General features: G+C 38.5%; 53 protein-coding genes, 1 tRNA gene and 4 pseudogenes (2 of these 58 cut by a window edge). 29 read left to right on the forward strand and 29 right to left on the reverse strand.

The annotated features are described in order from the left end of the window. Positions 1–85: the 5' portion of a response regulator transcription factor gene (locus IQ226_RS03270; RefSeq protein ID WP_193892226.1), read on the reverse strand. 638 nt of this gene lie to the left of the window's left edge; the window shows 85 of its 723 coding nt (coding positions 1–85); its start codon is at positions 83–85; the stop codon falls past the left edge of the window. A gap of 626 nt (positions 86–711) precedes the next feature. On the opposite strand from IQ226_RS03270, the gene IQ226_RS03275 reads away from it, so the two are divergent. Together IQ226_RS03275 and IQ226_RS03280 are read left to right on the forward strand one after the other, a co-directional pair. Further along, on the forward strand, positions 712–2016 hold the full coding sequence (locus tag IQ226_RS03275) for a hybrid sensor histidine kinase/response regulator (RefSeq protein WP_193892073.1): 1305 nt from the start codon (positions 712–714) through the stop codon (positions 2014–2016). 18 nt (positions 2017–2034) lie between these two features. Next, complete coding sequence (locus tag IQ226_RS03280) at positions 2035–3156, forward strand: HAMP domain-containing sensor histidine kinase (protein ID WP_193892077.1); 1122 nt, start codon at positions 2035–2037, stop codon at positions 3154–3156. Between the two features lie 3 nt (positions 3157–3159). Here the strand turns inward: IQ226_RS03280 and IQ226_RS03285 are convergent, their stop codons facing one another. Then, complete coding sequence (locus IQ226_RS03285) at positions 3160–3618, reverse strand: PleD family two-component system response regulator (protein WP_193892080.1); 459 nt, start codon at positions 3616–3618, stop codon at positions 3160–3162. Positions 3619–4063: 445 nt separating this feature from the next. Between IQ226_RS03285 and IQ226_RS03290 the strand changes: the two genes are divergently transcribed. The 4 genes from IQ226_RS03290 to IQ226_RS03305 all read left to right on the forward strand — a co-directional run bounded on the left by IQ226_RS03290 (position 4064) and on the right by IQ226_RS03305 (position 8799). Beyond that, the gene (locus tag IQ226_RS03290; RefSeq protein ID WP_193892083.1) at positions 4064–5362 is read left to right on the forward strand and encodes an amino acid permease; all 1299 of its coding nucleotides are present in this window, start codon (positions 4064–4066) and stop codon (positions 5360–5362) included. A 390-nt stretch (positions 5363–5752) separates the two neighbouring features. After that, a complete protein-coding gene (locus IQ226_RS03295; protein ID WP_193892086.1) occupies positions 5753–6970 on the forward strand; it encodes a type IV pilus twitching motility protein PilT in 1218 nt (405 codons plus the stop codon). Between the two features lie 27 nt (positions 6971–6997). After that, positions 6998–7768 carry a circadian clock KaiB family protein gene (locus IQ226_RS03300; protein ID WP_193892089.1) on the forward strand — a complete coding sequence of 257 codons (771 nt, stop codon included), beginning with the start codon at positions 6998–7000 and terminating at the stop codon, positions 7766–7768. Positions 7769–8010: 242 nt separating this feature from the next. Further along, positions 8011–8799 (forward strand): MBL fold metallo-hydrolase, encoded by a 789-nt coding sequence (locus tag IQ226_RS03305; protein WP_193892092.1) that lies wholly within the window; start codon positions 8011–8013, stop codon positions 8797–8799. Positions 8800–8843: 44 nt separating this feature from the next. On the opposite strand, the gene IQ226_RS03310 is transcribed toward IQ226_RS03305, so the two are convergent. Next, on the reverse strand, positions 8844–9725 hold the full coding sequence (locus tag IQ226_RS03310) for a M23 family metallopeptidase (RefSeq protein WP_193892094.1): 882 nt from the start codon (positions 9723–9725) through the stop codon (positions 8844–8846). A gap of 218 nt (positions 9726–9943) precedes the next feature. Between IQ226_RS03310 and IQ226_RS25825 the strand changes: the two are divergent. After that, a pseudogene (locus tag IQ226_RS25825) lies at positions 9944–10168 on the forward strand (trypsin-like peptidase domain-containing protein); the annotation flags it as partial. A gap of 446 nt (positions 10169–10614) precedes the next feature. Here the strand turns inward: IQ226_RS25825 and IQ226_RS03320 are convergent. From IQ226_RS03320 to ispD, 3 genes are all read right to left on the reverse strand, one after another. Beyond that, positions 10615–10959 carry a DUF760 domain-containing protein gene (locus tag IQ226_RS03320; protein ID WP_096667135.1) on the reverse strand — a complete coding sequence of 115 codons (345 nt, stop codon included), beginning with the start codon at positions 10957–10959 and terminating at the stop codon, positions 10615–10617. A 103-nt stretch (positions 10960–11062) separates the two neighbouring features. Then, on the reverse strand, positions 11063–11620 hold the full coding sequence (gene scpB / locus IQ226_RS03325; protein ID WP_193892097.1) for an SMC-Scp complex subunit ScpB: 558 nt from the start codon (positions 11618–11620) through the stop codon (positions 11063–11065). A gap of 31 nt (positions 11621–11651) precedes the next feature. After that, entirely contained in the window at positions 11652–12332 is a 681-nt protein-coding gene (gene ispD / locus IQ226_RS03330; RefSeq protein ID WP_193892099.1) for a 2-C-methyl-D-erythritol 4-phosphate cytidylyltransferase, read from the reverse strand. A gap of 150 nt (positions 12333–12482) precedes the next feature. On the opposite strand from ispD, the gene IQ226_RS03335 reads away from it, so the two are divergent. Continuing rightward, positions 12483–13427 (forward strand): glycosyltransferase family 9 protein, encoded by a 945-nt coding sequence (locus IQ226_RS03335; protein WP_193892101.1) that lies wholly within the window; start codon positions 12483–12485, stop codon positions 13425–13427. A gap of 100 nt (positions 13428–13527) precedes the next feature. Here the strand turns inward: IQ226_RS03335 and IQ226_RS03340 are convergent, their stop codons facing one another. Then, a complete protein-coding gene (locus tag IQ226_RS03340; RefSeq protein ID WP_193892104.1) occupies positions 13528–14013 on the reverse strand; it encodes a CRR6 family NdhI maturation factor in 486 nt (161 codons plus the stop codon). A 238-nt stretch (positions 14014–14251) separates the two neighbouring features. Between IQ226_RS03340 and IQ226_RS03345 the strand changes: the two genes are divergently transcribed. Continuing rightward, on the forward strand, positions 14252–14698 hold the full coding sequence (locus tag IQ226_RS03345; RefSeq protein WP_193892106.1) for a Fur family transcriptional regulator: 447 nt from the start codon (positions 14252–14254) through the stop codon (positions 14696–14698). A 52-nt stretch (positions 14699–14750) separates the two neighbouring features. After that, positions 14751–16451, forward strand: a complete 1701-nt coding sequence (locus IQ226_RS03350) for a DUF3685 domain-containing protein (RefSeq protein ID WP_193892108.1) — start codon at positions 14751–14753, stop codon at positions 16449–16451. 319 nt (positions 16452–16770) lie between these two features. On the opposite strand, the pseudogene IQ226_RS03355 reads toward IQ226_RS03350, so the two are convergent. The 7 genes and pseudogenes from IQ226_RS03355 to sufR all read right to left on the reverse strand — a co-directional run bounded on the left by IQ226_RS03355 (position 16771) and on the right by sufR (position 23457). Further along, positions 16771–17825: pseudogene (locus IQ226_RS03355) on the reverse strand (IS1634 family transposase). A 103-nt stretch (positions 17826–17928) separates the two neighbouring features. Then, on the reverse strand, positions 17929–18147 hold the full coding sequence (locus tag IQ226_RS03360; protein ID WP_193892110.1) for a hypothetical protein: 219 nt from the start codon (positions 18145–18147) through the stop codon (positions 17929–17931). Positions 18148–18279: 132 nt separating this feature from the next. Next, positions 18280–19737, reverse strand: a complete 1458-nt coding sequence (locus IQ226_RS03365) for an NAD(P)/FAD-dependent oxidoreductase (RefSeq protein WP_193892112.1) — start codon at positions 19735–19737, stop codon at positions 18280–18282. Between the two features lie 125 nt (positions 19738–19862). Then, the gene (cobD, locus tag IQ226_RS03370; protein WP_193892115.1) at positions 19863–20936 is read right to left on the reverse strand and encodes a threonine-phosphate decarboxylase CobD; all 1074 of its coding nucleotides are present in this window, start codon (positions 20934–20936) and stop codon (positions 19863–19865) included. Positions 20937–20962: 26 nt separating this feature from the next. Next, entirely contained in the window at positions 20963–21256 is a 294-nt protein-coding gene (locus tag IQ226_RS03375) for an HU family DNA-binding protein (RefSeq protein WP_027401744.1), read from the reverse strand. A gap of 288 nt (positions 21257–21544) precedes the next feature. Next, a complete protein-coding gene (locus tag IQ226_RS03380) occupies positions 21545–22033 on the reverse strand; it encodes a helix-turn-helix domain-containing protein (protein WP_193892118.1) in 489 nt (162 codons plus the stop codon). Between the two features lie 752 nt (positions 22034–22785). Further along, positions 22786–23457 (reverse strand): iron-sulfur cluster biosynthesis transcriptional regulator SufR, encoded by a 672-nt coding sequence (gene sufR, locus IQ226_RS03385; protein WP_193892121.1) that lies wholly within the window; start codon positions 23455–23457, stop codon positions 22786–22788. Positions 23458–23694: 237 nt separating this feature from the next. Between sufR and sufB the strand changes: the two genes are divergently transcribed. From sufB to IQ226_RS03410, 5 genes are all read left to right on the forward strand, one after another. Continuing rightward, positions 23695–25134 carry a Fe-S cluster assembly protein SufB gene (gene sufB, locus IQ226_RS03390; protein WP_193892123.1) on the forward strand — a complete coding sequence of 480 codons (1440 nt, stop codon included), beginning with the start codon at positions 23695–23697 and terminating at the stop codon, positions 25132–25134. 55 nt (positions 25135–25189) lie between these two features. Then, positions 25190–25975: a Fe-S cluster assembly ATPase SufC gene (gene sufC, locus IQ226_RS03395; RefSeq protein WP_193892126.1), complete on the forward strand. Its 786-nt coding sequence runs from the start codon at positions 25190–25192 to the stop codon at positions 25973–25975. Between the two features lie 2 nt (positions 25976–25977). After that, positions 25978–27306, forward strand: a complete 1329-nt coding sequence (sufD, locus tag IQ226_RS03400) for a Fe-S cluster assembly protein SufD (protein WP_193892129.1) — start codon at positions 25978–25980, stop codon at positions 27304–27306. 169 nt (positions 27307–27475) lie between these two features. Further along, positions 27476–28741, forward strand: coding sequence for a cysteine desulfurase (locus tag IQ226_RS03405; protein ID WP_193892132.1), 1266 nt, complete (start codon positions 27476–27478; stop codon positions 28739–28741). 308 nt (positions 28742–29049) lie between these two features. Further along, on the forward strand, positions 29050–29514 hold the full coding sequence (locus IQ226_RS03410) for a GNAT family N-acetyltransferase (protein ID WP_193892135.1): 465 nt from the start codon (positions 29050–29052) through the stop codon (positions 29512–29514). Here IQ226_RS03410 and IQ226_RS03415 read toward each other — a convergent pair. From IQ226_RS03415 to pruA, 3 genes are all read right to left on the reverse strand, one after another. Next, entirely contained in the window at positions 29480–30388 is a 909-nt protein-coding gene (locus tag IQ226_RS03415) for a sensor histidine kinase KdpD (protein WP_193892138.1), read from the reverse strand. The genes IQ226_RS03410 and IQ226_RS03415 overlap by 35 nt on opposite strands. Next, positions 30378–30962 (reverse strand): L-threonylcarbamoyladenylate synthase, encoded by a 585-nt coding sequence (locus tag IQ226_RS03420; RefSeq protein ID WP_193892141.1) that lies wholly within the window; start codon positions 30960–30962, stop codon positions 30378–30380. Before IQ226_RS03420 ends, IQ226_RS03415 begins: the two co-directional genes overlap by 11 nt. A gap of 107 nt (positions 30963–31069) precedes the next feature. Next, positions 31070–34048 carry an L-glutamate gamma-semialdehyde dehydrogenase gene (gene pruA, locus IQ226_RS03425; protein ID WP_193892229.1) on the reverse strand — a complete coding sequence of 993 codons (2979 nt, stop codon included), beginning with the start codon at positions 34046–34048 and terminating at the stop codon, positions 31070–31072. A 237-nt stretch (positions 34049–34285) separates the two neighbouring features. Here pruA and IQ226_RS03430 point away from each other — a divergent pair, with 237 nt between their 5' ends. After that, on the forward strand, positions 34286–34495 hold the full coding sequence (locus tag IQ226_RS03430) for a hypothetical protein (protein WP_193892144.1): 210 nt from the start codon (positions 34286–34288) through the stop codon (positions 34493–34495). Between the two features lie 633 nt (positions 34496–35128). Here the strand turns inward: IQ226_RS03430 and IQ226_RS03435 are convergent. Further along, the gene (locus tag IQ226_RS03435) at positions 35129–36106 is read right to left on the reverse strand and encodes a glycerophosphodiester phosphodiesterase (protein WP_193892147.1); all 978 of its coding nucleotides are present in this window, start codon (positions 36104–36106) and stop codon (positions 35129–35131) included. Between the two features lie 116 nt (positions 36107–36222). On the opposite strand from IQ226_RS03435, the gene ligA reads away from it, so the two are divergent. Continuing rightward, positions 36223–38268, forward strand: coding sequence for an NAD-dependent DNA ligase LigA (gene ligA / locus IQ226_RS03440; RefSeq protein WP_193892150.1), 2046 nt, complete (start codon positions 36223–36225; stop codon positions 38266–38268). Positions 38269–38348: 80 nt separating this feature from the next. Continuing rightward, positions 38349–38900, forward strand: coding sequence for a fasciclin domain-containing protein (locus IQ226_RS03445; RefSeq protein ID WP_193892153.1), 552 nt, complete (start codon positions 38349–38351; stop codon positions 38898–38900). Positions 38901–39203: 303 nt separating this feature from the next. Here the strand turns inward: IQ226_RS03445 and IQ226_RS03450 are convergent, their stop codons facing one another. Continuing rightward, entirely contained in the window at positions 39204–39623 is a 420-nt protein-coding gene (locus tag IQ226_RS03450; RefSeq protein WP_193892155.1) for a hypothetical protein, read from the reverse strand. A 457-nt stretch (positions 39624–40080) separates the two neighbouring features. Here IQ226_RS03450 and sat point away from each other — a divergent pair, with 457 nt between their 5' ends. Both sat and IQ226_RS03460 read left to right on the forward strand, forming a co-directional pair. Beyond that, a complete protein-coding gene (sat, locus tag IQ226_RS03455) occupies positions 40081–41262 on the forward strand; it encodes a sulfate adenylyltransferase (protein WP_193892158.1) in 1182 nt (393 codons plus the stop codon). Positions 41263–41339: 77 nt separating this feature from the next. After that, positions 41340–43490 carry a caspase family protein gene (locus IQ226_RS03460; RefSeq protein ID WP_193892160.1) on the forward strand — a complete coding sequence of 717 codons (2151 nt, stop codon included), beginning with the start codon at positions 41340–41342 and terminating at the stop codon, positions 43488–43490. Positions 43491–43547: 57 nt separating this feature from the next. On the opposite strand, the gene IQ226_RS03465 is transcribed toward IQ226_RS03460, so the two are convergent. Then, a complete protein-coding gene (locus IQ226_RS03465) occupies positions 43548–43910 on the reverse strand; it encodes a helix-turn-helix transcriptional regulator (protein ID WP_193892162.1) in 363 nt (120 codons plus the stop codon). 185 nt (positions 43911–44095) lie between these two features. Here IQ226_RS03465 and hetL point away from each other — a divergent pair. The 7 genes and pseudogenes from hetL (at position 44096) to IQ226_RS03495 (ending at position 47738) form a co-directional block, all read left to right on the forward strand. Further along, a pseudogene (hetL, locus tag IQ226_RS03470) lies at positions 44096–44774 on the forward strand (heterocyst differentiation pentapeptide repeat protein HetL). A 146-nt stretch (positions 44775–44920) separates the two neighbouring features. Beyond that, positions 44921–45685 carry a Uma2 family endonuclease gene (locus IQ226_RS03475; RefSeq protein ID WP_193892165.1) on the forward strand — a complete coding sequence of 255 codons (765 nt, stop codon included), beginning with the start codon at positions 44921–44923 and terminating at the stop codon, positions 45683–45685. A 293-nt stretch (positions 45686–45978) separates the two neighbouring features. Beyond that, positions 45979–46167 (forward strand): hypothetical protein, encoded by a 189-nt coding sequence (locus IQ226_RS03480; protein WP_228039218.1) that lies wholly within the window; start codon positions 45979–45981, stop codon positions 46165–46167. Then, complete coding sequence (locus IQ226_RS03485) at positions 46164–46376, forward strand: hypothetical protein (RefSeq protein ID WP_193892168.1); 213 nt, start codon at positions 46164–46166, stop codon at positions 46374–46376. Before IQ226_RS03480 ends, IQ226_RS03485 begins: the two co-directional genes overlap by 4 nt. Positions 46377–46384: 8 nt before the next feature. Next, the gene (locus IQ226_RS03490) at positions 46385–46897 is read left to right on the forward strand and encodes a hypothetical protein (protein ID WP_193892171.1); all 513 of its coding nucleotides are present in this window, start codon (positions 46385–46387) and stop codon (positions 46895–46897) included. Positions 46898–47211: 314 nt separating this feature from the next. Further along, a pseudogene (locus IQ226_RS24870) lies at positions 47212–47301 on the forward strand (acyl-CoA desaturase); the annotation flags it as partial. A 278-nt stretch (positions 47302–47579) separates the two neighbouring features. Beyond that, entirely contained in the window at positions 47580–47738 is a 159-nt protein-coding gene (locus tag IQ226_RS03495; protein ID WP_193892234.1) for a hypothetical protein, read from the forward strand. Positions 47739–47782: 44 nt separating this feature from the next. On the opposite strand, the gene IQ226_RS03500 is transcribed toward IQ226_RS03495, so the two are convergent. Next, positions 47783–48655: an S-methyl-5'-thioadenosine phosphorylase gene (locus IQ226_RS03500; RefSeq protein WP_193892175.1), complete on the reverse strand. Its 873-nt coding sequence runs from the start codon at positions 48653–48655 to the stop codon at positions 47783–47785. A gap of 94 nt (positions 48656–48749) precedes the next feature. On the opposite strand from IQ226_RS03500, the gene IQ226_RS03505 reads away from it, so the two are divergent. After that, a complete protein-coding gene (locus tag IQ226_RS03505) occupies positions 48750–49418 on the forward strand; it encodes an N-acetylmannosamine-6-phosphate 2-epimerase (RefSeq protein WP_193892178.1) in 669 nt (222 codons plus the stop codon). A gap of 21 nt (positions 49419–49439) precedes the next feature. Here the strand turns inward: IQ226_RS03505 and modB are convergent, their stop codons facing one another. The 3 genes from modB to IQ226_RS03520 form a co-directional block, all read right to left on the reverse strand. Beyond that, positions 49440–51236, reverse strand: coding sequence for a molybdate ABC transporter permease subunit (modB, locus tag IQ226_RS03510; RefSeq protein WP_193892181.1), 1797 nt, complete (start codon positions 51234–51236; stop codon positions 49440–49442). A gap of 348 nt (positions 51237–51584) precedes the next feature. Continuing rightward, complete coding sequence (gene modA / locus IQ226_RS03515; protein WP_193892231.1) at positions 51585–52379, reverse strand: molybdate ABC transporter substrate-binding protein; 795 nt, start codon at positions 52377–52379, stop codon at positions 51585–51587. A gap of 336 nt (positions 52380–52715) precedes the next feature. Beyond that, positions 52716–53495, reverse strand: coding sequence for a YebC/PmpR family DNA-binding transcriptional regulator (locus tag IQ226_RS03520; RefSeq protein WP_193892184.1), 780 nt, complete (start codon positions 53493–53495; stop codon positions 52716–52718). A 383-nt stretch (positions 53496–53878) separates the two neighbouring features. Between IQ226_RS03520 and IQ226_RS03525 the strand changes: the two genes are divergently transcribed. After that, positions 53879–54217: a metalloregulator ArsR/SmtB family transcription factor gene (locus IQ226_RS03525; RefSeq protein ID WP_193892187.1), complete on the forward strand. Its 339-nt coding sequence runs from the start codon at positions 53879–53881 to the stop codon at positions 54215–54217. 478 nt (positions 54218–54695) lie between these two features. Here IQ226_RS03525 and IQ226_RS03530 read toward each other — a convergent pair. The 5 genes from IQ226_RS03530 to IQ226_RS03550 all read right to left on the reverse strand — a co-directional run. Next, positions 54696–54772, reverse strand: a tRNA-Met gene (locus tag IQ226_RS03530). 60 nt (positions 54773–54832) lie between these two features. After that, positions 54833–55786: an asparaginase gene (locus IQ226_RS03535; RefSeq protein WP_193892190.1), complete on the reverse strand. Its 954-nt coding sequence runs from the start codon at positions 55784–55786 to the stop codon at positions 54833–54835. A gap of 117 nt (positions 55787–55903) precedes the next feature. Beyond that, positions 55904–56404 (reverse strand): CGLD27 family protein, encoded by a 501-nt coding sequence (locus tag IQ226_RS03540; RefSeq protein WP_193892193.1) that lies wholly within the window; start codon positions 56402–56404, stop codon positions 55904–55906. 5 nt (positions 56405–56409) lie between these two features. Next, the gene (gene rsfS, locus IQ226_RS03545) at positions 56410–56847 is read right to left on the reverse strand and encodes a ribosome silencing factor (protein WP_193892196.1); all 438 of its coding nucleotides are present in this window, start codon (positions 56845–56847) and stop codon (positions 56410–56412) included. A gap of 607 nt (positions 56848–57454) precedes the next feature. Next, positions 57455–57671, reverse strand: partial view of an O-antigen ligase gene (locus IQ226_RS03550; RefSeq protein WP_193892199.1) — the final stretch only. Its footprint extends 1088 nt past the window's final position; only the last 217 of its 1305 coding nucleotides appear in the window; its start codon lies off the right edge, out of view; it ends in the stop codon at positions 57455–57457.

The following is a 57671-nucleotide window of genomic DNA, read 5'->3' on the forward strand; positions in this document are numbered from 1 at the left end:
AACCGCCATGCAACTGCAATTCAGTTTTGAGTCCCATGCGCGTTAAATCATGATCTTCAATTAATAAAATGCTAATATCACTCATTATTACACCCATGATCATCAGATTACTTCTGAAATATTACAAATTGTATCTAATTTATCCATTCCTCAGCATATATGATCCGTGAACCAGTGAACATCTATCAGTAGGAATAATAAATAATTGATTTTTGAATTTCCGTAGCTGTAAAAATCTAACTAAAGATATATAGATATTCCTCCCAAAACAAATGAAATTATTGAGACCAATCAGAAAAATTACAGTTATGGTATTATCAGCAGTTGGCAGGTAACATATAATGTATCATTACGGAATATGTAAGTATTACTAGTATTAGACTATGCTATCAGACACACAAAAAACTTCCAACGCTGGTATCTAGGTTAAAAACGTATTTATATGCGTGATACAGATAATTTTAACCAGTATTTAGATGAAAACACTGAAGCTAATGGTACATAATGTTTCCATGCAACTCTCACTAATGGGTGAGGACAGTTAATGAGCTACTAATTTACAATGTTTTTAAGTGGATAAAGTATTTCTTTTACCTGGAAATAAATTTGCTCATTCACCAGAAGATCATGTTCATTATTTGTATAATCTAGAAACTGTAAAAACAGAAATGCTGAATATAAATTTGTATTTGACAGCCAAAAGAAAAACCGATGGAAGAGAATCTGAAGATCTTAGTTATAGACGATAATCAGACTGATGCCTCAATAGTAAGTCTAGCTCTGACCCAAACAGGTATTAACATGGAAATTGATGAAGTCAAAGATGGAAATCATGCCTTGTTTGTCCTCATCAATAATCACTATGATTGCGTATTTCTTGACTATTTGCAAAATCAAGATAGTTTCACATTAATCCGTAAATTACAATCTTCAGGGATTAAAGTTCCATTAGTCATCCTCATGGATTCAGAAAGTGAAGAAATAGGTAGAGAGTTGATAAAATTAGGTGCTAGTGAGTATTTTGTTAAGTCTAGACTATCGCCAGAAACCATAGCTCAAATTTTACGCAGTGCCATGCGTATACATCATGCCGAAATGCGGCTAGATTTAGTAAGTCAACAACTTAAAGAAAGTCGTGAACAGCTAGTTTTACAGCAAAAAGAATTAACAGCACAACAGCAACAGATTAAACAACAAAACTTGAAACTGTTAGAAATATCTAGCTTAAAATCACTATTTTTAGCCACCATATCCCATGAACTAAGAACTCCCATGAATGCAATTATTGGGTTTTCGCAAATTCTCCTACGTCCCAAATTTGGTCAGTTGACAAATCAACAACTAGACATGGTAGAGAAAATTCTCAAAAATGGCAAAAATTTACTGATCAAAATTAATGAACTTCTGGATTTTTCTCAACTAGAATCTGGGAAATTAGAACTAAAGCCAGAAATATTAGATCTATCAAAAGTTGTGAGTAATGCGGTTACAAAAATTCGTCCCTTAGCTGAAGCTAAAAATTTATCTTTACTAGTTAAAATAGACCTAGAAAATACATTAGTATTTAATGATGCAGTTCGATTACAGCAAATTGTCATCAATTTACTTTCCAATGCTGTAAAATTTACAGAGTCTGGAAATATTTGGGTAGAAATCCGAGACATAACTCAAAATCAAGTTATAATAACCGTGAAAGATACAGGAATTGGTATTGCTTCTCAAGATTTTCAAAATATTTTTGCAGCATTTCACCAAGTTGATCAGGGTATTGGCCGTAAATATTCTGGTACGGGGTTGGGTTTAGCTATTATTGATTCATTGGTAGACATTATGGGAGGAAAAATAGATATCGAAAGTCAGTTAGGGGTAGGTTCAATATTTGAAATAAAATTACCACGAAAAATAAATTTAGCCCCAGATTTAGGTAGTGTGGTTTTCAGTTCTCATGAAAATAGTTTTCATTCCGTATATTATCCTCATAAAGCCTCCATTAATTATCCTCATTTAAAATTGTAGATTATCAACAACTTAAATATGTCTAATTTGAAAAAAGCCAGAATTTTGTCCGTTGATGATGTCCCAGATAATCTGACTTTATTGCGAACAATCTTAGAAATCGAAGGCTATGAAATTGATGGGGCGACGGATGGTAAAATGGCTTTAGAAAAAGTTATAAAGTCGCCACCAGATTTGATTATCTTAGATGTGATGATGCCAGAAATAAGTGGTTATGAAGTTACACAACAGATTCGCAATAATTCGGAAATAAACTATATTCCGATTCTACTACTAACAGCCCATCCTGAATCCAGCGTAGTTGAAGGTTTAGATATTGGTGCTGATGATTTTCTTCGTAAACCTTTCGAGATCGAAGAATTATTAGCCAGAGTGCGATCGCTCCTAAGATTAAAGCACAGTATTGACGAACAACGAAAAATGACCCTCCAGCGAGAAGACTTTGTTTCTCGTCTTACCCATGATTTACGTACTCCCCTAATAGCTGCTAATCGAGTGCTGAATTTATTTCTGCAAGAAGTCTTTGGAGAAATTCCTTCAGAAATGAAACAACCCATTAGTATCATGATTCGCAGCAATCAAAATCTCCTAGAAATGGTGAATACATTACTAGAAGTTTACCGCTTTGAAGCTGGACAAAAAAATCTTTACTTTGAAGCATGCAACTTAATCACAATTGCTACCGAAGTCATAAGTGAATTAAATTTCTTAGCACTGGAGAAAAACTTAACTTTAAAATTAGATACCCATGAATTAACTTCAACAGGCAATGATGGTGGCATAGTTAAAGCCGATCGCTTAGAATTAAGACGAGTATTCCATAACTTAATTGGTAATGCCATCAAATTCACAGATACAGGCAGTATAGAAATCCGCATTTTTGAAACCTTATCCCCAGCTAATCATTGCAGCAGTACCATCATCATCGAAGTTCAAGACACAGGTTATGGGATTGCACCAGAAGATCAAGAAACTATTTTTGAGCGCTTTCGTCAGGGTAAAAATAAAAGATCAGGTAGTGGTTTAGGACTACATCTTTGCAGCCGCATTATTGAAGCACACGGAGGTAAAATAGAACTTTCCTCAGAAATCGGTAAAGGCAGCATATTCACGGTCAAACTCCCTAAAATCACCCCATGATTATTAATGAATCTGTGGCACTTCTAAAACCGAGCATAGCTCAAATTTCCTCCCTAGAAAACGGTAGATAATTGCAGCTAACTCCTCAATCATATAAGGTTTAACGATGTAATCATCAAAACCAGCTTCAAGCATCCGTTTATTATATTCAGCATCAGTTAAAACCGTCATAGCCACCACAGGAATATGACAAGTTAAAGATTCCTGCTTAAGATACCGAATAAAATCTAGTCCATTCATCCCAGGTAAAAAAAGATTCAATAAAATTAAATCAGGTTGATGTTCCTTAGCCATAAATACTGTTGTTGAACTTTCTTTTTGACAAATAGACTGGCAACCAAGTAACTCAAGAGTATAACTCATCAACAGTAAACTATCATCATGATTTTCTACCACTAAAATCAAAGGCTGTTGATGTTGTTGCCGTTTCTCATCACTCATGAATGAATGCGCTAGATACATCTCGTCTCCAGAGTCGTTAATGGGGAGTAGTCATCTTTTTAGGCATAATAGACTTACTCGCAAATCCTCATTGGTTATTTACCTCAACCAATGTCAACAGGAAATAAAAATCCAGCCTTAATGCCTTTAGCAGATATATTTTGATTATATGCAAAATCGTCAATAAATTTATTTAGAAAAATCAATAAATTCATAACCTCTCACTTTTATCAAAACCAGAGATTATTGTTACCCTGATTATTGCCCAATTAGCCAAAGAATGAGTAAAATAGTTGACACAACTTTTTTTAGGCGTTGGTGAATTGGGGTATGAAAGTCGAAAATTTCATCTCTCAAACTCTTACTCTCTGCGCCTGGAGCGTCTCTGCGTGAAGTAAAATCATACTTTTACTTCTTCAAGGAGTCGGGGATATAATAATCTCAATCACACTAATTACCTGCACTTATGAATAAAAAAGAACAAACAGTAACGCGATTATTTTCCCATCTAAAATTTGATAATCATAAATTTCAACATCAACCCGGTAGTGTTTTAGGAACTACAGCTTTAATTACAGGAACTACCATTGGAGCGGGGATTATTGGATTACCTGCTGTAACTTTACCATCGGGGATTATACCATCTACAATCCTAATTATTACTGTATGGCTGTATACTTTAATTTCCGGTTTATTAATTGCAGAATTGACTTTAAATGTGATGAGATTTGAGGGGATTTCTCATATAGGTTTATTAGCAACCATAGAAAAAATTCTCGGTAAACTAGGAGCGAGAATTGCCGGAATTGCCTATGTATTTAACCACTATGCCCTTTTAGTGGCATATATGACTGAAGGTGGCAAAATTTTAACAACCACAGTTGATAAAGTCTGGGAATTAGAACATATTTCACCTCAGTGGGTAGGAACAGTCAGTTTTTTCCTCGTATTTGGTAGTCTAATATATTGGGGGAAAGATAGATTGGTGGCAAAAATAAATGGGATATTTATTATTATTTTATTAATTACTTTTTTGGGTCTATTAATATTAGGAGGAATGCAATTCCAAAACTCCCAACTACTAGTACAAAATTGGCAATCTGTAGGTAATGCTATTGCTATTATATATGTAGCAATGTTCTTTCACAGTATTATTCCAATGGTTGTCACTCAATTGGAAGGAGACATTAACAAAATTCGACAATCTATAATTATTGGTTCAGTAATTCCCTTATTCATGTTTTTAGCTTGGAATACTATTATTTTAGGCTGTATGACTCCAGATATTTTATCCCATAATTTCGCAAATGAGAGCGTATTTGATCCACTGCAAATTCTGCGAACCGGTCAATCAGGAGAATGGTTTGCCGTTTTATTATCAATTTTTTCTGAATTTGCAATCGTGACATCATTTATAGGTATTACCTATGGTTTAGCAGATTTTTTTCAAGATATTTCCATCATTACCAAAAGTGAAATTTCCCGTTTACCTCTCTATTCCTTAGTTTTGCTTCCACCTCTGAGTTTAGGAACACTTAATCCTACTATATTTTTTCATGCTTTAGAATACACGGGAGCATTTAGTGTTTCTATTCTAGCAGGAGTTATGCCAGCATTAATGAGTTGGAAACAAAGTCAAACACCAGAATTTGCTAATGGTAACTATCAAACCCTAGTTCCTGGAGGCAAGATAACATTAGTATTGATTATGGTCGGGGCATTGTTTTTAATTTGTAGACAAATTCTGGTAATATGTCAAGTTTAAAAATTGTGAATAAAACCTCCCTTGTCGGGTAATGACAAGAGAGGATTTGGAGCTAAAGTCCGGTAGGGTAATCGGGCTATTTAATATTTAATATTTATTAGGGTTTAATCTAGTCCCCCCTAAGATATATAAATTGATGATTATCATCTACAATTGGTATCATTTAGGAATCTGCATAAAAAAATCCCTTGTTTGTATAGTGCAAATAGTTACTGATATGTTGCGTAGAACTTACGGAAAATCAAGGATGATCAGTATGTGTTAAAAAATATGTATGTTAGTGAATAACCGACGAAAAAGACTGCATAACAGATACAGGGGGTAAGAGGCAGAGGAAAAATATTTTCTACTGACAACTGACCGATAACTAATTAACAAAGGTGAAGATATATGACAGAATCACAAACATTTAGAATGCCGCCACCTTTACCAAAAGCAAAAGTACAGCATCAGGTGGCAAATTTAGAAATGAACGCCCCAGCACCGCCAATCATGACCACACCACCACCAATATTCTCCAATTCTCATGGGTTAATAAATGAACCTGTAGGACAGACCTTGGGGCAGCTTGTTCAGGAAGCTTTTGATGAGGGTTACTCTGATATTCACTTGGGAGTGGGTGAAATTCCCCGCTTCCGCAGCCGAGGGGAAATTCTGACGACAAGTTATCCCGAAGTTGATAAACCAACTTTTATGCGTTGGTTGCGGGAGATTCTTTCTGATTCTGAAATTCAAAGATTTCAAGAACATTTAGAATTTGATGGTGCGACTCAGTACGATTTTGCCCGTGTGCGGATTAATGTGTTTGATTCACTGCGTGGTTATGCAATGGTACTGCGGTTAATTCCTCTCAAAATTCTATCTATGGAGCAGTTGCGTTTACCACCAGTGTTTAGAGATATTTGTCACCATCATAAGGGTTTAGTTTTGGTCACAGGTCCTACTGGTTCGGGTAAGTCTACGACAATGGCGGCAATGGTTGATTATATCAATCGGGAGATGGCTAAACATATTATTACGATTGAAGACCCGGTGGAATTTGTCCACCAAAGCCGTAAGTCTTTGGTGAAACAGCGGGAGGTGGGAATGCACACTCGTAAGTTTGATAATGCTTTGAAAGCAGCTTTGCGGGAAGATCCAGATTTAATTCTGGTGGGGGAAATGCGGGATAAGGAAACGGTGAATACGGCACTGAAGGCGGCACAAACGGGTCACTTGGTGATGGGAACTCTACACACGAATAGTGCGGTAAAAACTATTGAACGGATTCTCAATTTGTATTCGGGTGAAGAACAGGAAGCTATGCGGATAGCTCTGGCAGAATCTTTGGTAGCTGTAATTGCTCAAGGTTTGTGCCGAACTACAGATGGTAAACGGGCGGCTTTCCACGATATTCTTATTAATACTGAAGCTGTGAAGGAATGGGTCAAGGATGGCAAGTATGATGAGATTGCGGAGTTAATGAAACAAGCTGGTTTTGATGGCATGGTGACAATGAATCAGTCATTGCTCAATCTTTACCAAGAAGGTCGAATTACTGAGGAAACGGCGCTAGAAATGTCGCCAACTCCTAATGAAATGGCCCAATTCCTCCGAGGTCGTGTTTAATGACCAATGACCAATGACCAATGACCAATGACTAAGTTGAATGTAGACAAACTTTCTAAACCCCAGTTGTTCAAGGGGATTGCCTTGTTTACGCCTGGAGGGGATTTGATGTATTGTATTGATCCTAATAAGCAAGGACGATGGCATTTAAATTTATGTGCGGCTTTACAGGAAATTCTCGATTTACCGGAGCCGCCACATTTTTTAGTGCCTTGCTATACCGCAACTATTGATCATTGGTTAAATCCGCGGACTCAACAAGTACAGATTTTTGCGGAAGCTTACCCGGCAGTGATTAGGCATCAGGCTGTGTTGAATGCGATTTTTGGGACGGGGGATTTGGTTTGGCAATCAGCACCTTGGCAGGATGGTTTGTGCGATCGCCTGGTATTATCAACTTATCGCTCGACATTTCCTCAGCTTTGGCAAGATCATGATTTAATTGTGCGTTTAGATTTGGCTGATTCTCCCTCCCAAGACCAGCCACCAGTTGTCAATAGAAAACCTGTGTTACAAAATATTCGAGGAGTACCGGGTTTTGTTTTGCGCTTGTTTGTGGCTGGTCATAGTGCGACTACAGAAAAAATTTTACAGAACTTGCACGAGTCCTTGGAGCAATCGCTAGGATATCCTTATACTCTCAAAGTTATTGATGTCCTCACAAATCCAGAACAAGCAGAAATTGATCAAGTTTCCGCTACTCCCACTTTAGTTAAGGTTTGGCCCCACCCAATTCGGCGGATGGTTGGTAACTTAGATAACATGGATAAATTATTACAAATGTTAGCAGGACAATGAGTCAGGAGTCAGGAGGAAGAGGGAAGAATGTTTGATTAGGTTGGTAAATTATCAAATATTAAAAATTAAAAACTCACGTGAGTTCGACATAACGATAATTTGTGGAAAACTCACCCCACGTAGGAGTCTCAAGCCCTTATGATCTCGTTGAAAAAATCATAACTCCGTTCGCGTAGCGTCTCCGAAGGAGAAACTCCAAACTCCGAACTCCGAACTCACGTAAACTCAGGATTTGTGTAAATATGAACCTTACTTGGTTAGATAGTAATAGTTGGTTAATTGAAATTGCTGAACAGCGGATACTAATTGACCCTTGGTTAATTGGTGATTTAACCTTTAATAATTTAGATTGGTTATTTAAAGGTTCTCGTTCTCAGGATCGGTCAATACCAGATAATATAAACTTAATTTTGCTTTCTCAAGGTTTAGAAGATCACGCACACCCTCCCACCTTAAAGCAGCTTCACAAAAATATCCCCGTTGTCGCTTCCCCCAATGCGGTTAAAGTAGTAAAACAACTGGGTTATCAACAAATCATCAGCCTCAATCATGGCGAAACCTTTACCTTAAATCATCAAGTAGAAATTAAAGCTTTTCCCGGTTCTCCCATTGGACCAACCCTATTAGAAAATAGTTATCTACTTAAAAATTTAGCCAATAATTCCACACTGTATTATGAACCTCATGGCTATCATTCTCCCCAACTCAAAGAACTAGCACCCATTGATATAGTAATTACTCCCATTATTGATTTAGGATTACCCTTACTCGGTCCGATTATCAAAGGCATGAACAGCGCCCTAGAAGTGACAAAATCCGTAAAACCTCAATTTATCCTGCCGACCGCAGCCGGAGGGGATATTTTGTTTACAGGACTATTGGTAAAATTCCTGCAAGAAAAGGGAAGTGTGGCAGAATTTCGGACATTGTTAGAGAAAAATCATTTAACAACCAAACTAATCGCCCCTAAGCCCGGTGAACAAGTTAATCTTGAATTAAAAAGACAGTTTGAGGACTTTACGCACGATTAAGGTCAAAAATATTTCGGCGTGTAGTTAAATAATATCCTGATTCCTCATTTTAAAAACTCCTTGGGATTTTTTGCTTCCCAACCTAAATAACCGTTAGAACGCATTTCAAAATGAAGATGGGGTTGAGTAGAGGTTGGTTGTCCTGTAGTTCCAACTGCTCCTAAAATATCGCCTTTGTTGACCGTTTGACCTAGAGTGACTTTGATGCTGTCAAGTTGGGCGTAACGGCTTTGTAAGCCACCTGTGTGGTTAATAATGACTAATTTGCCGTAGCTACCCTGTTCCTTGGCAAAGACGACGATTCCTGGAGCGATCGCTGCCACAGGAGTATTTACTGGTGCTAACAAATCTACGCCACTATGAAAGAAAACGTCCCCTGTTACCGGGTGATATTGCCAACCATAAGCTAATCCCACCTCTGTAACACTTGGTAAGGGATAACCTGTAATGTTTTCAGTGGGGGTACTAGGTGCGGTAGCAATTACTCCAGCCGCAGGAGTATTAGTTACCCCTGAAAGTATTGGTAAAAAGACAAATTTAGGGGTTTTCTGACAACCATTGATTTCAAAGACTGTATCTGGACGAACTTTATATTTAGATGCGATTTGTCGCCAGCTTTGATTACGAGGAACTTCCACAACAATGCCATTAAAAGGGAGAATTTGCAATTCTGTACCCGGACTTACCACCCCATTTTTAACAGATGGATTGATTCCCATAATGGTCCCTGGTGATAGATTATAACGACTAGCTATACTTGCTAAAGTTTCACCGCGATTAACTTGATGACGTTGGATACGAGCTAAGACGGGACTAGGACAACTCCCTGGATTAGCATTAACGCTTTGTGATGGCGATAAGGTGGATAATAAACCTAAAGTGCTAAGTAAGCTCCAAAAACATAGTGAACGATAGGAAAATTTCATGTAAATAAGTCCAGAAATCGCTAATTTTTAGATTTTAGTGGGGAATTGTTAAAGATAGGATCAAGTTTTTCCTCTATCTTTTTACTACCCATTTCGAGTAAATTCATGATGAAATCTAAGAACTAGATATGATCTCCGAATATGCTGACAAATTTTCGATATTTATCGCTCAAATGATCTGTTCACTGATGGTTTGCTTGATTACCTCAAGAGATAAGCTTTCATCTATCCATGTAGTGGCAGATGCAGACACGGTTCCAGTTACCCTCAAAGATGGGCGGAGTTTTGAGGGGAAGGTGGTAGGGGTTGATCCGGTGACAGATATAGCCGCAGTCAAAATTTTCGCCCATAAGTTGCCGATAGTCAAGTTAGGTAATTCACAAAATTTAATTCCTGGACAATACCTGAGTTCGGTGTTAGGAGTTTCTCCTTCGGAGACGCTACGCGAACAGAGTTATGATTTTTTCAACGAGATCATCAGGGTTTGAGACTCATATTTGGGGCAGTTTTCCAAAAACTATCTTATGTCGAACTCAGGTGGACAATGGGCGATCGCTATTGGTAATCTGTTAGGTTTAGATAATACTGTCACTAAGCTGTTACGCAGCTAAATTTGATAACCATAATTTACTTGAACTTTGTGGTGCGGGCATCTTGCCCGCTAGAATTATACAAACTAAATGCACAACAGCTTATTGGCATGATCAGCGCTACACAGAAGTCAACCGTCATGGGAAAACTCAAGTCTTTAAAGTTCGTTGAGGAAATTATCCTCAATAGCAGGGAACAGGGAACAGGGAACAGGGGGAGTTGGAGAGGGGAAGACATTTTCTTTTTGTTCTTTGTTTTTTTTGTTCTTGATGAACTCCTGACTCCCGACTCCTGACTCCTATTGATTGGATAAATGTTCCAATTGCATCCTCTGTTCCATTTGGCGGAGAAAATAGCCCGTCATCATTGCCGATGCCAGTAGTCCCGCTAAATTTTCCCGGTCTGTTGTAATTTGCACATTAAAATGTTCTGTCGGTATCACTCCCACGAGTCCTTGGACATTCTGGGAAATGATTTGTTTAATTTCGGGGCTGACAGCTTGGGCGACACGGGCTAAAACTTCAGGAGATTGATGCTGTAAATATTTTAGTAACTGGTTTGGGTTGTCCCCAAAGCGATCATTCAGAAGTTGATTAGGGTGTTGCTCAGAGTCGTCTTGCAAAAAGTCAGGATCAAACACCATTGGCGATTTATATTAGCTTAACTGCTGATTCTACTCTAAACCATATTCATAGGGTAGCGTATTTTCTACAGAGAAAAGGAAATAGGGAATAGAGAATAGGTTTTTAATTTTCACTTGTTTCCTCCTCTGCCTCTAATCCTTGTAACTCTAGTTCTAGTTGCTGTTCTTTGTCGGGAATTGCCAAAATTTGGGGTAGTTGTTCGATTTGAAAATATTGATGAAATTTGGGGGTTATTTGCAGGGAAAAGGAACGAGAATCACTTTCTCGGCGTTTGCGGACAAAACCGGATTCTACTAATTCTTGAACGTGCTGATAAGCTCCCGAACCCCGTAAATTAATCAATTCGCTTTGCAATATGGGATTATGGAGGGCGATCGCGGCTAATGTCCGTAATGCCCCAACTCCCAATTCTACTGGTATGATAGCTTGTACTAAATCATGAAATTCTGACCGCAGTTGTAAACTATAACCATGTTCAGTTTCTACGACTTCTAAAGCTGTATCTCGCCGGGAATAATTCTCAATTAGTTCGATAATTCCTTCTTCTGCCGTCAGGCGCTCGCATTTCGCATATTCAGCAATTTCACTTAGAGATAAGGGTTTACCCTTTAAATAAAGAATCGCTTCTATTTTGCCGGCTATAGGTATATTTTTGGGCATTAGTCAGTTGTCAGTTGTCAGTTGTTATTAGCTATTCTCTATAACTAAGTATAAATTCGGCGATCGCTAAATCTTGAGGAGTGGTAATTTTTAAATTAGTCTCTTCCCCGGAAACTATCCTCACCTCAATACCGCATTTTTCCAACAAAGCCGCATCATCAGTCACTTCCCAGCCTTGACGGACACCTTCAGCATGGCACTGTTTTAACAATTTGACATCGAACCCTTGAGGGGTTTGAGCCGCCCAAAGTTGTTTACGTTCCGGTGTACTTCTAATTATGCCATTGTCATCAACAACCTTAATGGTATCTTTAACAGGTACAGCCGCAATTAAGCCAGAACAATCAAGAATTGCTTCAGAACAAGCGTTAAATAAATCTGGTGTTACCAAACAACGAGCGCCATCATGGATTAATACCTGTCCAGCGTTACTTGGCAATGCCTGTAAACCATTATAAACTGACTCTTGACGGGTAGAACCACCAGAAATTAATTCTATTGTTTTTTTCAGCTTTAAGTCAGCGATAATAGACTTGAACTCGTCCCAATCTTGAGGTTGAGAAACAATTCCTATCCAACTAATAGAACTTGCGGCTTCTGTCGCCAGCAAAGTCCAAGCAATCAAGGGTTTTGAGCGTACCTGTAATAAAAGTTTATTACGAGCAGCGCCCATTCTTTTGCCACTACCAGCGGCGGGAATTAGTAAATGCACAACTTTTCCTTAATTTTCAAATAGAGGATAAATAAAATAAATTCAAAACCTTTTGAGTCCTAAATCCTTGACTGATTAAATTTTGAACTTCCGAACTTCTGAATTCCTATATTCTCCTAAAATATAAAACAATAAACGTTAATAAATATTATGCGTGTAGTAGCCCTTGTACCTGGTTCAATTGATAACCAAATTCTTTTTTTTGCCACTCTTGATGATCTTAAGCGTTATTATCCCGACGCGCAGATAGATGTCATTGTCGAACCCCAGTCAAAGGCTGCTTACCAAGTCAGCAAGTCAGTTCATGATGTATTAACTTTTGACTACAAAGATCGGAATAGTTTGGCTGATTGGGGTAACTTAGTTGGCATGATCCGCGATCGTGAGTATGATGTCGCTATTATTGTCGGACAAAGTTGGTTAGTAGGCTTGCTAATGTGGTTAACAGGAATACCTACACGCATTGGCTACCAAGGACAAGGTGCGGTTTTTTTCACTAATCCCATTACACCCAACCTATCCCAATATGTGGCAAAAGTGTACCATGACCTACTCAAACCTTTAAAGATTAATACTCCTTGTCCTCCACTATCAGTAAATGTGCCTAAAGTAGACATCGAATGGGCGCAAAGAGAACAAAACCGTTTAGGCGTAAGCAAAACAGGTTTTATTCTCATCAATGCTGGTGGAACTGATTTAGATACAACCTACCCTGTAGAAAGTTGGCAAAAAATCATTGTAGCTTGCCAAGAAAAACAACCAGATTTACCTGTTGTTGTCATTAAAGAAGCTGATAATGAGTCGTTTGTGCTTTCAATTTTAGAACATTGTCACAATATTAAAGTTACTTCCCCCGATGATATTGGCAAACTAACAGCCATTATTGGTGGCGCTAGTTTAATGTTGTCTGTAGAAAATAGTCTTCTGCAATTGAGCATAGCAGTAGAAACATATACAATAGCTTTGCTTAATTCTACGGATTCAGAAAAAAAATTATTACCCACAAGTGAAAAAGTCTTAACTATTACCTCACCCACTGGAAAACTAGTGGATATTACACCCCAAATAGTCTTAGAAAAAATTTGGGGAAGTTAGCTATGATCAATTTTGGATTTTAGATTCAAAATCAACTAGCAGGAGTCAGGAGGAAATTTTTTCCCTGTCACCTGTCACCTGTCACCTGTTCCCTTTGCAATTAATTAGTTTTTTCAATCATTTCAAAGAAAGCATCATCTAATTCATAGCCCAGAATTTGCGCTAAGGATTTGAGTCGAGATGGACTCACAATATCTTGTTTGTACAACCAATCACTTAAAATAAAGATTTTGTGCATCAAAAATATTTCTAAGGCTTCGGGGTTGTACTGGATACCTTCTTTAGAACTAAACTGATGAGGTACTAACATTGCTGCATATCTAGATAATTCTCCAGCTTTCCAGTCTAGTAAAAATGGCAACCAGGGATATTTAGCATCAAGACGCACAAACCACAGTCTTACCTCGGGAATTTCCGATAACTCCCGTGGATCATTTTCTTCCCGTTCATAATTAATTTCTAGACGTAGTTGCTGTTCATAGGAGGAAATACTTCCGGCTTGCAGTAGTGGTTCAATCACCATTAAGGCAGGTGATACATCTAAACTATAAATAGAATCGTTGTTGAGGGTGATTGTGATTGTCATGGACTGATAGATACTTACTCAACAGTGTTGACAATTCACAGTAACAGTTTTTTAACCACTTGAGGTAGACATTGGGAGGAATTTTAAGATAAAGTTGTTATGAGTTTGTTTTAGATTCAGAATATTATAAATGAGTAAACAGGCAAAAGGCAAAGTGTTCTTTAATTTTGCGGGAGTGAGTCCTGTCGTGAGGGTATTTTGAATTGATTTCCAATTTCTAGAATTCACAACCTAAAATATGTACAAGCAAGGAAGTTGTCTTAAACCTATTCGTTCCTTAGAAGATGCTTTGGATAGGTGTCAAATGTTGGGAATGCGTATCAGTCGTCAGCGACGCTTTATACTGGAGTTGCTTTGGCGAGCAAAAGAGCATCTTTCTGCTAGGGAGATTTATGATCGACTCAATCAAGAAGGTAAAGAGATTGGACATACCTCAGTATATCAAAATTTAGAAGCTTTATCTAGCCAGAGCATTATAGAGTGTATTGAACATGGTGATGGACGATTATATGGAAATAATAGTGATTCCCATAGTCATGTTAACTGTATAGATACAAATCAGATTTTAGATGTGCAGATAGAACTACCTGAAGATTTGTTACGTCAAGTAGAAGCGCAAACGGGGATTAAGATTTCTGAATATACTATTAACTTTTATGGTTATCGTGACAAAATGAATGATTAGAAATTGAGAATTTAAACTAGCCTAAAAATCAGGAATCAAATCTTTTGTGAAAATGAGCGATCGCCTATTACAATTCTTATTAATTGACCCAGATCCAATTTTCCGTTTAGGACTAAAGGTAACACTCGAAGCTATTCCTAATTTACAAGTCATAGCAGATGTTGCCACAGATACAGCAGCTTTACAGGTTTTAGCGGAAGTAAATTCTCAGCAAATCAAATTAATCATTCTAGAATTAGAGAATGAACAATTGGGTTTGCAGTTCTGTAAACAACTAAAATCCTTGTATCCCCATATACCTATATTACTTTTAAGTTCAAAATCCCAACCAGAAATGCTCATTGCGGCCAAAGCAATAGGAATAAATGGTTATTGTCCTAAAGGGATATCAATTTCTCAATTAGTCCCCATTCTTCAAGAAGTAGCTAATGGTGGTTATTATTGGTTCACAGAACCAGTAATGATTAATTCTCCTTTGCCATTTGCTAAGTTACGAAATAATTTACAAAATTCAGGAATTGATAATATTAATCAAGCCATTAATCTAGTTACAGAGAAATTAAAAACACCAGGAATACCCTTATTAGATAAGGCAATTTTAGCAGGACAACGACGGGAACTTTTAGCCGCTCGTTGGGTTGTTAATCACTTATTGACGATACCACAAGAAAGACAAAAACTACCACGAAAAAACCAATTACTATCCCTAAATATTCAAAACCAGGATAATATTATTAAATCTGATTTGGAACTACTACCATCAGTTAACATACCACCTATAGTTAGTTCTCGACAACTGCAATCTGAATTATTGACTTTATGTTTAAATAAATTGCAATTTTCTTTAGAAAATCTCACTAATACACCCTTAGAAATTGATATTCTCCGAGAAAATAAAAAGCGAGAGTTGCTTTATATTATTCTGAGGAAATTTTTTACTCAGGTGGAAGAAATACATACTTTTAATTTCGATGAAAATCAGCTATTTAATTTACAAAATCAGATTTATCTAGATTTATGGAAATTTGCTATTACGGAATTTTTTGGTAATTATTATCGGATTATTTTAGATAAACAAGAAATAAATTTAGTCAATTTTTTATTAGATAAAACTACAGATTTGCAAACAGAAATTATTAATAAAGTGCCGTTATTATTTGAGTTATTGTCTTATTTGCTGCTACTAACAGATTTATGTATTGATAATGTTTCTTACCCAGCAGGAACTAAAGAATCTCAATCTCAAGCATTATTAATTTTAGAAAATTTATTGATTCATATAGCTAATGCTGTAATTCAACCATTACTAAATAACTTAGCAGACGAGGAAAGTATTAAACAAAATTTTTATAATTGGCAAATGATTTCTACTAGGGAAATTGAGAAATTCAGAAATAATTTGTCTTGGAAATATCAATTATATCAATATATAACTGAAGCACAAACTATTTTTGAAAGTCGCTATGAGTTCTTTATTTTTTCCCCGCGAGGAATTAGGAAAACATCAATTTATGCCCCTCGAAATCAAGAATTAGCTCAACTTTCCGGTATTCCTTTAGGGGTAACATTAATACTGGAATTTCGGGATGCTATTTCTCCACGTATCCAATCATTGGTAGGGTTTTTAGGAACTGGAATTGTTTTCGTTCTTACTCAAGTAGTTGGTAGAGGTTTAGGTTTAGTTGGTCGAGGTATTTTACAAGGAATTGGTAGTGTTTCTTTATCAGAAAAAGGACAACGGAAGAATAGGTAATTAGTCATTAGTCATTCAATACCCCACATTCCGCAGATGTGACTTAGATTATTGGGATTTTTGAAAAATTCCAGCCAGCAAAATTTTATCTACCTAATTTTTCTGGTTGAGTTTAACTTTATTTGCCAAAAAATAGAACATATTAAGTAACTTCATTTTACGAGGTTTTAAAATATATTCTCCCTCTATATTGAATTAGTAATTTCGGGTAAAATAAACATGACAATTACAGCCAAGAATATTTACATCCTCGCCAAAAATTTCTATTTACTAATTTTACCCTTGAACTATCTACATCTTTTTGTTCAAATAAACCACATCAAATAATTAGATAATATTTACTACAACTCTTTCCTAAATACCTGACAATCTTTTCACGTTCCTCTGTAAAATTGCTCATTTGTTTTTGTCCATTTATGATTACCAAATGTACAGCTTGAAACATCTGAAATACCCACCTCATTGTCGGTTTATTTGTGATTTTATTGACTTGATTTCTAATCCCGTCATCGAATTTAGCTAATTCTTGCCTTAACTTTCTTTGTGCAAGATTATAGACTAACAAACACAATCCCATAATCATTGCTATTGCTTCTACTCTTTCAGGAGTTTTGACAAATACACTGGATGTAACAAGGGGTCTTTCAAAAATGTATATAAGGCACTATCTGCTACACTTATGCCCTCAAATGTCCATTGTTTTTTAAATTCTTTTAATCTTTTTACGAATCCACTTTTATCATCTACGTTTCCTGAGTCTACTTTTAAATATAATGGGATATATCCATCTCCTGTTACTATCATGTCTATGATAAATTGTTTGAGGTCTGGTCTTTTATCTCTTGAATATCCATGAACTATTTCTATTGCTTTCATCTCCGGTTCTCTTTCTAATTTGTTCTCTCCTATTTCTTGCCTTGTTTCGTCTATTTCTTCGATTTCTTTTTTGTACTCTCCTTCTACGCTCATTGATGTCCCATCTAAATGAATGCTTTCCATTTCTACTTGGAATTTATGGGCTGCTTTTATGGCTACTGCTGTAAATATTTTTGTTGTTCCTATTTGATGATATTTGTCTAGTTCTCTTCCTAGTTTGTCATCGTTTAAATGTGATGGTAATACTCCTTCTCCTATTAAATGTTCTGTTGGTTTTCCTACAAAAAATTCCTCAAATAGGTATAATGGGGCGCTTAAAAATCCCAATCCATTTAAGATCATTGCTTTTATTACTTGTCCTGGAGTGAGGTTTTCTTTTATTTTTATTCCAACTATTTTATTCACTTCTTCTACTAATTCCATCTCGTCTATTATTCTCGCTACTATTCCTAAATGGTCTATATTTAGGATTTCCATGGCTTTTTTTGACTCTTTCATGGTTTCCCCCCTCTCTATTTGATTACACTATTTTAACAAATAAAAGCCTGAAATCTTTGCTCGGCAATCTTTTCAGGCTTTACTTTCTCTAAATTTTTAATTCCTAAATTTGCTTTAGTATCTGCGGAATGTGGGTTATTTCTCCCGGTTCGCTCATTTTTTTTGGAGTTCGAGAAATTGCCAAAAAAATAGAAAATCTAGGTTTCGTAATGGTTTTAGCGATTTCCCGAAATTTAGCTTGAACTACCCTCGGTGCTAAAAACTCTATTTTTATGCGAACTGCTTGCAGCAGCGCTTCGCTATCGCCTACGTCATAGTACATTTGAATTACAGGCTAAAACCCCTATTAAATCGTTCAGGTTTTTTCTAACTCAATTTAAAATAGGCGAACCAGGAGTTATTTTTTTCAAAATGAGAATTGCTGATCATTCTTGCTACAGTCAACCATAATCCACTATAAATTCCAATCACGACGATAATTAAAGAAGCTTAGTAGCAATTCTGAAAAAGTATGGTTCTGATTAATTCTCTGTCTATGCCATTCTCGCGCTATTTCCATAAGAATTTCGGAAAAACTGGGATAAATAGGTGATAATTTAGCCAAATACTGAATTTTCATATTTTGTGAGATTGCTAAACTAATTAAATTAATTAATTCTTCTGCTGCTATTCCCAATATAGAACATCCCAGAATTTTTCCATTTTCCAAAACTACTAATTTACAAACACCTGTAATTTCTGCTTGTATTTGTGCCGCCGTGGCTGTTTTAAAATATTGCTTAAAAACTAAAACTTGCTTTTGAGAATATTGGTTTTTAGCTTGTTTTTCTGTTAAACCAACTTGTGCTACCCTGGGCTGAGAATATATTCCCCAGGGAACAAATTCATAATTAACTTTTAGTTTGGGAAAAAATAGGGCATTTTTGACAGCAATATTAGCTTCATAATTACCAATACTCTGAATATCATAACCACCTAGCACATCACCACAAGCGTAAATTCGATGATTTGTAGTTTGTAATTTTTCATTGACAACCAAGCGGTGTTGATGCCATTTCACTCCTACCGCTGGTAAATTCAGATCCTCTAAATTTGGCTGTTGTCCAGCACAAATGAAAATTTCATCGGTTTCAATGGCTTGATTTCCAGCTTGTACCCATTTCTTATGATCTATTTGTCGGACTTGGGTAACTTGAGTTTGTGTTAAAATCCGTACACCATCAATTTCTAATTGTGCTGTTAGTAATTTGGCTATTTCTGCATCAAGACTAGGCAAAATGCTAGAATATTTGACTATTAATGTGACTTGACAACCACATCTGGCTAAAACTTGGGCTATTTCTATACTTTGAGGAACACCACCAATTATCACCCAATTTTCGGGTAATGTGGTTTTTTCTAAAGATTGCCAAATATTAGCTAAAGTTAGATATTTAATAGTATCTAATCCTGAAATATTAGGAATTAATGGATGAGAACCATTAGCGAGTAAGTAAGTACGACTATATAACCGTCTTTCATTAACTGTAAAACTTAATTGAGGAGCAGATTGAAATTGACCATTGCCAACAATAATATCAACTCCTTGGGCAGCTAAATTCTCTGCTGAATTTATTTGATTAATATTTTTGGCAACAGCATTTGCATACAACAATCCTTTGTTTAAATTTAAAGATTCTGGATTTAATTGAATATTTTTTTCGTAAATTCCTAGATTTGCTAAATTATAATATTTCTGAGTAATTTGACTAATTTCACTAAGTATGTATTGATAATTCAAATTATAGTTATGAGAAAAATCTGCGCTAATAATCAAGGCAACTTTAGCGTGTAGCCGAGTAGCACTTAAAGCCGCTTGGTATCCAGTAATACTGCCACCAATAACAACGATGTCGTAATCAATATTTGTCATTTGTCATTAGGTAATTTTATTCTTCCTTCTCCCTTCTCCCTTCTTCCTTCTTCCTCCTGATAGCGCAGCGTTAGCCATACTCCTGAATGGGCGCAGGCCCTGCGCCCCTACCGCCTGAACTCCTGCTATTGATTTTGAATTGTTTCAAGTGCTGTTAATAGGCATTGATTATCAGCTTTTGTACGGACTGCGACGCGGAAAAAGCGATCGCCTAATTCCTTAAAGCTTAAACAATCACGAATTAAGATCTGGTGTTGCTGAAGTAAATTTTGTTGTAACTGGGAAGTAGGTCCTTGAGATTGTACCAATAGGTAGTTAACAGAGCCTTTTAGGGGGGTTAAACCAGGAATTGAGGCTAGACCTTGAAATAGTTGATTTCTCGCCTCTGGCAGCCATTTCCAGGTGAGATTTTGAAATTCTGTATCTTGGAGGGCGGCGATCGCTGCGGCTGCTGCTAAAGTATTTACAGGCCAAGGATCTCGCCATGATTTCCACTTAGCTAAACGTTGAGGGTGAGCGATCGCATATCCTAATCTTAGCCCTGGTAAACTGTAAAATTTGGTGAGCGATCGTAAAATCACCAAATTCTCGTATTCCTGCACCAACCCAATTAAACTTTGTTCCGCTGCCGGTGGCAAAAAATCCATAAACGCTTCATCTACCACCACCAAAGCAAACTTTTTCAAATACGGTAAAACAGATTCCCGCAAAAATAACTTTCCCGTTGGATTATGGGGGTTATTCAGCAATAACCCAAAACCTGAAGTCTCCAATCCGAAATCTGGCAACAGAGACATATTCCCCTTCCCCCTGGACAAATCCACAGGAAACTCCAGAACTTTAGCATTATCAGCCGCAAGCGCGCGGTAATAGTCGCCAAAAGCTGGAGTTAGTACAACCGTTGCTGCTAATTGTGCTAATTCTCTACCCACCAAGGTTAATAATTCTGCTGAACCATTACCCGGCAAAATCCACTCAGTAGGTAATTGATGAAAATGACTCAGAGCAAGTCGTAATTCACCATACTCTGGGTCAGGATAATTCCTCAAACTGCCTAGTTGAGACACAATCGCCGTAATCACACTATTTGGTGGTCCCAACGGGCTGATACTGGCAGAAAAATCCACAATAGCATCAGGGGAACAGCCAGCCAGTGCTGCTGCCCAAGCCAAGTTTCCCCCGTGTGCTTGTTGTGGCATCAAAAATATCCTTCTTATAACCGAACTTATTCTTTTGGCTCTTTTGGGGGTGCTACTCTTTCTCTAAACAGTTTTCCAGCAGAGAAAGCGGGAACTCTGGTAGCGGGAATTTCCATTTTTTCGTTCGTTTTGGGGTTACGTCCTTCACGGGCTTTGCGTTCCCGTGATTCAAACGAACCAAATCCCACTAATGTCACTTTATCACCGGAAGAAACCGCTTCCACAATAGTTTCGATGGCAGCGCTCAAAACTTGGTCAGCCTGTTTCTTGGTAACATTAGCCTTTTCAGCTACTGCATCAACTAATTCGCCCTTGTTCATATCAAACTCCTAAAGTTTTATCAGAGATTATTTCTCAGAATGCACCATTAAAGCATCTTTACGTAAATCTCTGTTTGTAGAAATACAAAAATCGTTCCTTGAGAGTATTTACACTCAAAATCGCTGCAAATACGATTGACTTGACTTTTCAATGAATCATTCTAAGGTGTTGTCGCCCGAAGTGGATAGATGAAACTATTAATTTATATAGATTTCAGGATTTTTTTGCTTTTTCACCTCTTTCTTGTAATTAAAATACCCTATTTATTAGAAATAAATACTTAGTTGTCAGTTGTCATTGGTCATTGCTCCCTGCTCCCTGCTCCCTGCCCCCTGCTCCTCTGCTCCTCTGCGTGTATTAATGACCTTGCCTCTGGCTTTGAGAACTCTGCGGAGTCGGTCCGGACTCAAGTAAACTTGTCGCTCAGATGCTAATTTTTTGGCTAGTTGTTTAGAGTTATAAGTCTGAGGTTCTTCAACTAGACAGTTTTCTAGGTACTCTAAATCATTTTCTGAATAGCGGGGTTTTCCGCCTCGACCTGGAGCATCCCATAATCCGGCTAAACCCATCTTTTGCCAACGATGTAGGGTCTGACGGACTGTAGAAACTGCCCAGTTTAAACCTTGAGCAATTTGTTCGTTATTTAATCCACGAGCATTTAACAGTAGAACTTGAGCGCGGTCTTTTGTCCGCTGAGGAACATCCTTAGCTTTTCTCAACTCTTCTAAAGTTAATTTTTCTTCATCACTTAACAAAATTTTCAGTCGGCATCCCATAATCCTTTTAATCTAAATTAATGTATTTGGTATACTGATGTGTATTTTGGGCGGCATATTTGTCAACATTCCCATGTTAACACATTATTTATGGGTTTTGTCAAGACTTTATGAGCTTTAATATAATTACAAATATTCTGTATACTCTGTATTTATTAGTGTATTAATATACAACAATAACTTAAATTAAAAATAGCTTATCTGTTGCCTTCCAGACTTACTATTTCGCTTTTATTGTGTAAACCTACTGAATAGATTTTCCTAGTGTTCAGTCATCGAAAGACAACTTGCGCTATTAGCAAGGAACTTGAGTTCCTTGCGGGATGGTTTTTTTTGTTAATTTAACACTAATACCAATGCTCTTGACTCCTGAATTTGAGAAGCGAAAAAAAAGGTTTGGTGCTATGACCAAACCTCCATAATTGCTGTGCTTAACAACGTACTCAATTAATTTAGTGCTACTCTAGTCACATATCATCTTCCTATGGAATGTGTACAAATTGCTCTAATTGTGATAAATCAAGACTGCAACCTATATTGGCGCTGCAAGTATTAGTCTATAGCTATAGAAATTTTTATTTATATATATTTTTAATAGTTTTGTAAAGTAACAATTTATTTAACTCAAGTTGCTAGTTATCTCGTTGAGGCTGGTAATGGGTAATTAGTAATAGGTAATTGGTAATAAAAACTAGCTATTAGCCCGGAAATTGGTTTCCGGGTGGGGATAGAAGCACACAATTAACCCCCACTTAACTTTTTTGTACTAAATAACCACAACGATGTTCACCATGAATTAACCAGTGAGTCCGTTCCACAGTACAATCTGGGAGAATAGCCGCAAACATTTCCAATTCATGACCACAAACGCTGGGAAAAGATTCTGCAACATCAGAAATGGCGCAGGTATGTTCCACAAAAATAAATCTTTCCGCACCACTAGCATCTGATTCCACAGCGTGAAACTCCGCCATAAAACCTTCAGCCTTTCGCAATTCTATCAAAGTTGCAACCCGTTCCCGCAAAGAACCATTACCCACCCGTTCATGATATTCTTGAGCTTTGCGTTCCCACTGTTTCCGTAAAATAGACTTTACTTGGTCACGTCCCACAGTTTCCGCCAAGGTGTCCAAGAGAGAAACCGCAAACTCGCCATAACCATCATTTAAGCGGTTAGCACTTTTTTGCAAATGTGATCTTCCGCCCCGACTCAAGTGATAAACGTGCTGCGGTCTGCCCATACTCGGCTGTGCTGATACCGAATATATAACTAGCTCCTCCGTCTCTAAATCCTTTAAATGACGGCGAATCGCTTGGGGACTGACATCGAGAAAGTTCGCCAACTCCACAGCCGTTGCTTGTGAGTGTTTCAATAGATATTCTAGGATATCCTGCTTAGTTGAGGTCTGCTGGGTAGTCGCCATCTTCTCTACTAGACGCTTCGCAAACGTCCCAAAATAAAAAACTTTTTTTGTGAAAATTTAACTTAAACAACATTGTTGTTGTTAATCTATCGTACAATGAAAACAGATTAAACAACATCTGAATTGTTTTAGTCGTTAAACCTATTCTAGCAGTCCTGTTAGGAATTGGTAACAGAAACCGGGAATTAGCTTTTTGCAGCCCGTCGCCCGTCCTTTAAAGAGAAAACAAGAGAACCGATGAGCGCCTCCGTCACCACTTTAGTCAACCAACCTTATAAGTACGGCTTTGTTACCGATATTGAAGCCGATACTATCCCTCGTGGGTTAAGCGAAGATGTTGTTCGCCTGATTTCCGCCAAAAAGAATGAGCCGGAATTTATGCTGGAATATCGTCTCCGCGCTTATCATCAATGGCTGAAAATGACAGAACCCACTTGGTCTCATGTCCAATATCCGCCTATTAATTATCAGGATATTATTTATTATTCCGCACCGAAACAAAAGAAAGCCAAACTCAACAGTTTAGACGAGGTTGATCCGACTTTATTGGAAACCTTTGCCAAATTAGGTATTCCTTTAAATGAACAAAAGCGATTAAGTAATGTTGCTGTTGATGCGATTTTTGATAGTGTTTCTGTCGCCACTACATATAAAGAAAAACTTGCCAAAGATGGCGTAATTTTCTGTTCTTTTTCGGAAGCTTTACAAGAACACCCAGAACTGATTAAAAAATATTTGGGTAGCGTTGTTCCCATTGCTGATAATTATTTCGCAGCTTTAAATGCGGCTGTATTTAGTGATGGCTCTTTCGTCTATATTCCCAAGGGCTTAAAATGTCCGATGGAATTGTCTACCTATTTCCGCATTAATACCGGAGATACTGGACAATTTGAACGGACTTTAATTGTCGCCGAAGAAGGAAGTTATGTTTCTTATTTAGAAGGTTGTACAGCGCCAATGTACGACAGCAACCAATTACACGCTGCGGTTGTGGAATTGGTAGCTTTAGATAATGCGGAAATTAAATATTCTACTGTGCAAAACTGGTACGCTGGGGATGCAAATGGTAAAGGTGGAATTTACAACTTTGTGACTAAACGTGGTTTGTGTCAAGGTGTCAATTCTAAGATTTCTTGGACTCAAGTAGAAACCGGTTCAGCTATTACTTGGAAATATCCTAGTTGTGTTTTGATTGGTGATAATTCTGTCGGTGAATTTTACTCCGTTGCATTAACAAATCATCAGCAGCAAGCTGATACTGGAAGTAAGATGATTCACGTGGGGAAAAATACCCGCAGTACTATTATTTCTAAAGGTATTTCTGCTGGTAAATCTAGCAATAGTTACCGGGGTTTGGTGAAGATTAATCCTACTGCTAAGGGTGCGAGAAATTATTCTCAATGTGATTCGATGTTGATTGGGGATAATGCTCAAGCTAATACTTTTCCTTATATTCAAGTTCAGAATAATACGGGTAAGGTCGAACATGAGGCTTCTACTTCTAAAATTGGTGAAGATCAATTGTTCTTTTTTGCTCAACGTGGTATTTCTTCGGAAGATGCTATTTCAATGATGATTAGCGGTTTCTGTAAGGATGTTTTTAATCAGCTTCCTATGGAGTTTGCTGTTGAAGCTGATAAGTTGTTGAGTTTGAAGCTGGAAGGTAGTGTTGGTTAGTTTTTTTAACGAACCGCAGAGACGCAGAGTACGCAGAGGAAGAGAGGAAGAAAAGATGATTGTTGAGAATAGTGATTTGATTTTGTCGGTTAAGGACTTGAAAGCGGAAGTTGATGGAACTCCAATTTTAAAGGGTTTAAATTTGGATATTCGCGCTGGTGAAATTCACGCGATTATGGGTCCAAATGGCTCTGGAAAGAGTACCTTTTCTAAGGTGTTAGCGGGACATCCAGCTTATACTGTGACTGGTGGTGAGGTGGTTTTCCAAGGTGCAAATCTTTTGGAAATGGAAGCAGCGGAAAGAGCTAGAGGTGGTGTATTTTTGGCTTTCCAATATCCTCTAGAAATTCCCGGTGTGAGCAATTTGGATTTTTTACGAGTTGCTTATAATTCTCGTCGCAAAGCTCAAGGTTTGGAAGAGGTTGACGCTTTCGATTTTGATGATTTGGTTGAGGAAAAGTTAGAAGTTGTGAAGATGAATTCTTCTTTTCTAAATCGCAGTGTGAATGAGGGTTTTTCTGGTGGGGAAAAGAAGCGGAATGAAATTCTGCAAATGGCGATTTTAGAACCAAAGTTAGCGATTTTGGATGAAACTGATTCTGGTTTGGATATTGATGCTCTGAAAATTGTCGCTAATGGGGTTAATCAGTTAACTAATGCTGAAAATGCGACAATTATGATTACTCATTATCAGCGTCTTCTTGATTATATTGTTCCTGATTTTGTTCATGTGATGGCGCGAGGACAAATTATTAGAAGTGGTGGTAAGGAGTTGGCGCTTGAGTTGGAATCTCGCGGTTATGATTGGGTGTTGGAAGAAGCTTTAGGAGTGGGTGTATAATCATGACTATTGAAGTTTCTCCCAGTTCTATTTCTGATTCTTTTTTGGACAGAGATGCTTTTTTAACTGGGTTGTTAAATCAGGTAACTGGATCGGAAAAAGATGATTGTTTGCAGCAACTTCGTGATGGTGCTGTTAAATGGGTTCGTCATTCTGTTATTCCCAATACCCGCGATGAAGAATGGCGATTTACTGATTTATCACCTTTGAAACAGATAGATTTTAAGTTGGGGATGTTTCAGGAAATATCTTTAGAATCTGATATTTTATCTGAAGTTTCTCAGCGATTAGTATTTGTTAATGGTGTTTACTCACCTGATTTATCTCATACTGAAGATTTACCTGCTGGTTTGAAAGTTGGTAATTTGGATGTTTTATCTGATGAGGTTGCACAGCAATATTTAGCGCAATCTGAGGGAACAAGGGAAGTTTTTACGGCTTTAAATACTGCGGCTTTAAATGATGTCGCTGTGGTGTGGGTTGGTAAAAATGTGGTGGTGGAAACTCCCATTCATTTACTTTTTGTTTCTGTTTCTGGTGAGTCTGCGACTATTTCCCAACCTCGTGTTTTAGTCGTCGCTGAAAGTAATTCTCAGGTGGGTTTGATTGAGGAATATACGAACCACAGAGACACGGAGAACACAGAGAAGGAAGTGTATTTTACTAATGGGGTAACGGAAATCTGGGTAAATGAAAATGCTCAGGTGAGTCATAATAGGGTTGTTCGGGAAGGTGCAGCGGCTTTTCATGTGGGGAAAACTGCTGTTACTCAGGCACGATATAGTCGTTATAGTTGTAATGCGGTGACGGTTGGGGGGAGAATCTCTCGTCACAATTTGGAGATTTTGCAAACTGGTGAACAAACGGAAACGACCCTGAATGGTTTAACTGTGATTGGTGATAATCAATTGGCTGATACTCACAGTGCTTTATCTTTGAATCATCCACATGGTGTGAGCAAACAGTTACACAAGTGCATTATAGGCGATCGCGCTCATGGTGTCTTCAATGGTAAGGTTTTTGTTCCTAAACCGGCACAGTTAACTAACGCTTCTCAATTAAATCGCAATTTGCTGTTATCATCTAAGTCGAGAATTGATACCAAACCTCAATTAGAAATTACTGCTGATAATGTTAAATGCGCTCATGGTGCTACTGTCAGTCAGTTAGAGGATGATCAAATATTCTATCTGCAAAGTCGCGGTATTGATGAAAATAATGCGCGGAAATTATTAGTTAATGGTTTCGCAATGGAAGTTATTAACTTTATTCCTGTTGCTTCTTTACGTGAGAGTTTGTTGAAAACTGTTACAAGTCTCACGAATAAGTAGGCGATTGAAAAGGCGATTAGAAATCGCGGCTATACAAACAAAGTCCGCCTTCGCGGACTCAAGACAAATTAATAAATTAAACCCATGAAGATGGGTTTCGCCTGTGTAGCTGCGATTTCCAATCGCCTGGTGTAATTAAACCTAAAAACTCCTGAAATCTTTATTCAAAATGGTCATCACTTCTACCAAATCTCTCGCTGATAAAGTTCGCGCTGACTTCCCGATTTTACATCAGGAAGTTCACGGTAAACCCCTGGTTTATCTCGATAATGCGGCTACTTCTCAGAAGCCTTTAGCTGTATTAAATGCTTGGCGTGATTATTACGAACAATATAATTCTAATGTCCATCGTGGCGCACATTTTCTCAGCGGCAAGGCTACTGATGCTTATGAGGGTGCGCGTGATAAAATTGCTAAATTCATTAATGCCAAATCCCGCCAAGAAATTGTTTACACTCGCAATGCAACTGAGGCTATAAACCTAGTCGCTTACAGTTGGGGAATGAACAATTTACAGCCAGGAGATGAAATTATTCTCTCGGTTATGGAACACCATAGTAATATTGTTCCTTGGCAATTTGTGGCTCAAAAAACGGGTGCGGTTTTGAAGTTTGTCGAATTAACACCGGCAGAAACTTTTGATTTGGAACAGTTTAAAAACTTGATTTCTGACAAAACAAAACTGGTGTCTATCGTGCATATTTCTAATACTTTGGGTTGCATAAATCCAGTTAAAGAAATCGCCGAAATTGCTCACAGATACGGTGCGAAGTTCTTACTTGATGCTTGTCAAAGTGTCCCCCATACTCCCATTGATGTTCAATCACTTGACTGTGATTGGTTGGTGGCTTCTGGACATAAAATGTGCGCTCCCACTGGCATTGGCTTTTTATATGGTAAGCTGGAATTATTGGAAGCAATGCCGCCATTTTTCGGTGGTGGTGAGATGATTGCAGAGGTATTTTTAGACCATTCTACCTACGCAGAATTACCCCACAAATTTGAAGCTGGTACTCCGGCTATTGGGGAAGCGATCGCCCTTGGTGCCGCTATAGATTATCTTACTAATATTGGTATGGATAAAATCCATGCCTATGAAGCCGAATTAACTGCCTATTTATTCGCGCAATTAGGGCGAATACCCCAAATTAGAATCTACGGACCAAAACCTAATGCTCAAGGGGAAGGGAGAGCCACATTAGCAGCTTTTACGGCAGAGGGTGTCCACCCTAATGATTTAGCAACTTTGTTAGATCAAGAAGGTATTGCAATTCGTTCTGGACACCATTGTACTCAACCATTACACCGTTATTTAAGTTTATCAGGAACTGCACGGGCAAGTTTATCTTTTTACAATACCCGTGAGGAAATTGATGTTTTCATCAAAGCATTGAAGGAGACTTTGGACTTTTTTGCTGGTGTGTTTGGCGATTGAGAATAGGTAAAACGGGCGGTTAGAAACCGCGTCTACACAGGCAAAACCCACCTGCGTGGGTTTCAATCCTTGATTTTTCCTTAGTCCGCGCAGGCTGACTTTGTTTGTGTAGCCGTGAACTCCATGCGCCAGGGCTTAAGTTGACACCATTAAACTTTTGCTTTACCCCTACCCGCATAATCTTAGCAGTATTGTATTGAATCCTAACCCTAATTAGAATGTTGCATATACATATACAAAGTTAGTAATTTCTAGGAAAATATGCCATAACAGAAGCGAAGATACTCCGATAATTATGGTGTCTATAGATGAAATATTCTCAGATTCAATTTAGCCAAAGCCTTGCGGATATTGATCTTTTCCAACTCCAAGAACTGTTTAATCTGGCTGCTTTTTGGGCAAAAGGACGTAGTATTAAGGATTGGGGTATAGCTCTTGCTAACAGTGAACCTGTTATTTCTATCTGGGATAGGGAATTATTAATTGGTTTTGCTAGAGCCACCTCTGATGGCATCTATCGCGCTACAATTTGGGATGTTGTCATTCATCCAGATTATCAAGGTAACGGTTTGGGTAGCAAGTTGGTGGAAACGGTTTTAAGTCATCCCCGAATGCAGAAGGTGGAGCGTGTATACTTAATGACAACGCACCAACGGGAATTTTATGAAAAGATTGGTTTTCGAGTCAATAATACCACGACAATGGTTTTAGATCATCAATCTGATTTTGAGGCTTTTGTCAGTGAAGAGATTTGTTTGCAAGAGTCTCTATAGGCATGGATATTTGCAGCCTAGTTAACTGCGATGTTGCTTCCTGGTTGGTGGGAAAAGGCAAAATTTCTAATTTTCCTCCCATCAATTCTACCAAACGTTGATTGAGTGAAAGTTTCATTCCAGGTGACAAATCTATATTTTCCTGAGTTGTTTGAGGTTCTGATTTCATCAAATCTAGAGATTCATTTGTGATTACTGTATCAGTGGGTACGTCCAACCAAATATTGGCAAAATTACCTGGAGATTGTAAGTTGCTAGAAAGATGTATATTCCCTTCTTCCATGTTAGCAACTGTTGTATCTATCAAATTTATTAATACTTGTTTAAGCCAATTGTAATCTGTCAAAATTTGAATTTCTGGATCTGAGGGTGATAAAATAAAGGGATAATTGCGGTTAACCGCTAGTAAATAAGTTAGTTCATAAACTTCCTGGAGAAATTCACTTAATTGTAAAGCCTGAATATCTAATTTATTTCTACCCGATTCAATTTTGGAAACATCGAGAATTTCATCAATTATTTTTAATAATTTCAGAGATTTTTCGTAAGCTTGTTGGACAAATTCTCGCTCTTCTTGGGGATTTTCACACAAATCGGCCAAAATCAGTTGATGTAAACCCATTATACTCCCTAAAGGCGATCGCAATTCATGACCAATCCTAGCTAAAAAACCCCCTTGAAATCGGCTCATCTCCCGCGCCTGATAGTAGGCTAATTGGGTTTGCTCTAATTCTGCCAAAAGTGGGTTTTCTTGCTGTTGTGGAGCATTTTTAACGGGAATGGATGCAAATTTGCTAGGCTGAAGGAATAATCTACAAAAACCTATTCCTAATCCTATTCCCGCGCCTAAATATAGCCAGTTACTAAAATTCATAATTATCTAATTTAATACTACCTTGTCGTAAAATCTGCCAATTTTTCCCTGTCCATTTAGCAACGGTGGAAGGTATTCCCAAACCTTGGTATTCCGTTGATTCTAATGTTAAAACCTCTGGAAATTGAGCTTCTATAGCTGCTTTGGTTTCTAAAGCTGGTTGTCCTGATAAATTAGCGCTAGTTGTCGCCATTGGACCAGTTTGTGCCAAAATAATTTGAGCAACTGGATGATTGGGGACGCGAATTCCAATAGTGGTCGGTTCAAGAGGATTCATGACAGTGGGAATTTTGTCACTAGCTGGTAAAACTAAAGTTAATGCACCTGGCCAATATTGATTAACAATTTTTTGCCAGGTTTGATATTCTCTTTGGCTACCTTGAACATAATCCCATAAATCTTCAGCTTTGGCAGCCATTAAAATTAAAGGTTTATCAAAACTGCGTTGTTTCGCAGCATAAATTAATTCTGCTTGTACTGGTATGGTGGCTAATGCAGGAACTGTATCTGTAGGGAAACTGATGAGTTTTCCCGCTTTTGCAGATTCTATCAGGACTGATAACGAAAGGTTCATAAAGATGGTTTTTCTGCCGGTGTTTTGAGTTAGGGATAATTTTTTTTGATATTATTATTTTAGATCCCCGACTTCTTGAAGAAGTTGGGGATCTGTGTAGGATATAGTTATTCTGCACCTTCAATTGGGGCAAAACCTTGACGTTGGATGTTTTCTGTGATATGGCGTGGTTCTAGGAATTGCAGTAGGTAATCTGGTCCGCCTGCTTTGGAACCGACTCCAGAAAGTTTGAAACCGCCGAAAGGTTGACGGGAAACGATCGCTCCAGTAATATTTCGGTTAATGTATAAATTCCCAACTTCAAATTCCGCTTGTGCTTGTTCAATATGGGAAGGTGTGCGAGAATAAAGACCACCGGTTAAAGCGTAGTTTGTGCCGTTAGCAACGTCTATTGCTTCTTGAAAATCTTTCACCCGAATTACTGCTAAGACAGGTCCAAATATTTCCTGCTGGGCGATAACTCCATCTGCGGGTACTTCCGAAAAAATCACCGGACCGATAAAATAACCTTGAATGGGTGCGGGTAATTCTAAGGCGACTTTTGCTTCTTGTTTACCTTTTTGAATATACTCCAAAATGCGAGCTTGGGCATTAGCATCAATTACCGGACCAACTTGGGTACTGGGTAATTCAGTTTCTCCAATATTTAAAGACTTAGTTGCTTCTACCAACCTTTCCACAAAGGCATCATAAATAGGTTCAAGCACAATTACCCGTGAACAAGCAGAACATTTTTGTCCACTATAACCAAAAGCAGATTGGACAACGCCGACAACAGCCTGGTCTAAATCAGCACTTTCATCTACAATAATGCCATTCTTGCCACCCATTTCGGCAATTACCTTTTTGAGATGCTTTTGACCAGGTTTGAGAATTGCGGCTTCTGCGTAAATTCTACAACCTACTTCCTGAGAACCAGTAAAAGCAATCACATGAGTATCAGGATGATTAACCAAATAAGCGCCTACCTGCGAACCCTTACCAGGAACGTATTGAAAAACACCTTTAGGGATTCCAGCTTCTATGAGTATTTCCGTCAACTTTGCAGTAATCACAGAAGAAGTTTCTGCCGGTTTGAGTAAAGTACAATTTCCTGAAACCAAGGCTGCAACAGTCATACCGCAAGCAATAGCCAAAGGAAAATTCCAGGGAGAAATGACAACAGCGATACCTTTTGGCTGGTAAATATAACGATTGGTTTCCCCAACCACATCATAAATTACACCCTTATCCAACCGTTCCATTTCCGCAGCATAATAAAGACAAAAATCAATGGCTTCCGAAACCTCTGCGTCAGCTTCCTTAACAGGTTTTCCCACCTCCAAAACTATCCAAGCGGAAAGTTCGGCGCGTCGTTCCTCCATTAACTCCCCAGCTTGACGCAAAATATCTGCACGTTGTTTAACTGGAGTTTTCTTCCAAGCGGGAAAAGCCGCCTTAGCAAACTTCATTGCTTCCTCAGCTTGTTCAATACTGAGTAAACCCACCTTACCAACAACCTGACTAAAATTAGAAGGATTAAGAGAATCAACAAACGTTGTAGTATTCACATATTCCCCATTTAGCAAAGGTAAATAAGTTTTCCCCAACTGCTGACGCACATTTGCCAAAGCCAAACTCGACCTCTTCCTTCTCTCCTCCTCCGCAAAATCAGTATCGGCAACACCAACAAAACCTCCTTTCTCCTCTCTGCGACTCTGCGCCTCTGCGTGAGACATAATTGGGGCTGCTAACAACTCCTCAACCGGGCGATTTTCCAGATTTTGCCGTAAAAACGAACTATTCGCCGTATTTTCCAATAATCTGCGAATTAAATAAGCCATTCCTGGTAATAAGTCACCGTAGGGACAATAAACCCGCACACGATAACCTTTATCTACCAAAGCTTTGGCGATTTTATCACCCATGCCGTACAGAACTTGCATTTCAAAACGACGACGGGGAACATTGAGACTTTCCGCAATTGCTATGGCGCGAGATTGCGATCGCACATTATGACTACCTATGGCAGAATAGACATACTGATGATTTTCTAGCAATAGCTGAGTTATCGCCTCAAAATTGGCATCGGTGGCGACTTTATCATTGTAAACTGGTTGTGGCCAATGCTTTTGAGTAGCTTTGATGGTTTCTTGGTCCCAATAAGCACCTTTAACTAGACGAATGGTGAGAGGATAACCCCGTTGTTTTAACCAAGCAATAATATCTCTAGCGTCTTGTTCACTATCCCGCAGATATGCTTGTATTGTCATCCCGATATCAGTACGTTGACGAAATTCCTCTTCTAGTAATAGCTTTTTGAGAATATTGAATGTGATATCTTTATAGGCGTATTGTTCCATATCAAAATGGACTGCTGCATCTAATTCTTGAGCGCGACGGAGTAAAGTCCGAATATGATTGCTGACTCGGGCTTCACTACCTTGGGCATCCAAAGGATCAAATTGGGAGTAAAATGCCGTTAATTTGACAGAAACCTGGACTTTGGGGAGATTTTCGCCGTCAGCTTCATCAATAGCCGGAATTTTCCCCCAATTTTTGGATGCTTCCACCAACTGCTGCATCAATTCCAGGTATCTTTCTAAATAAGATTGCGCTTCTAATTCAGTAATTACCGCTTCACCGAGGAGGTCAATGGTGAAAGCCATTTTGTCTTTTCGCAGTCTCTCAACAGTTTTGATGACTTGCTTGATATTTTCCCCGGAAATATATTTATGTGCTAAAGTTTCCACCGCAGTTCCCACTGTTGTCGCGGCTACCTGTGCGGGCATAGAATCAGGGTTAGCAAAGTTTAAGATTCCTTTCAAAGCTGCGGGTAGTTCTACGGAATCATCTCCCAAATATTCTTGCAAATGGGAGGCAATTTCTGATTTACTATGTAAAGCGGGCAAGGTATCTATGAACCGGAATAATTGTACCCGTAAACCTGGATTACTCATAGCCCAATCGAGTAATTTATCATCAAGGCGCATTTGGTCTCGTAAAGCAGCCAAAAATGAGCGATTTTCCTGGGTAGCAGCTAGAACTTGTTTAGCAATTTCTTGGGTTTTCGCTTCGTAAGTGTTGTTTTCTACTTGTAATACCATAAATTTTTTAGTTGTCAGTTGTTCGTTGTTCGTTGTTTCCAAACGAAATTTTTCTGGAGTAGTGTTGAATGATTGCGTAAAAACAAACTATGGTGTTTGTAATTTAGTAAACACCATTTTGTAAACCTTCCTAGTAACTTTGAATGTGATTTTATTGAATATTTGGAAAAATTGGACTTTAGCAACTTTGGGGATAGGGATACTTTGTTTGACAGGTGGTACAAAAAAAGCCGACAAATGCACAATAAGAAAGATGGCGGAAAGAGGCAAGCTCTGCTGCAAGCAGTTCGCAATGCGGAAATTCTAGCAGATAAAACTAATAAAAACCCACAGCAGCAATGGAATTTCGTTATTCATTGTGAAACAGCAGATCATAAATCAGAATATTCCCCAAACCCTCATTTCTCTGTGTTCTCTGTGGTTCATTATTCTGTAACTCCTGCGTAAGTCCTAAATATCACTAAAATTAATAACATTGACAGGTTGCATATCACTTCTTTGTCAATTTGTCAATAGGAAATTTTGGCGATCGCTCAAATTAGATCATTTCTGAGCAAATTCATGGCTAAAATTGTTGAAGGAATAGCTATTAATTTTGTAAAGTTTTGTATTAGCCTGGGAAAATGATTTCTGAACCTACTGTCAATCAAGGGTTTGAGACTAACATCTTCTAAAAAATCTAAAATTGACAATAATAACCCGATTATGAAATTCTCTGAAATTATAGCAAATCGCTGAAAGTATAGCAACCTCGTTGATAAATAGAAAAGATTCTCAACTAATTATTAAGGAAATATAAAGGCAAATTGCTAAAAGTTATAAATATCAAAAGTATTATTGATTTTCTATAATTTAAACTAATCATATAGCCATGATGAATAATATATCTGATAAATAGCATCTAGGATAAAACTAAGAGCATATTATGAGATTATAATTGTGCGATAGCTCTTTCGGTACACAAACCCTAAATTTAGCCAGATTAGCAGCTTTCACAATTGAAGATGGTATCATATGTTCTCGTTTTGCTTGATTACGAGCGAGAAAATACAGCGATTTGAGATCAAACATAGCAATAAATTATTCATAGAGTTTGACTTTTAAGGCTTTATCTGGATAATCACTAAATACACCATCCACACCCAATTTAAAAAATGATTGATATTCCTGTTCAGGATTTCCCTGACAGTCTAAGGGTAAGAAAAAATCCTCATTTCTAAAAGTCCAAGCGTGAACTTGTAAATTAGCTGCATGAGCATCTATAATTAAAGATGTTGGTGATAGTAATTGACCATGATTATCTCTGGGAATTAATAAGTTTTTATTTACACCTATTGCTTGGGCATATTCGGCAATTTCTTTTAACCCTTTTTGATTTAATAAATCTGCATAATTTCGGGGATTATTATTAATCGCAAAATCGTAAGGTTGACCAGTATCATTAATGAGTTGGACTAATGGTAAATCTGTTTTTCGAGATAATTCTTTGAGGTTACTAACTTCAAAAGATTGAATAAATATGGGTAAATTAACTGTCTGTAAACTGAATAATAAAGTGTCTTCTAATGGTAAACCAATTGATTGAAAATAACTGGGATGTTTTGTTTCAGGATAAATGCCGATATTACGGCCAATTGCTTGACTTTTATGCTGGGCTAAATCAATGATTTCTCTAAAAGTGGGAATAGGAAATATTCCTTCATAAACTAGATTTTGCGGGCGTAATTGGGGAATACGTTCTTTAGCTGTTAAGGTTTTGATTTCTGCTATGGTCAAGTCTTCTGTAAACCAACCTGTTTTAATTTCATTATCAATAATTTTCGTGGTTTTTAAATGAGCAAATTCGGGATGATTAGCAATATCAGTAGTTGCGGATATTTCATTTTCATGACGGGCAATTAAAACACCATCTTTAGTAATAACTAAATCGGGTTCAATATAATCAGCACCTAAATCAATTGCTAATTCATAACTAGCTAAAGTATGTTCAAGACGGTAGCCACTTGCACCACGATGAGCGATAATAATGGGGGGTTTGTTTATGAAAGTTTGAGTCATGATGACTGTTGACTGTTGACTGTTGACTGTTCCCTGACCACACAAGTAAATTCACAGAATCAAACCGGATTCCTATAATTAAATTCCCACTGTTATTATTTTTTGTTATGAAACTGATGATGTCAAATCAGCCGGAAGTAAAACGTATAGGAGAGTTACGCCGCTTATTGCAACAAGCTAGTTATGCCTATTATGTTTTAGATGCGCCAGTTATGGAAGATACGGTTTATGATCGGCTGTATCGAGAGTTGCAAGAATTAGAAACACAAAATCCCGAATTAATTACTCCTGATAGTCCAACTCAGCGTGTTGGCGATCGCCCTGCCACCCATTTTACTTCAGTTCGTCACAATATTCCCCTATATAGCCTGGAAAATGCCTTCAATATTGAAGAATTGCAAAGTTGGGATCAACGGTGGCGGCGATACTCACCCATTCAGTATAATGACGGAGAACTGGAATATGTATCTGAGTTAAAAATTGATGGTGCAGCTTTAGCTTTGACTTACGAAAATGGCTTCTTAGTCAGGGGGACAACGCGAGGAGATGGGGTAATGGGTGAGGATATTACCCAAAATGTCAGGACTATTCGCTCAATTCCCCTCCGTTTGCATTTTGACGGGTTAGAAAATATTGCTAAGGTGGAAGTCCGCGGAGAAGCATTCCTACCTTTACAGGTATTTAAGGAAATTAATGAGAAGAGACAAAAGGCTGGAGAACAGTTGTTCGCCAATCCGCGCAATGCTGTGGCAGGGACGCTCAGACAATTAGATTCACGAATTGTAGCACAGCGACAATTAGATTTCTTTGCTTATACTCTGCATATTACGGGCTTGGATGATTCTAGTATTGCCAATACTCAATGGGAAGCTTTAGAATTGTTGCAAAAAATGGGTTTTCGAGTTGATACCAATCATAAACTCTGCCATTCTATCGCTGAAGTTGCTGAATATTACCAATATTGGGATACAGAACGGCTGAATTCTCCCTACATGACAGATGGTGTTGTCGTTAAATTAAATACTTTTAGACTCCAAGAACAATTGGGGTTTACACAGAAGTTTCCCCGCTGGGCTATAGCCTTAAAATATCCGGCAGAAGAAGCCCCAACCCGTGTAGAAAAAATTACTGTCAATGTGGGCAGAACTGGGGCATTAACTCCTTTAGCGGAAATGTTGCCAGTACAATTAGCGGGAACAACTGTTTCCCGTGCTACATTACACAATAGCGATCGCATCGAACAATTAGATATTCGCATTGGCGACACCGTGATTGTTCGCAAAGCCGGCGAAATCATTCCCGAAGTCGTTCGGGTCATCAAAGAACTACGTCCCGCTGACACTCAACCTTTCATTATGCCTTCCCATTGTCCCGTCTGTGGTCAACAGGTGGTGAGAGAAACAGGCGAAGCTGTTACTAGATGTGTAAATGCTTCCTGTGCGGCGATTCTTAAAGGTGAGGTTGAACATTGGGTTAGTCGTGACGCTTTAGATATTAAAGGTGTGGGAGAAAAGTTGGTGTATCAACTCGTAGATAAAGGCTTGGTACATTCCATTGCTGATTTATATGAATTGACAACAGAGCAATTATGTGCGTTAGAACGCATGGGACAAAAATCGGCGGAAAAATTGGTGAAGGCGATCGCACAATCAAAAACCCAACCCTGGTCTAGAGTATTATATGGTTTAGGCATCCGTCACGTTGGCAGCGTCAACGCCCAATTACTCACAGAGAAGTTTACCACCGTCGCCGAGTTAACAGCCGCCAGACAATCGGATATTGCAGGCGTTTATGGTATCGGTGCAGAAATCGCCCAATCAGTCTATCAATGGTTTCGCACCCCAGCCAATCAAACCTTAATCTCCCGGATTCAGACCATTGGTTTACAATTAGCCAACAGCACCCAAACCAAAGCAGTAGAGAAAATTAATCAAAATTTTGCGGGGAAAACCTTTGTCGTCACCGGCACATTACCAACCTTAAAACGGGATGAAGCCAAAGCCTTAATTCAAAAAGCAGGTGGTAAAATTACTGATTCAGTTAGCAAAAAAACAGACTTTTTAGTTGTGGGTGCAGATGCCGGTTCTAAGCTAGAAAAAGCCCAGAATTTAGGAATTAGCCAATTGACAGAGGCACAGTTATTAATAATGCTGGCAGAATAGTTACAAATGAACATAAATTGTTAAATTCTGTTACAATTTTGGTAGTGAATTTCAACTAAAATTTGTGGGAGCGAGAAATCATGAATTCCGTTTTTAGTAAAACACTTGCTATTGCTGTAGCGGCAACCACCCTTTTCGTCAGTGTTCCTGCTTTTGCAGAACACAACCAGAGTGCGCCCATAAGCGAGAAAGCTGATACTAATAAAACCACTGTAGGAACAATTATTGATGTTGCCAGTGGTAACAGTTCCTTTAAAACCCTGGTAACAGCTATTAAAGCCGCCGGTTTAGTAGAAACCCTATCTGGTCAAGGACCATTTACCGTATTTGCACCCACAGACGCAGCCTTTGCTGCCTTACCAAAAGGAACTTTAGAAAAACTTTTGAAGCCAGAAAACAAAGCAACTTTAGTCAAAATTCTGACCTATCACGTAGTTCCGGGTGCAGTTTACGCTAAAGATATCAAACCTGGTGCTGTCAAAACAGTTGAAGGTCAACCAGTAAATATAAAAGCTAAGAAAGGCGTAGTGTCTGTAGGTAACGCCCAAGTTACTAAAGCAGACGTTAAAGCTAGTAATGGCGTAATTCATGTAATTAATAAGGTGCTACTTCCCCCTGACGTGAGGTTGTAGAATTTTTCACATCAGGCGAAATGCTGCTCGGATAATTATCAAGATAAATTGTTTCTTTTGTTGCCTGATAAATGGCGATCGCATTAAATCATAGCACTATGCGTGATCAATCAATGCGATCGCTAAATGATTTAGGCTTTGCTGATTAAGGGTACGAATTTTAGCCTCACGCAAAGGCGCAAAGGCGCAAAGGTAAGAATTTCAGGGTTAAAAAGTTGAAACTATTCATTTACCTATCACTTGCTCAGATTTGAGACTATTCTTCCCTCCTTCTAATTCTTCCTCCTGACTCCTGCTGTATTTCTAACGTCGTTGTGAATTCTCAAAACGGTATTCAGTCCCAACTTTAAGTTGACTGCCATTATAGCGGGGAGTCATTAACAAAGAAGAATCGTAGGGATTTGGTAAATCAGGTGTCCGCAAATAGGGATCATTTAATGTTTGTTGAGCCATAACATCAAGATAAAGTGTATTTACCAACTCAGCATCTTTAGCGATTTCATTGTCAGTAAAAGTAGTACCAAATTTTTTCCCAGGTCCAATTAAAGCATCTACTTTACGTTTTAAACTGCCATTGTCATAAAAGTTGGGATCATGGCGAAAATAAGCTCGTTCAAACATACCACTGGTTGTTTCAGTTTCAGCTTTAGCAACTAAAGGTAAGACAAGACTAGTAGCAAGAAGTATCAGTACCCCACTCAAAACTGGAAATTTTATCCTCATCTTATCAACTCCTCTATGTTTGGGTGAATCTTCTATTTATACTTAATTTGAAAACTCTCTTGAGTTTAAACTTTGGTGTAACACAACTTTTATTGTAATTGTTTGTAATATTTTATTAGGAGGAATCAGGAGTCAGGAGTCAGGAGTTCGGAGTCAGGAGTTCGGAGTTTAGGAGGAAGAAGAAAGAAGTAAATTAATCTATACCTCTGCCCCCTGCCCCCTGCTCCCTGCCCTTTAATCTCACCCTTTCCGACCGGCAAAGGAAAAAAATTCACAGAAATTTAACAATGTGTACCAATAATTTGGTAACTTAATACATATAGCAGTCCTAAATGAAATGTGAACATCTCTTATTTTCCTACCTCTGTGTCCTCTGTGTCCCTGTGGTTCGTGAAAAAAACTAGTTCATAACTCAAACAGGATTACTATAGTTTGCAACAATTAGGGAAAAATTACGTTGAGTTACCATCCAGATGCCATTGCCGCCCACGGTGGAGAGTTAATTAACCGGGTTGCTTCCTCAGCACAAAGAGAACTATTTCTCTCCAAAGCTGACTTTTTACCGCGTGTGGAACTTGATGAGCGAGCAGTTTCCGACTTAGAAATGATTGCCATTGGTGGTTTTAGTCCTTTGACTGGTTTCATGAACCAAGCAGACTATAACCGAGTCGTCACAGAAATGCGGTTAGCTAACGGTATTGTCTGGTCAATTCCTATTACACTGTCCGTCACCGAAGAAGTAGCAGCCCCTCTACAAAAAGGCGGTTTAGTGCGTCTGGATAACCCCAGAGGCGAGTTCATTGGGGTATTGGAACTGACCGAGAAATATATTTACAACAAACAACAGGAAGCCATCAATGTTTACCGCACTGATGATCTTAACCATCCTGGGGTGCAGGTAGTTTATAACCAAGGTTCTATCAACCTAGCAGGTGATATTTGGTTATTACAACGGGATGATCATCCCCATTTTCCCAGTTATCAAATTGACCCTGCTGCGTCACGGGCAATGTTTCGAGAAAAAGGCTGGAAAACAATTGTGGGTTTCCAAACTCGCAATCCTATCCACCGCGCCCATGAATATATTCAAAAATGCGCTTTAGAAACTGTAGATGGTCTATTTTTGCATCCATTGGTAGGGGCAACTAAGGAGGATGACATCGCCGCTGATGTGCGGATGCGTTGTTATGAAATTTTACTAGAACACTATTACCCTGTAGATAGAGTAATTTTGGCCATTAACCCAGCAGCTATGCGTTATGCAGGTCCCAGGGAAGCCATTTTCCATGCTTTAGTGCGGAAAAATTACGGCTGTACACATTTTATTGTTGGACGTGATCATGCTGGTGTAGGTGACTACTACGGCACTTATGACGCTCAGTATATATTCGATGAATTCGCCCCTGAAGAATTGGGAATTGTGCCAATGAAGTTTGAACACGCTTTCTATTGTAAGCGCACCAAACAAATGGCCACAACTAAAACCAGTCCTAGTAGTCCAGAGGAACGGGTTCACCTGTCAGGAACAAAGGTACGGGAAATGTTACGTCGGGGTGAATTACCACCACCAGAATTTTCTCGTCCAGAAGTTGCGGCTGAGTTAACCCGGGCTATGCGGATTTCTCCTGTATTGGTTTAGATTAAGATTAAAAACTTTACTGTACAGACTTTAGCCTTTAAGCTATTAGCTAATGGGCTAGGGTCTGATAGCTAAATATGAAACGGCGTAGGTTTTTACAACGGATTAGCGGCTTATTAGCGGCATTGGGAGTGGCGGAAACTGAGTGGTTGAGTTTGGGAAATCCCTATTACCAGGCTTTAGCACAATCTCACCAGCGGAAGTTAGCATTATTGATAGGCATTAATCAATATCCACAAAGTCCTGCTCTGGGGGGTTGTGTAACTGATGTGGAGTTGCAAACAGAACTGTTAATTAATCGTTGTGGCTTTGCAGCAGCGGATATTTTAACTTTAACTGATGAACAAGCTAGTAAAGATTTTATTAAAGCGGCTTTTTTAGATCACTTGGGTAAGCAAGCCAAATCTGGAGATGTGGTGATTTTCCATTTTTCTGGCTATGGGACTTGTGTAAATTTGGGGACGGGAATATTAGCAAATGCCATAGTTCCTGTTGATGAGAATAATTTATTAGGCACAAAATCGAGAAACTATTTATTGACAGAAACTCTGTTATTATTATTGCGATCGCTCCCTACAAATCAAGTGACGGCAATATTAGATACCAGTTACAATCATTTTCCTGATTTAAAACCTACTGCTTTACAAGTGCGTACCCGTCCAGAATCATCAACATCAGTTTTACAAATACAAGAATTAGAGTTTTTATCCCAACTGAAAAATCAGCAATTAGCTAATAATCATCCTCTGATTATCAATGCTACCTCAGAACTAAATCAGCAAGCCGGAGAATTTAGTTTCTCTAATTACACTGCGGGATTATTAACTTATGCTTTAACTCAATATTTGTGGGAAACTACCCCAGCTAAAACAATTTCGGTTTTTCTTTCTGGTGTTGCTACTTCCATGTATCAGTTGGGTGGAAAACAACAACCAAGTCTATTAAATGAGTCGAAGAAATTTCCAAATAATTTAATTATTGATTATTTTCCCATTGATAACTTGAGAAGTATTGGCGTGGTTCAAGCCATAGAAGAAGATGGTAAAATATTCAAGTTATGGTTGGGGGGATTACCTCTCCCCATTCTCACTAATTATGGCGTAAATTCTCGGTTAATTTTGGAGACAGGGGCAGAATTAACTGTTAAATCACGAAGTGGGTTAGTAGCTAAAGCTAAATTGACAAATAAAGAGATTACTAATCTACCTCAAGTTGGGCAAATAGTTCAAGAAAGTATTCGCATATTACCCCGCAATATTTCTGTAAATGTGGCCTTAGATGAGAATTTGGAAAGAATTGAAGTGGTAGATGCTACTAGCGTTTTTTCGGGAATTAGCCGCATTGCTAATATTGTTACCACCCAAGAAACTGCTGATTATGTATTTGGTAAAGTTGCCCAAATTCCTAGCCGTTATGGTCTTTTTTGCCTGGGTGGTGAACCAATTATTAATACTATCGGGGAAGTTGGGGAAGCGGTGAAGGTGGCAGTACAGCGATTAACACCGCAATTTTCGACCTTGCTGGCATCGAAGTTGTGGCAGTTGACAGAAAATCAAGGTTCTTCCCGTTTACCTGTGAGGGCAACTTTAGAGGTTGTGAATAGCATTGTCCCCTATGTGTTTATGGTGCGGGATACCTTGGGAACTGCTAGTCAGGATAAGATTTTACAACCACCTGGCTATGAGGGAATTGCTATGCCGACAATTCCTGTAGGTGGTCGCTTGCAATATAAAATCGAAAATTTGAGCGATCGCCCTATATACTTAATTTTAGTGGGTTTAAATAATAATCAAAATGCCTTTGCTTTTTATCCTTGGGAAGTTTTTCCAGCCACGGAAATTCCCCATAGCAAACCCCAACTAATGGAAATTCTCATTCCTCCAGGCCAAACTATGAAAATACCAGATAATCAATCTGTATCTGGTTGGTTATTACCGACTCGTTATACTTTTTGTGAACACCAAATTATCCTGAGTACCTCACCGTTTCCAGAAACTCTCACAGCATTGGCGATGCCTTCGGCCAGCGCGGCTATCGCTAAATATCCTACCACAGATCAACAAGCTATTGGTCCGATAGTTAATCCTTTGGAAGTTGCCCAAGCCATATTACAGGATTTACATAACGCTAGTCAAGTCGAAACTGATATTAATATTACTGCCAATGATGCCTATGTTTTAGCTGTTAATCATTGGGCAAGCTTGAACTTTAGTTTTCAGGTTGTTTAGGAAGTAGGGGCGCAGAGCCTGCGTCCACTCAAGAGTCACCGAGTCAGTAAGCCCTATTTAAAATACTGTATTTTTACTATGAAAAGCTTTCAAGCTTTCAGCTTGCTGTTGTATACGCTCACTAATGCGATCGCACGCTAACTCACAAAGCTCAAAAATATCCGGGTCAGCAATGTCATAATAGGCGCTCGTTCCCTTGGGTTGACGAGATAAAATTCCCGCTTGAGTTAACACTTTCAAATGCTTAGATAGATTGGCCTGCCCTAAACCAGTTGCTTCCCCAATCTCCATTACATTCATAGAACCTGATTTGAGACAAGTTAAAATTTGTAACCGACTTCCTTCGGATAACACCTTGAAATAGTCAGCCACCGCTGCAATAATAGCTGGATCACCTGTAGACGGCTTTGTTTTTGGCATTATGGCAACTCAATCATCAGCACAACAATTCATCACTATTTAGGATTATAACCAAATATCAATAATTTAGGAATAGGAGATAAAAAAGTTCACCAAATCACAAAAATGTGGTATAATCACTATACAGTTATTAAGTGGATTAATCAAAAATTTTACTTTCTGTTTAACATATCCAAAATCTATTTATGAACGTAAATGAAATTACCAAACTCTATGCTACTGGAGAAAGAAATTTTCAGCGAATTAACCTCCAAGACGCAGAACTAACCAACGCAAATTTAGAAGGTGTAGATTTTAGCTATGCTGATTTACGTCAGACAAGATTAGGTAAAACAAATTTTAGTAAATCTTGTTTAAGACAAGTTAAGTGAAGCAGATTTATATCAGGCTATTCTTAGGGAAGCAGACCTAACAGGAGCAAAATTAGTTAATACTAAACTAGATTAAGTTAACCTAATTAAAGCTAGTTTATGTGGAGCAAACTTACACGGAGCTAAACTTTCAGGTTCATTACTAATTAAAGCAGATTTACGCCCCAGTTCCAACCAACGCACAGATTTAGGATATGCAGTATTAACTCAAGCAGATTTAAGTTATGCAGACTTAAGAACCGCCACCTTACATCATGCTAACTTAGATGGTGTAAAATTGTGTCGAGCTAGTTTAGGGCGCATAATTGAATGGGGAGAAGTAACGACAGATTTAACAAATGCTAGTTTAAAAAATGCAGATTTAAGTTATGCAAATCTGAGTCATGTTATCTTGAAAAATGCTAATTTACAAGGAGCAGATTTAACCGGAGCAATTCTCACAAATACAGATTTTCAAGGTGCTATTATGCCAGATGGGGTAATACATGATTAGAAGTTTTATAAGATCCCCGACTTCTTTTTGGATATTGCAAATAAATTATGAATTCACGTCAGAAGTCGGGGATCTCATTATTGTCGTGTTCACATTTGATTGAGAATAACTATATACTAATATCTAACCCCTTATTCGTGTTTCCTATGGTTGTAAGTGCTTCGACCACCAAAATCACTTGGGAACTCTTACCCGAAGACTTCGTTTTAGACGATGAACCTGTGGATAATGTCAATCAACCCAGTCTAGCAGCAGCACTCACAGAAAGCCTAGAACTCGCCGGTAAACTGCCAGAAACTGCCCTCGCTACCACCAATTACGGCATCTGTGCCACAGTAAATGATAAATTTGTCATCAAAGCCCCTGACTGGGCTTACGTGCCACAAATTACAGTGCCTAGAGAACAAATCCAACGCAGTTACACCCCCCACAAACAGGGACAAATTCCTACGGTGGTTATGGAATTTCTTTCCGATACAGATGGCAGTGAATATTCTAATAAACATACCTATCCTCCCGGAAAATGGTTTTATTATGAACAAGTTTTACAAGTTCCTGACTACATCATTTTTCAACCAGATATCGGTGAATTAGAAATATATCACCTGCATGAAAATGGACACTATAAATTGCGTTCCTCAGATGACAATAACCGTTACTGGTTAACTGAAATGGAATTATTTATTGGTGTTTGGCAAGGAAAACGCGAAAACCGTCAAGGTTACTGGTTACGCTGGTGGGATCAAGATGGTAATTTGCTACTTTGGGGTTCTGAGTTAGTGCAACAAGAACGACTTGCAAAAGAAACTGCTCAACAACAAGTTAACCAAGAACGACTTGCAAAAGAAGCAGCTTTAAAACGCTTGGAAGAGTTAGAAAAACGCCTGCGAGATGCTGGCATTTCTGACTAACTTTTATTCAAAATTAATGGCAACGTTGCGGTAGGTACTGCGATCGCTTTTTGGGGTATGGGAGGCGATCGCACAAGCTCTGACTTGTCAGTTTACTTACGCTAGGTATTGCCTTTAGTGCAGATGGAAGAAACCTATCGCATTTTTGGGAATAAGACCATTATTCCTGTAAACTAGAGAAGGATGTAAAAACAGTGATATGGTCAGAGTTTATTTAGACACTAGTACCCCAGGGCGGAAGTCAAAAGTCAAAAGTCAAAACGAAGACAGTATAGGCTTTTTAACGATTTAGAATGGTTGGTTTATTTACGCCGTGTTGTACTAGTATTTATAATCGTCAATTTGACGACCAAACACAGCCAAAAATCTTTCTAGAAACACAAGCAGCAATTTTAATTTTGCAAATGGTTCAAGCCCGTCGAGATTTATCACTAAAAGTAATTAACCCAGCAGATTTGATTTTGGAGATAGAAGAAAGATGACAATTAAAGTTATTAACGAACAACAAAATTTACAAGAAGTAATGCAGGTTTTACTAACTCACCTAGAACCAGGAAAAGTAATGAAATTTTGGGCTGCTTGTAAATTAGGTGAAGGAGATTATTTACAACTTAAAGAAAAGCTATTTTCTGAAGAAACAGTTGATAGTTTATATGAGAAAATCAAACAATATCAAGAGTCTGGTGATTAAAGATAGTAATGTTAAACCTAGCCAAAATTCAAACCCTAGCTCAAGAATACAGTCCCCAGGAACTTTTCGCAGCATTAGTATGGCAACGTCGCTTTAATGAATTTAACGGGGAAGAAGTTATTCAGGATCTTATTCAAAATTCTCATTTATGGGCAAGTTTTCTGTTTACGAAACCAATTTTTGCACCAGATGAACATGGTTTAAGTTTTGGTGGTTTGGTAGATACCTTATTGGCAATGGCAAATTATCGCCCGATGCCAGAATCGAGTATAATACACTTTGTAGCTTATCCTGGCGATACTCTGTACATTTTGACAGAAAACCAAGATACTATCGTGTCTCAGCTTTTGGATTTGGGTAAAAAGTGGCGTGCAGACTCAGTGGATATTACTGATGGTAATAATGAAGAGTATGGTTTGCGACTTCAGCGCAGGTTACAAATGAGGTTACAAGGTGGTTTGGAAGGTGAGTCATTTTGGGAACAGCGAGATGGTGTAGTGATTGCTTATTGGTGGGATTAATGATTAAAAAAATGTCAATCTCTATCCTGTAAATCCTGATTCTGACAAAACAAACAATACTAAATCCTCTCAATCCTTAAATCTAAAAAATCTTGTTTTTCACCTGGGATAGTTTACAGAAAAAATGATTTTTTGATTCCAGCAAAAGTTCTCAATCTCTATCCTGCAAATCCTTTAATCCTGGACATCCTGATTCTGACAAAATAAGGATAATGAATGAAGTGCGATCGCCATATACTATACATAGTCAACTTTTCCGAAGTTTGGGGAAACACATTACCTCCAGCAATTTTAACACAAAGTCCAGAAGCCGCATGCAAATTCCCCTGGCATTGTGTCTATATGCCCTGGGAGGGTGGTCATTTATCATTTATGGTGTGTTTTTGAGGTCTGTGATTCTTTGGCCAGCAATTCTCATTTTCAGGTTTTATCGCTCAAAAGTCAGAATCACGGATTATATGGATTAAAAGATGGCGCGGATTAGGTTGTTTGCTATGATAAGAGTCACTAAAATCCGTGAAATCAGTGCAATCCGTCTAATCCGTGATTCTGACCCTATTTTATTTTTTTCAAAATGAGAATTGCTGCATCTTTCTAATCGCATTCCAAGTATTTGTTGTGTAAATAATGAAAATAAAGTAAAATTAAGTTATACCCTCAGTTAGAAAAGAGGTATAACTCAATGACAAGCATCAAAACAGCTATTTCAATTGAAGAATCACTTTATGAAGAAGCTTTATTAACTGAAAAAATTGGTAAGCTATCAAAAGAAAGAATTAGACAAATTTTAGCAGGATTAACAATAGTCACAGAACCACAAGAAATAGATTTTGCTGAATAAAAGCTGCATTTTATTTTTACCCTCATCCCCAATCCCCTATTCCCTTACAAATACTTCTCCAACAACAAAGCCAGCTTCTCCTTAGTTGCTGCTGGTGCTTTCTCCAAATTCGTCAAAATCGCATACTTCAAAGCCGAATGCGCCTCACTAGCAGGGGGATTTGCACTCAACCGCTTCACAGTTTCTTGAATTACCTTTTGTGCATTTACCGCATTTTTATGTAAATTCCCAATTACCATTTCCACCGTCACACTATCATGATCGGGATGCCAGCAATCATAATCCGTCACCAGCGCCAAGGTTGCATAAGCGATTTCCGCTTCCCGTGCTAACTTCGCTTCCGGTAAATTTGTCATCCCGATTACCGTAGCATCCCAACTCCGGTAGAGATGAGATTCAGCTTGAGTGGAAAAAGCCGGTCCCTCCATACATACGTAAGTACCACCATCATGTAACGTCACATCTGGTAAATTTAAAGAAGCGATCGCCTCCCCCAAAACCCCAGCCAAATTTTGGCAAATCGGTTCACCAAAAGTAATATGTGCCACAATCCCCTCACCAAAGAACGTAGAAATGCGATTCTTAGTTCGATCAATAAACTGATCAGGAATTACCATATCTAGGGGTTTAGCTTCCGCCTTCAAAGAACCCACAGCGCTCGCAGAGATTAAATATTCTACTCCTAATTGCTTCATCGCGTAAATATTCGCTCGAAACGGCAACTCAGAAGGTAACAAGGTATGATTACGACCATGACGTGCTAAAAACGCCACTCGGGTTTCCTCTAAAGTTCCGAGAATAATCCCATCCGACGGTGAACCAAAAGGGGTAGAAATCTCTATTTCCTCCACATCTTTCAGTGCTTCCATCTTATACAACCCGCTTCCACCAATGATGCCAATTCTAGCTACCGTCATAAACTATCCACTTTCTCATTAATTGAACTAACAAGTAATTTTACAGAAAACCTGTCCCTTGATAAAATTTTTGATATACAATTCCCAATTAAACATGACTAATTTACCAAAAGGATTAATTGTTTCCTGTCAAGCACCTGTAAACTCTCCATTACATGATCCTTATGTAATTGCAGCAATGGCAGAAGCAGCAGTTAATAATGGGGCTGTAGCTGTGAGAATTGACACACCTATTCATATTCAAGCTGTGCGGCAAAAAGTCCAAGTTCCAATTATTGGACTGTGGAAACAAGTAATAACTGGTTCTGATGTTTATATTACACCACAGTTTCATCACGCTGTGGCTGTATCTGAAGCAGGTGCAGATATTATTGCCATAGATGCTACTACGAGAAATCGTCCCGGTGATGAAAAGTTGGCAGATATTATTACTCTCATTGATCAGAAATTAAATAAGCCAGTTATGGCAGATGTAGATACCTATGAGGCTGCACAATTAGCTGTAAATGCAGGTGCAGATATTGTGGGAACTACTCTTTTTGGCTACACGACAGCAACTCAAAACTTTTCTCCTCCTGGTTGGGAATTACTCACTAAAATCATAGAAGATCTTGATACTTTTGTGATTTGTGAAGGTGGTGTTGCTTCCCCGGAAATGGCTAGAAAAGCTTTGGATTTAGGTGCTAATGCTGTTGTTGTTGGTGGGGCAATTACTGGAATTGATTTGTTAGTTAAAGCTTATGTAATGGGAGTCAAAAATTAAGAGTTTTTTACTGGATGGGTTTTACTCCATTAAGAGTAATTGCGAAGGTTCTAATTGTACATACCAGGGAAAAGGTTGATTTTGAATATTTTCCCATTTTTCTTTATAGATTTCTCCTTGTAAGTGATAGTCATGGGGATGATTACCAGGAAAATGTAGTTTGAGAAATACTGTCATGCGGTGAGGTGTTTCACTGGTACGCACTAAATAACAGGGGAAGGTGTTTATTTTTTGAGGATCTTTGGTGAAAATTAAATGATGAGCGCGAATACCAACATGAGATAATTGTGAAGGCATTTTCTCTCTGACTTGAAGAGTGCAATCCCAATCAATTGCTTCTATCCGTTGGGGAGACAAAATACTAGCACGGGAAAAGTTTTTACAACCTGTAAGTTGGGCGACATTTATACTCGCAGGATGTTGAAAAATCTCATATTTAGAACCATAATGTGCTTCTTTTCCCTGTCCTAATACTAATAGATTGGGACATAGCCGATAGGCTTCTTCCATATTATGAGTAACAAACAAAGTTACACCAGAATAATCATCCAGAATTTCTGTAACTTGTTGTTCTAATTGACTGCGAAGATGGGTATCTAAAGCGGAAAATGGCTCATCTAAAAGTAGTGCTTCTGGTTTACTTGCTAAAGCCCTAGCTAATGCTACCCGTTGCTGTTGTCCCCCGGAAAGTTGATGCGGATAGCGATCGCCAAATCCTTGTAATTGCATGGTTATTAACTGCTTTTCTACCTCTTCCTTAACATTTACAGATTTGGGTATGCCAAAAGCGATATTTTCCGCCACAGTAATATGTGGAAATAAGGCATAGTTTTGGAATAAAAAACCAATTCGGCGTTGATGAATGGGCAGATCAATTTTCTTTCCTGAGTCAAATAATACCCGATTATTTAAAACTATTTGTCCTTTATTTGGTGTTTCTATGCCGGCAATACAACGTAAAATCATACTTTTTCCAGCCCCAGACCCCCCCAATAATCCCAATGGTTGATTATCAGTATTTAAGGTAATTTGCAGATGAAAATTAGCTAGTCTTTTTTCAATATCTAAAAATAAGCCATTGGACGAAGAATCTTCTAATAATAAAGAAGATTTTTTTGCTAATTCTATTTGATTTGGAGATGGTTTTGTCAATCTTGATTTATATGCAAGTTCTTGCCAATAGTTAGCTAAAATAATACCTGAAAGAGAAATGATCATCATGGTAATTGACCAAAACCAAGCTTCATTTATTGACCCAGCTTCTACTGCGAAATAGATCGCCATTGGTATAGTTTGCGTTTGTCCAGGGATATTTCCTGCTAACATTAAAGTTGCCCCAAATTCACCTAAAGCCCGGGCAAATGCTAAGGTGGTGGCAGCAATAATCCCTGGAAATGCTAAGGGTAAACTAATCCGCCAAAAAATTGTCAATTCCTTCGCACCTAATGTTCTGGCTACGCGCAGTAAATTGGTATCAATTTGACTAAAAGCTGCTAATGCAGTTTTATACATCAATGGGAATGAAACTACTATAGCAGCGATCGCCGCACCATACCAAGTAAATACAATTGTCGTATTGAAGGGTTCTAACAGTTTACCCACTGGACCATTTTTCCCAAAAAATATCAGCAGTAAAAACCCAACCACAGTAGGGGGGAGAATCAACGGTGCAACAAATATCCCCTCAATTAAAGATTTACCTTTACCACGATATCCCAACATCCAATAAGCAGCAAATATACCCATAAAAAAAGTAATAAATGTTGCCAGTAAAGCCGTTTTTAACGATATCCAAAGCGGTGATAAATCCTGTGGCATAGTTTTCCCAGTTTGACTACATAGTTATAGGACTTACGCAAGTGTCACACCAAAAATCTGTTGTAGGGTGCTTTACTACTGCATAAATCCTGCAAATAAACAGATTGTTGATATCTGACGCACCCTACCAATGTGCCAGTTGCGTAAGTCCTGAATTAAATTGATTTAGGTCAACTTGGTTGGTATTATACCTTGAAATATTGTAAATTTATTTGATACTGCGACTATTTTTCATATAAGGTACTCAAGTTACTAGTTATCTCGTTGAGGCTGGTAACGACTTCTTTATTTAATCCTGTGAATAAATTCTGATTCATAGAAGTCAGGAATCTAAAATTTCACGGCTGCTTAAGGCAGAATAAACCCATATTTTCTGAATACGGCTTTAGCTTGATTGCTAGATAAAAATTGAGAAAATTCTTTAGCTGTATCAACATTTTTGCTACCTTTAATAATTGCTAAGGGATAAATAATGGGAGAGTGGTATTTTTCATCGGCTGTAACTACAACTTTGACTTTATCAGAGATTTTGGCATCAGTTATATAAACTAATCCTGCATCAGCATTACCAGTTTCTACAGATGCTAAAACCTGACGCACGTTATTCGCAAACACCAGTTTTGATTTAATTTCTGACCAAATTTTCAACTTTTCTAATACTTGTTGTCCATATTGTCCTGCGGGTACAGTTCTGGGTTCACCAATGGCGATTTTTTTGACTTTGGCATCTTTAAGATTGTAGAAACTAGTGATACTAACGGCATTTTTAGGTACTACCAAAACTAATTTGTTTTTAGCAATGATATTCCGAGTTCCTGCAACTAAAAGTCCTTTTTTTTCTAAAGCATCTACTTGTTTTTTTGCCGCAGATATAAAAATGTCCGCAGGCGCACCTTGTTCGATTTGTTGCTGTAATGCCCCTGAACTACCGAAGTTGTAACTAATATTGACGTTTGCTTTACTTTGTCGGTATAGGGGTTTAATTTCTTCCAGGGCTTCTTTTAAACTAGCAGCGGCAGATACAAGTAAGTTTGAATTTGATTGTGCTACAACAGAACCAGAAGCTAAGGTTGGTAAGCCAATTGTTAGTAGCAAAGCAGCTAGGGCTGTAGTGATTAAGACCAGTAGCTTTCTTCTTTTGATGGGTAAACTGGACTGAGAGAAATTTTTACTCATGGAATTGAGGCTCGGTATACTTTTACCAAGACTACCATAATATTTACCAGTTTTATTGGTAAATTTTTTCTGGAGAAATTGCAAAAATTGTATTGGTACGCTGTCACCAGAGGATGCTTACACTCAAATTCAAATGCTTTGGAAGCAATTAAAAACCCCTAAAAAATTTTACCAACCATAGAAAATTCGTAGTCTTTGCTACAAAATACCAAATTAATTGGTATTAATATGTGTCTATTAAGTTGGTATTGAAGATTTGAGGTCTGAGGTAAATGTCTACTCTTCTACGGAATTACAGGTAGCTTAGGTGATACTAAGTTCCATTAAACCATCCGCCATGTCAAAATTAGCTGTCACATTTTGGACATCATCTAATCCTTCTAGAGTATCAATTAATTTGAGAAGAGATTTGGCTTGATCTGCATCTGTAACTTCTACTTGATTACCAGGAAGCCAACGCAATTCTATATTTGTGACTTTAAAACCTTTTGCTTTTAAGGTTTGGCTGAGTTTCTCCAAATTTGCTATTTCTGTGAATACCTCAAATGTTTCCTCTGCAATGATTTCATAAGACTGGGCATTGCCTTCTAAGGAAGCTTCTAAAAGCTTGTCTTCATCAATTACACCTTCGACTACACAAACTCCTTTTTGGGAAAACATCCAACTTACACACCCTGTTTCTCCTAAATTTCCGCCATTTTTGCTAAAAGAGACGCGCAAATCTGCCGCAGTTCGATTCCGGTTATCTGTGAGGGCTTCAATTAAAATGGCGACACCACCAGGACCGTAACCTTCGTAGCGAATTTCTTCAAGGATGCTGTTATCACTGAAAGTACCTGCACCTTTAGCGTTCGCCTTGCGCGTGCCGTAGGCAATCGCTCTATCAATATTATCATTGGGAATGCCTGCTGCTTTGGCTTTATCAATGGCTGTCCTGAGTTGAAAATTACCTGCTGGATCTGGTATACCGTTTCTTGCAGCGACAATTATTGCCCGTGATAGTTGGGTGAATATACTTCCCCTTCTGGCATCTACTACGGCTTTTTGACGTTTAATATTTGCCCATTTACTATGTCCTGCCATAATTAAAAAAAATATCTATTCTCTATTCAAACATAAAATATCTAGGGCACATAGGGCTTGCTGAATAAATGCAAGACCTATATATATCAAAGGTTTGAGTCTGCTAAAAAAGAAAATAGGTGCAAGATTTTTGAAGGAGATAGTCCCAAAAGCGTGCATTTTGGGTTGAATAAATCACAAAATTTAGGGATAACAGATAGCCCAAACTCTTGCCTCTTGCCTGCCCTCACAGACAACTTTTTCAGCAACCCCTACATATATTTCAAAGTGAGAATTGCTGATGATGAAGAATTCAGGGATTTATCATCGGCTTAATTAAAGTTAATATAGATGATAGGCGATCGCCTATCTATAAAATCAAATATCATCAGGATAGATACCTAATGCTCTTAAATAAACCACTAACTTCTCCTATTACCACTCACAGTTTAATAGTATCGGGTTTTCATGCCCTATCAGATCCCATTAGAATCAGTGTTATAGAACTACTGCATCAGCATGAACTGTGTGTATGTGACTTATGTGATGCTTTAGAAATGAATCAGTCAAAACTTTCTTTTCACCTGAAAACTCTCAAGGAAGCAAGTCTAGTAAATTCCCGTCAAGAAGGACGCTGGATTTATTACAGCTTGAATATTTCCCAATTTCAGGTTTTAGAAACATATCTAGCCGAATTTCGCCTCAATTCTGGACTTTTATCCCCTCGTTCCTGTGGTGAATAGTCGGGAATTAGATTTGATACAAACTGAAATTATAAGGAAGAACGCCGAAAACCCTTGAAAATGTGGGTGACTCAGGAAGCCACATTTGGGCTTTAGACAAGGGATGAAGGCTAGAGGCTTTCCTTTATCCTGCATTGATTTTAATCCATATTCGTGATACAACTATATTGTCACTAAAGACATAAAAAGCTACCGAGGGACTCTCGGAAAGTTACGCTTGTCAGATATGATTTCGCCCGCCAAGTCCAACGAAATCAGGGCAAGAACCCAAATATTTAAGGAACCCTGCCTGAACCTGGGATAACTGAGGGATATAGACTGAAACTCTCTATAGAATCTCCGCGTCTTTAGACCGGAGAGTGTCAAGGCAAGATGAATTCTGAATAATTCTTGGGCGCAGGACCTGCGCCCCTACTTGCTGTTTTCATAAAACAAATCCCTGCAACTTTTTCAGATTACAGGGATTTATTTTTTTATTTGGTGGCGGGAAGTGGATTTGAACCACTGACCTTCGGGTTATGAGCCCGACGAGCTACCAGGCTGCTCTATCCCGCGTCGCTTTCGTCGCGCTTCTCTCGACTCCTTTAATATAGCGCGAAGTCAAAAGTTTGTCAACTACAAAAGCGATAATTCTCCAATTACTTCCAAACGCTTGTATTTCCCCAGGTTCATAAATTTCTCAGACAGGCCTTGGGCAACGCTGGGACTAATCCAACCCATTTGTTGGAGGACGTGAATAGCTACGGCATATTTAGCGCGTTTTGAGCCATCCATTACTTTAATAGCTAATCCCATGCCTTCACCAAGTCTGCCTATACACTGTACTCCTTCTGCCCCAGATTTACTAACCAGTTCACCAGGAGTGAGACGCATTAATTCTGTATCAAATTCCCCTTCGCCTGCTACCATTGTGGGGTGATGGTTCATGGCGCGGACAATGCGTTCCATGTCTACGCTATTACTGGAAGATAAAACAGCATATAGTGATGCCATTTGACTGAGTTGCATGAGATAGGTGGGTGCGCCGCAGTCATCATGGGCGGTGAGAAATTCTTCCGCTGGCATTCGCAACAATTCGGCTATTTTGGTGATAATTAACTGTTGGACTGGGTGTTTACGATCTAAGTAGTTAGTTAATGGCCAATGGCGTTGTTGACAAACGGCTAACATTCCTGCGTGTTTACCAGAGCAGTTATATTCTAGAGAACTACGTTTATCTTTAGGGATTGGGCAGTGCAGGGCATTGATGTCAATATCTGCCCGCCACAGAATGTTAAATACCTGTCTCACCTGTTCCATGCTGCCTTTGTGGGAACTGGTGATGATTGCTAAGTCTCGATCGCTCAAACCATAACGTTCCATTGTGCCTGTACTGGTGACAGCCAGAGCTTGAAATGGTTTGAGGGCAGAACGGACAAACGCGGCGGTTTCAGCGTTACCAGCAACGGAAAGTACCCGTCCCCGGTCATCACTAACTACAGCCTGGACTATATGCCGAGATTCGATAATACCTTCACGCAGCAACCGGACTTCCAGTGCTGCGGCTTGAGTGCGTTTTCCCATTGTCATGGGTTTATATCTATTTTGTTAGTTGTCAGTTGTCAGTTGTCAGTTGTTAGTTGTCAGTTCTTAGTTGTTAGTTGTTTTACTAATTACCAATGACCAATCACTAATGACCAATAAGACTTACAAGAAATGCCAAATTATAGTACCAATAAGATACATTAGAGCTAGGGCGGCAAAGGTAATTTGCAAGCGTTGAAAAATGGGTTTAATTTCGTAGGTAACAATTAGGCGATCGCGGCTCATGACTTCTGGGGGTTTTGTCCAGGTTTGTCCGTCGTACCAACCAGATTCTTCATAAAATACGGTGGGACTGTAAAGGCGATCGCGCACATAGAACCAACCTAAATATAACCTTACCAATGCTAACACTACAGTTACACTAGCAGCACCAGATCCACAAAGAAGAAAATTAAAAATCTGCTTTTGGGGAGGAAAGCTGGCTGCTGCCACAGGTCCGGCTATTAACCAAGACCAAGACCAAATCCAAAACATTTTTTTGGTGTAGTTACCCCAATTTAGGGTACTATCTCGAAATAGCCAAGCATTTTTTAGCTCTTCGTACTCATTCAGTGGTTGTTGTTCCTTTGGAACTGGGCAATTCTCTAGAGAGGATCGCATCATATTGGTTAACCCCCAATATTATCCGAGTTTGGTATGGGAATACGTTCCGCGTGTCCCCAGAACGCTTCTAAATTATAAAACTCTCGTTCCCTTGGCATCATGATATGGACGATAACATCACCATAATCTTGGAGTACCCAAGTTCCCTCGGCTTTTCCTTCGGTTCTGAGGGGTCGTCGTTGCCAGTCAATTTCCACTTGTCCAGCAATTGCGTCAGCGATCGCTCTCACTTGTACTTTAGAGTAACCAGTCATCATCACAAAGTAATCTGACAGGTAAGAGATTTCTGCCACATCAAGCAGGACAATTTCGACAGCTTTGCGGTCTAAAGCCGCCTCAGCAATGGTTAAAGCTAAATTTTTGCTTGTGGCTTCTGTGTCAGTTTTAGGTCTGCCCACAGCGTTCTTTGTCAATGGGAAATTTCCTCTTAAAGATTCAGTCATTCAACCTCATGTATTTTTTCTATGGCAGCAAATACTTATTCAACTTGCTTACAAATATTCTGAATTGCAATTGCATGAATAGGTTTTCTCTAGATAGTAACATATTCTACAGCTGATTACTTTATAAACCAGGGTAACGAGACCCGATTAACCAACCAAAAATGCGTTCTACTACCAATACCTTGTCCAAATTAGAAAAAGCCTTGATTTGTAGATTGGGTTGTTCGCGTTAGCGTTGCGGAGCAGTTAGCATGAAACCCAACGGATTTGTTGAGGGAGGGCGATAGCGAAGCGCTGCTGCAAGCAGTTCGCTCATCCTCTGCGGGAGATAAAAAAATCATATTGGAGTTTTGAGTTCAGGGGGTGCGATAGCACGTGAGTTCGGAGTTAGGAGTTCGGAGTTAGGAGTTCGAAGACGCTACGCGAACGGAGTTATGATTTTTTCAACCAGATCATAAGGGCTTGAGACTCCTACGTGGGGTGAGTTTTCCACAAGCTACGTTATGTCGAACTCACGTGATAGCGAAGCTGACCGAAGGTATCGCTTTTACCTTAAAATGGAATCCATTCCCCGGCTGAATGCTGACCCAAATTTTTCAAATATTATTTATAATTCCTGTATATGACATGATTGATATTGATACATAACTCCAGATAATGCAGCTAGGAAAACCCAAGAGAGAGTATTTAGCCGGATATCAAAAGTAGTAACATCAACAGTATTAAATAGTATCCATCCGCTAAAGGTGATCAGATAACTCAAGAAGACTAGGTGATTTTCTGGTTCTATATATCTAGATTTCCAGAGAATTTGACTGGCTGTC

The sequence above is a fragment of the Dolichospermum sp. LEGE 00240 genome (genome assembly GCF_015207875.1).
In the GTDB taxonomy this organism is placed as follows: Bacteria; Cyanobacteriota; Cyanobacteriia; order Cyanobacteriales; family Nostocaceae; genus Dolichospermum; species Dolichospermum gracile.

Coding starts and splice junctions, on each gene's coding strand:
- IQ226_RS03305 (WP_193892092.1), top strand. CDS start 8,011: ATGAACCTTACTTGGTTAGATAGTAATAGTTGGTTAATTGAAATTGCT.
- IQ226_RS03345 (WP_193892106.1), top strand. CDS start 14,252: ATGTACAAGCAAGGAAGTTGTCTTAAACCTATTCGTTCCTTAGAAGAT.
- IQ226_RS03295 (WP_193892086.1), top strand. CDS start 5,753: ATGACAGAATCACAAACATTTAGAATGCCGCCACCTTTACCAAAAGCA.
- IQ226_RS03320 (WP_096667135.1), bottom strand. CDS start 10,959: ATGGTGTTTGATCCTGACTTTTTGCAAGACGACTCTGAGCAACACCCT.
- IQ226_RS03365 (WP_193892112.1), bottom strand. CDS start 19,737: ATGACAAATATTGATTACGACATCGTTGTTATTGGTGGCAGTATTACT.
- IQ226_RS03285 (WP_193892080.1), bottom strand. CDS start 3,618: ATGTATCTAGCGCATTCATTCATGAGTGATGAGAAACGGCAACAACAT.
- IQ226_RS03495 (WP_193892234.1), top strand. CDS start 47,580: ATGACAAGCATCAAAACAGCTATTTCAATTGAAGAATCACTTTATGAA.
- IQ226_RS03535 (WP_193892190.1), bottom strand. CDS start 55,786: ATGACAATGGGAAAACGCACTCAAGCCGCAGCACTGGAAGTCCGGTTG.
- IQ226_RS03280 (WP_193892077.1), top strand. CDS start 2,035: ATGTCTAATTTGAAAAAAGCCAGAATTTTGTCCGTTGATGATGTCCCA.
- sufD (WP_193892129.1), top strand. CDS start 25,978: ATGACTATTGAAGTTTCTCCCAGTTCTATTTCTGATTCTTTTTTGGAC.
- IQ226_RS03300 (WP_193892089.1), top strand. CDS start 6,998: ATGACTAAGTTGAATGTAGACAAACTTTCTAAACCCCAGTTGTTCAAG.
- IQ226_RS03350 (WP_193892108.1), top strand. CDS start 14,751: ATGAGCGATCGCCTATTACAATTCTTATTAATTGACCCAGATCCAATT.
- sufR (WP_193892121.1), bottom strand. CDS start 23,457: ATGGCGACTACCCAGCAGACCTCAACTAAGCAGGATATCCTAGAATAT.
- IQ226_RS03435 (WP_193892147.1), bottom strand. CDS start 36,106: ATGACTCAAACTTTCATAAACAAACCCCCCATTATTATCGCTCATCGT.
- IQ226_RS03335 (WP_193892101.1), top strand. CDS start 12,483: ATGCGTGTAGTAGCCCTTGTACCTGGTTCAATTGATAACCAAATTCTT.
- IQ226_RS03485 (WP_193892168.1), top strand. CDS start 46,164: ATGACAATTAAAGTTATTAACGAACAACAAAATTTACAAGAAGTAATG.
- modB (WP_193892181.1), bottom strand. CDS start 51,236: ATGCCACAGGATTTATCACCGCTTTGGATATCGTTAAAAACGGCTTTA.
- IQ226_RS03405 (WP_193892132.1), top strand. CDS start 27,476: ATGGTCATCACTTCTACCAAATCTCTCGCTGATAAAGTTCGCGCTGAC.
- IQ226_RS03525 (WP_193892187.1), top strand. CDS start 53,879: ATGCTCTTAAATAAACCACTAACTTCTCCTATTACCACTCACAGTTTA.
- IQ226_RS03480 (WP_228039218.1), top strand. CDS start 45,979: ATGGTTGGTTTATTTACGCCGTGTTGTACTAGTATTTATAATCGTCAA.
- IQ226_RS03275 (WP_193892073.1), top strand. CDS start 712: ATGGAAGAGAATCTGAAGATCTTAGTTATAGACGATAATCAGACTGAT.
- ligA (WP_193892150.1), top strand. CDS start 36,223: ATGATGTCAAATCAGCCGGAAGTAAAACGTATAGGAGAGTTACGCCGC.
- sufB (WP_193892123.1), top strand. CDS start 23,695: ATGAGCGCCTCCGTCACCACTTTAGTCAACCAACCTTATAAGTACGGC.
- IQ226_RS03360 (WP_193892110.1), bottom strand. CDS start 18,147: ATGTACTATGACGTAGGCGATAGCGAAGCGCTGCTGCAAGCAGTTCGC.
- IQ226_RS03450 (WP_193892155.1), bottom strand. CDS start 39,623: ATGAGGATAAAATTTCCAGTTTTGAGTGGGGTACTGATACTTCTTGCT.
- rsfS (WP_193892196.1), bottom strand. CDS start 56,847: ATGACTGAATCTTTAAGAGGAAATTTCCCATTGACAAAGAACGCTGTG.
- IQ226_RS03310 (WP_193892094.1), bottom strand. CDS start 9,725: ATGAAATTTTCCTATCGTTCACTATGTTTTTGGAGCTTACTTAGCACT.
- cobD (WP_193892115.1), bottom strand. CDS start 20,936: ATGCCACAACAAGCACACGGGGGAAACTTGGCTTGGGCAGCAGCACTG.
- IQ226_RS03445 (WP_193892153.1), top strand. CDS start 38,349: ATGAATTCCGTTTTTAGTAAAACACTTGCTATTGCTGTAGCGGCAACC.
- IQ226_RS03460 (WP_193892160.1), top strand. CDS start 41,340: ATGAAACGGCGTAGGTTTTTACAACGGATTAGCGGCTTATTAGCGGCA.
- pruA (WP_193892229.1), bottom strand. CDS start 34,048: ATGGTATTACAAGTAGAAAACAACACTTACGAAGCGAAAACCCAAGAA.
- IQ226_RS03420 (WP_193892141.1), bottom strand. CDS start 30,962: ATGAACCTTTCGTTATCAGTCCTGATAGAATCTGCAAAAGCGGGAAAA.
- IQ226_RS03465 (WP_193892162.1), bottom strand. CDS start 43,910: ATGCCAAAAACAAAGCCGTCTACAGGTGATCCAGCTATTATTGCAGCG.
- IQ226_RS03290 (WP_193892083.1), top strand. CDS start 4,064: ATGAATAAAAAAGAACAAACAGTAACGCGATTATTTTCCCATCTAAAA.
- IQ226_RS03520 (WP_193892184.1), bottom strand. CDS start 53,495: ATGGCAGGACATAGTAAATGGGCAAATATTAAACGTCAAAAAGCCGTA.
- IQ226_RS03430 (WP_193892144.1), top strand. CDS start 34,286: ATGCACAATAAGAAAGATGGCGGAAAGAGGCAAGCTCTGCTGCAAGCA.
- IQ226_RS03540 (WP_193892193.1), bottom strand. CDS start 56,404: ATGATGCGATCCTCTCTAGAGAATTGCCCAGTTCCAAAGGAACAACAA.
- sufC (WP_193892126.1), top strand. CDS start 25,190: ATGATTGTTGAGAATAGTGATTTGATTTTGTCGGTTAAGGACTTGAAA.
- IQ226_RS03375 (WP_027401744.1), bottom strand. CDS start 21,256: ATGAACAAGGGCGAATTAGTTGATGCAGTAGCTGAAAAGGCTAATGTT.
- IQ226_RS03500 (WP_193892175.1), bottom strand. CDS start 48,655: ATGACGGTAGCTAGAATTGGCATCATTGGTGGAAGCGGGTTGTATAAG.
- IQ226_RS03475 (WP_193892165.1), top strand. CDS start 44,921: ATGGTTGTAAGTGCTTCGACCACCAAAATCACTTGGGAACTCTTACCC.
- IQ226_RS03410 (WP_193892135.1), top strand. CDS start 29,050: ATGAAATATTCTCAGATTCAATTTAGCCAAAGCCTTGCGGATATTGAT.
- IQ226_RS03340 (WP_193892104.1), bottom strand. CDS start 14,013: ATGACAATCACAATCACCCTCAACAACGATTCTATTTATAGTTTAGAT.
- scpB (WP_193892097.1), bottom strand. CDS start 11,620: ATGCCCAAAAATATACCTATAGCCGGCAAAATAGAAGCGATTCTTTAT.
- IQ226_RS03490 (WP_193892171.1), top strand. CDS start 46,385: ATGTTAAACCTAGCCAAAATTCAAACCCTAGCTCAAGAATACAGTCCC.
- IQ226_RS03415 (WP_193892138.1), bottom strand. CDS start 30,388: ATGAATTTTAGTAACTGGCTATATTTAGGCGCGGGAATAGGATTAGGA.
- IQ226_RS03505 (WP_193892178.1), top strand. CDS start 48,750: ATGACTAATTTACCAAAAGGATTAATTGTTTCCTGTCAAGCACCTGTA.
- IQ226_RS03380 (WP_193892118.1), bottom strand. CDS start 22,033: ATGGGATGCCGACTGAAAATTTTGTTAAGTGATGAAGAAAAATTAACT.